Genomic DNA, 55710 nt, shown 5'->3' with positions numbered 1-55710 from the left:
TCGTAGCGATCGCGCTTGTGCCAATCGACGGTCAGGGTCTTGCCGCCGACCAGCGAGGACAGGGCGCGCTTGGCCTTGGCCCCGAAGGGTTGCTTGCTCTCGGGGGCGTCGATGCCGGCGAGGCGCACTCGGTGCGTGCGCTTGCGCGCATCGAGAACCTCGACGGTATCGCCGTCAAGGATGCGGACGACCTTGCCGTCGAGGCTGTCGGCATGGGTTTGCGGGGAGATCGGGAGGGTCAGGACAAGAAGGGCAGGGAGCAAACGCAGGAGCGAAAGGGACACGACGTACCCCGGACAGCGGACATGGGTACCTGCGAGGGTAACCTAGTCCGCGACGGGGGCGGGTGAACGCATTCACGCAAACGCCAGTCGCGCCGTCAAAACAGGCGTCGGCGGCCCACCTCTGGCAGGGGTTTGGAACACCTCGTCCGCCTCCGAGCGTGTCCGAAACAGGCGCGCCAAATCCCCTCGCAAGCGGGTCTCAGATCAAACGGATGGCCGCCTCCCAGTCCGCCTCGGAATCCTCTTTAAACCTCTCGGGATAGGCGGCCCAGATCAGTAAAGTGCCATGCCCTGAGCAGCGACGGTCTTCCGTAGTCGCTCGAGGGCGAGGGCAAAGTCGTAATCGTGAATGGCCTCGGCAATGGCTGGGAACTGCTCGCCCAGCACCGCGCGCAGCAGGGCCTCGTGCTCGTTGAGCAGTTGCTCGGAGGCGAAGTCGTCGGCTTGCAGCAGGGCTGCCAGACGCTTGCACAAGGCCGGCCAGCCCGAGGTATCAAGCCTAGGCTCGACCTGTTCTTCTGGAGGCTGTTGCTGCAGCTTGGCGCTGATGGCGGCAATGAGTGGCGCCAGGAGACACGCGATCTGGCTCCGAAGCGTCTGAAGCCGCTCCTCGGCTGCGCGCTCGCGGATCGCCTGCTCCAGCGGCTCTGCGAGGGACCGCAGCGCCTCGGCTCCGATCTGGGCGGCGACACCCTTGAGGGTGTGCGCCGTGCGCTCCGCCCGCGCCCAGTCGCCCGCGGCCAGGTCGGCCGCGATGCGCTCCGGGGCATCGGCCTGTCCCGCGACGAACCGCGTCAGCAGGTTGCGGTAGAGGGCGTCGCGGCCCATGGCATGGCGCAGGCCCGCGGCGACATCGAGGCCGGTGATGCCCTCCAGAGGCAGATTGATCGGAGCCGGAGTCTGGACGCCGGTTTTGATCCCGGTCTTGATCCCGGTCTTGGCTCCGGTCAGGGTCTCAGCATCGGTCGAGACCTCTGCGGCCGTCTCTGGCGCTTTGCCAGTTGCAGGTCTCATCCAGCGCAGCAGTTTGCCCCAGAGCTCCTCGGGATCGATGGGCTTGGCGATATGATCGTTCATGCCCGCATCGATACAGCGCTCGCGGTCGCTGGCCATGGCGTTGGCGGTCATGGCCAGGATCGGCAGGTCCTGCCGATCGGGCAGCTTGCGGATCTCGCGTGTCGCGGTGAGACCGTCCATGACCGGCATCTGCATGTCCATGAGCACGACGTCGTAGGCCTGCTCTTGGACCTTTTGCACCGCGACGCTGCCATTGGCCGCCAGATCGACCACGAGCCCGCCCTCCCGCAAGAGCTCCGTTGCCACCTCCTGGTTGAGGTCGTTGTCCTCCACAAGCAGGACGCGCCCGCCGGCGAGGGCTGCAAGATCCGGGGCGATTCCGCTGGCATCCCCGGGCTGCTTGCCCAGATTGCCGCTGGCACCGAAGAGCCGCATGAGGGTGTCGAACAGGGCCGATGGGTTGACCGGCTTGGGCAGGATGTCATCGATGCCCACCTCCTTGGCAGACTGTAGTAGCTCGTCCCGGCCATAGGCCGTGATCATGAGCAAGATCGGCAGGTCGGATTGCCAGCGATGCCGGATCTCCGCGGCCGTGGCGACACCATCCATGTCCGGCATCTGCCAGTCGAGCAGCACGACCTCGAAGGGCTCGCCGGCCGCGGCGGCCCGGCTCAATTCAGTCAGGGCCGCGGGGCCGGAATCGACCGTCGTGACCCTGAAGGTCATGCTGCGCAGCATGTCGCCGATGACCAGGCGGGCGCTCTCATTGTCGTCCACGAGCAGCACGCGGCGCCCGCGCAGGTCGAACTTGGGCAGCAGGGGCTTGGCCGGCTCTGCCGCCTCGACCAGGCGGGCCGTGAACCAGAAAGTGGAGCCCTGCCCCGGCGTGCTCTCGACCCCGACCTCGCCGCCCATCAGCTCGGCGAGCCGCTTGGCGATGGCCAGACCGAGCCCGGCGCCGCCGTACTTGCGGGTGGTCGAGGTGTCGGCCTGCTGGAAGCTCCGGAACAACCGCCGGCGCTGTTCCTCGGCGATGCCGATGCCGGTGTCTCGCACCGAGAAGCGCAGCACGACGGCCTCTCCCGCGCGGGCCTCCAGCCCGACCTGGATGTCGATCTCACCCTGCTCGGTGAACTTCACCGCGTTGTTCGCGTAGTTGATCAGCACCTGACCGATGCGCAGCGGGTCGCCCAAGAGCCGCCCGGGCACCGCCTCGTCGACCGCCACGACGACTTCAAGCCCCTTGGCCGCCGCGCGCTCGGCCACCAGCGAGGCCGTCTGGTCGAGCACCTGCTCCAGATCGAAGGCGATGCGCTCCACCACGAGCTTGCCCGCATCGATCTTGGAAAAGTCCAGGATGTCGTTGAGGATGCCGAGCAGATGCTTGCCGGAGCCTTGGATCTTCTCCAGATAGTCGCGTTGCCGTGGTGTCAGCTCGGTCTTGAGCGCCAGGTGGGTCATACCGATGATGGCGTTCATGGGCGTGCGGATCTCATGGCTCATGTTGGCCAGGAAATTGGCCTTGCTTTGGGCCGCCTCCTCGGCCAAGGCGCGGGCCCGCTCCATCTCGGTGATGGCCGCGCGCTCCTCGGTGATGTCCTCGATCATGCCGGCGAGGCCCTTGCTGAGGTCCCGGCTGTCGACGGCCTGGGCCGACATGCGGCCCCAGAAGCGACTGCCGTCCTTGCGCACCAGCTCCCGATCCTCGCGGTAGAGGCCTGTCTGGCTCAGCGCCGTGACAATGGCCTGGCCGACCTCGACATAGGTGGCCTCGTCGGGATACCAGCTGCGCGTCGTCTGGCCGAGCATCTCACCGGGCGCATAGCCGAACAGGCGCTCCATCATGCGGTTGCAGCGAACGAGCTGGCGGTCGCGCACGAGCACGATACCCGCGGTCGCCGCATCGAAGACCGCCCGCTGCTCCTCGTTGGCCTGGCGCAGGGACTCGATGGCCGCCCGTTGCTCGGTGATGTCCTGGAAGGTGCCCGCGACGCCCTGACTCAGGTCATGTCGGTCGATGGGTCGCGTGGCGATGCGCACCCAAAAGGGGCTGCCATCCTTGCGCAGCATTGGCATGTCTTCACAGTGCTCGCCCTGCTCCCTCAGGCCGGCGGCCAAGCGTTGGCCAAACTCGGCGAAGGTCGCCTCATCCGCATACCAATGGCGCGTGGACTGCCCGATCATCTCGCCGGGCGCATAGCCAAACATCCGCTCCATGGCGCGGTTGCAGCGCAGGATCGCGTGCTCGCGCGCGAGGGCGATACCGACCGTCGCAGAGTCGAAGATCGCCTGCTGCTCCGCATTAGCGCTCTGAAGAGATGCGGTCGTGGCAGCCAGCTCGGCGGTCCGTTCGGCCACGCGCCGCTCCAGCTCGCGGCGGGATTCGCTCAGCGCCTGTTCGGCCAGTCGGCGCGCGGTCAGCTCCCCCCGGGCCTTGAGGAGGGCGTAGAGCAAGGCAGCCAGCAGGATGCTGATGAAGGCGCCACCGGCGGCGACCAGCAACACGCGTGGATAGGCACGGACGAAGGAGGGCACGGCTGCGCGCGAGACCACCAGCGTCCAACGCTGCCCGCCGAGCTCCGCAGGCAGCTTCACGGCCTCGGCCGTGCCGGCTGCCCGGGCGGTCGCCTTGGGCGAATCCAGGCTGTCGTACAAGAGGGTGTCAGGCGCAATCCGGTCGCCATCGTAGAGCGCGAGACGGATGTGATGGCTGCTCAGAAGCTCCTCGGGGCCGAGAATGCCCTGCATGAGATCAGCCATCCGGTAAGCGCTGTAGACCCAGCCTAGCAGCGCGCCGCGGCGCTCTTCCACGGTCGAGGTCGGCAGCCCTTGGCGGTAGACCGGAACGAACAGCAGTGTGCCGGCCTGGACGTCCTCGCCCATCTCCTGCACCAACTGGACCTTGGTCGTGAGCGCGTTGATGTCCTGATCCCGCGCCCGTTCCGCGGCGGCTCGGCGCACGGGCTCGGTCAATATGTCATAGCCGAAGGCACGCAGGTTCAGCCCGCTGAAGGGCTCCAGATAGACCACGGCGCTGTAGAGCGCGCGCTCGCCCGGCGGCCAGACCCGGTACTCGGGAAAGCCCTCGGTGCGGATGGACCGCTCGTGCTCGGCCAGCCGGTCCGGCGGGATCAGCAGCGAAAAGCCAACGCCCTGGATGCCCGGGAGGTTGCGATGAAGCTCGCTGCGTTCCACAAAGCTCCGCCACTCCTCGCGGGTCACCTCGGAGGAGCCCGTGAAAAAGGCGGCCACGCTGCGCAGGATCTGGGCGTCGGCCTTGAGTCGTGTCTCCACCAAGGCGACGAGCTCGTCGCCGATCAGCCGCAGCTCGCGGTGGTTCACCCTGTCCACGTCCGACTTGGTGTAGCCGGCGGCGAGCAGTGTGAGGACAAGCCCGATGCCGAGGGCCGTCCAGGCCAGCAAGCTGCGGTGAACGGCGGGGAAAGACTGCATCATGGGTTGCTCCCTGATTGGACAGGGCAGTGTTCTATACCAAGTTCAGCGATCTATAGCGCACTGCGTCGCCCGGGTTCGCTGCTCCAAGCCTCAACTGCCCCTCCCAGTTGCCCCTCGCAGTGTCGCTCGATCCCTCCGCAGAAGCGCGTTTCTTCCCCAACAAAGGCCCAGTGCACACCCGAAGAATCCCTTGGCCGATCCGCGGTCCTCCCCTAGCCTCGCATCACCTATCCGTTAAATCACGCCCCCATTCGGTTTCATCCCATGAACTCGCCCGGCTCGCGGTGCGCGTGGGTGATTGTCTGCACGCTCAAGGTCGGCGGCATCTGAATGCTCCAAACATCCGTAAAGCCGATGACTGAACGCCGGTTCCTGGCGATCTGGCCGGATACTCCGACACGCTGCGAGCTTGAACGCCGGTTGGCCGCACTGGCGCCGCTTCCAGGCCGCCCAGCCCATCCACTCGACTGGCAGGTGACCCTGATCTTTCTGGGCGCACTCGAACCCGAACGACTCGCCTGTATCGACGCCGTGGCCGGCGATGCCGCGACCCGTGCCAGGTCTTTTGACTTGGAATTGGATCGCATCGGCCATTTCGCACGCTCCCGGGCGCCGTGGTGTGGCCCGACGCGTACACCGGAGTCACTGGCTCGGCTGGTCACAGATCTCCAGGCGCATTTGGCCGGGTGCGGAATCGAGCCTGAGCCTCGGCCCTATCGGCCGCATCTGACTCTGGCGCGCAAGGTTCGCGCCGTGCCCGCGCTCGAACTGCACACGCCCATCGGCTGGACGGCGCGCGAGCTGGTCCTGGCGCATGGCGTCACCGGCGAGAGGCCGCGCTATCGGATTCGGCATCGCTATCCGTTGCCTTGACTCCGGGGATCAGAAGGGCCAGGGCGCACTCGCGCTCAGGCCTGCGATCGCTCGGCTCAGTACGAAGAGCGCCAAGGCAAGAAGCAAGACGCCGAAGAGGCGTTCGATGAGGCCAGTGTGGCGCTTGAGCCGCGGTAACAGCCCGGCTTGGACGATCACCAAGACCAGGGTCGCATACCACAGGGCGTCGATGCTACCGACGGTGAGTACCAGCACCAGCTTCGCGGTCAGCCCCTGATCGACGGTGATGAAAGGGGCGAACAAGGCCAACATGAATACCGCAAGCTTTGGGTTGAGGAAGGCGATGAGAAAACCCTCCCGAGCCGGTGAGCCGTTACGCGCCGGCTGCGCCTGTTCCTGGCCGACGCCGGCGCTGACCGATAGAGGGCGCAAGGCGCCATAGGCCAGGTAACCGAGATAGCCCGCCGCACCCAGTTGCATCAGGGCGAAGAGCAAGGGCGAGGCGGCGACCACCGCCGCCAGCCCGGCCACCGTGAGCAGGGCGTAGAGACCCACGGCAAGCCCATGGGCGAGGCCGGCGGCAAGGCCCGCCGCGCGACCGCCGTGCATCAGGTTGCCGAGCACCACGGCCAGGCTGGGCCCGGGCGTCATGGCGCCGAGTAGGCAGAGCAAGGTGAGGGAGAGCCAGGCTTCTAGCGTCATTTCATCGTGGGCATCAACGACCGCCGCGCTGGCGCGACGAGGCGCTGATGCGTCACCAGCGCGTGGCGCGCGGCGCGCCTATTTGAACAAGGCCTCGGCCGCCTGAAGGAGGTTCTGCGTATCGCCCGCCTCGGCGGCTCAATCCCGATGTTGCTCCGGGTTGGTTGCAACGCCGGATCGAAGTGCTCGCAGAAGTTGGCGCGCGTCTTGTCAGCCACCGGCTCGGCGAGGGGCTCGAGGCAATCGTTGGGCCGGCCGCGCTGATAGAGGCGACAGTTTCGGCAACAGCGTGTGGCCTTGCCGCAGCTCAGACAGATTCTCGCGGCTGTAATCGGCCTTCGTCAGGCTGGCGCCACAATGCCAGCACCGACCGACAACATCGGTAGCCATCAAACGATCTGGGAGCACACAGCGAAGATATTCACGATAGAGCGTTTGATCAGGGAGGTCAACGGCGCAACCCGGCACTGCCCTTTCCAACTTAGGCCTGTTCGGTCAGCCCCTCTGCATAGGCGTCGGCAAACAACGCCGGCTGGCCCCCGGTGTGCCCGAACAGGACGCGATCGCTCGGGGCAAAGGTGCCCCGGCGAATCAGTTCGAGCAGTCCACCGGCGCTCCCTTCTTCACGGTGCGCAGCACGAGCGCGCTGCCGCACTTCGGGCAGCGCCGCTCCGCCAGCGGATCAGATCGCGTCTGAAGACTGCGAACGGGCGCTCGGTTCGTTGCCGACCCCGGCTTCAGCCGGCCGCCGGCGATGCGCCGCAGGATGGTCTCGACCGCCGCCTCGCCGAACACCGGCTCGCGGAAGGACCGGATGTAGTCGATGAAGCGGGCACCTTGCGTCACGTTCTCCGGCATCGGGGTCTTGAAGCGACTGGCCCCGACGAAGGTCACGACCGAGTGGATCGTCTCGGGAGGCACCTCGAGCAGCGCCTGCACGGCTTTCACATGCTTGTCGTTCTGCAGCAAGGGATTCTGAAACCGGGTCGTGTGTCGGTAGATCTTCTGCGTCCACTGCGCCTGGCGTGCGCCGCCGAAGATCCAGCCCTTCATGTTCTTGGTCTCGATCACGAAGATCCCGTAGCGCGAGACGACGACATGATCGATCTGAGTGGTCCCGTCGGGGGTGGGCAGGGTGAGATCGTGGACGGCGCGATAGGTCGCGCGGTCCAGGCGAAGCCGGAGGGAACTAAACGGGGACAGACCACGTTTTAAACCGGACCAATTCCTCATACATCCAAGCAGGGTCGAGATCCGCGCCGTTCGGCCACGTGACAACACCCATTTCAAGACGCGCTTGCTTGAAGTAGCTCGGATCCTCGAGCGGCTCGTAAATACCGCGGTCATGAGCCACGGTAACTCCCGAGAGATCTACGATCCCGCTGGTGCCATCTTGGAAGGTCACGGCCAGACGGTATTCCGGCAATATCGAAAATCCCTTCACCCGCCAAGGAGCGGCTGGCATCACTCCAATGGTGCAATCTGTTTCGGAAGCTGCTTCAATTGACATATTCTCCAGTTCTCCATCAATTCTTCGCGGTGCTCGATGGCCCACTCGATTGTCAGGCCGAGGGCTCGCTTAGGCAGTCGCCCATCAATGACTTCTAGCGTGCGGATAGGCTCTCCCAGATTTCAGGGGAACGTATGGGTTATTTGAAAACAGGTACTTAAGCCAAATTCGGCCGTACACGCTAACCCCAAAAAATGGTTGAGCGCTCGACAGGCAAGTGCTTATTTCATCCGCGAGCGGTCCCGAATCGGGCGTATCCATCGAGATCCAAGTACACTCTCTGGTAGAGGTGTTTGAGGCTCGTCATTCCATAGCAGCGGCGCTTGATGACTTTGATCTTATTGTTGAGCCCCTCCACGAATCCACTGGTCCGGCGGCCGACGAAATAATTGGTGATCTCCTCGAAGCGCGTCTCGGCGGTCCGCGCAGATGAGGACGCGTTTGCCGAACACGGCCTTTGCGGCACCGATGAAGCCTTGGTAAAGGTCCGAGCAGACGACCGCGACGGTGCGCCGCAAGCGCTTGGGAATGCTGTGAAAAAACGCCTCCACGGCAGCCTTGTTCCGCGCGGGCAGCAGCGCGATGACGCGTAGCCGATCCTTCACATAGGCACTGATCACGACGACAAAATCGCGATGGCCCTTCTTCAACGCAATTTCGTCGATGCCGATGACCTCCAGCGTCTCGATCCCGTTCCAATCGACCTCGGGCTCGATGCGGCGATCCAGAATGCCCTGCAGCGCATCGACACCGACGGCATGCTTGAGACTCACATCCTCGAGCGTACTGTTGATCAACTCGAGCAGCATTTGCTGCTCGAAGGCCTTCGTAACCGAGGCGCGTGGCGAATACCACGACAGCATCTGACTCGTCGTCGGCCGCCCCTCGCAGGAGTGGCACTGATAGCGTTTGGGTCGCAAAACAAGGACGGTGTGGTAGTCGAACACCGGTAAGTGCCGCAGCTTGATCTCCTGCCCAAGCCCGTAGCCATGGTCGATCGGCTTGCCGCAACGGTGACAGTGCGTCCCCTCGAGGGTGCTGTGGACGTGGATCTCGAGCGTTCTGCGCTCACCGAGCACAACGCGATCAATGGCGATATCAGGCAGGTTCAGCAGGGTCTGAAGGGTGTCAGTGTCGAACATCATGATGAGCCGCGTCCGAATGGGGTTCTGCCGGCAGGCAAGATTCAGGTTGTTGATTTAAAAAATATCATAACCCCATGAGATCCTGAAGAGCCTGCGGATATCGATCAGCGCTTCGTGCTCAGCGTAAAGGGCATGGAAATGCGGTGGTGCGTGCTCACGCCAAAACATTTGGATCACGATACCGAAGAACCGGCTGATGGTGGGCATCCGGTGATTTCAGCCTCTGTCTGCGAATCAATTTGTGGACCATCCTAAGCCGGCAGAGGTTTATGGACCAGACCCGGCGAGCACGGCATTTCGGAAAAAAGGTATTTCTAGCCCAACATTAGGATGCCGAACGCGCATGCTCGAAGCGACCATAAAAAAGCCGAACCTCTCGCGGATTGCTCGTTCCAGGCGATTCAGGCTTGGTCTATCGTCGTTGACTCCAGGTCACTCGCTATCTTCCATGGTGTGTGCGAGGAATATAGCACAAGCCTTCTAATGTTCCTCATATCCCCGTCCTTAATGCGGATGCTGCCTCGGTTGACGCGTCAGCGAGACATTCGAGATCTGTGAGCCTTTGTTTTCAGCATCCTTCACCCATGCTGCGGAATCAACAGGTCGTCGAGGAACTCGGACGCCGGCGCAACGCCGCTGACGAAGAGGTGATCGCGTGCCCGTGTGCAGGCGACGTAGAGCAGGTGGCGCTCGCTGTTGTAGACCTCCGCGAGATCGCTGTCGTCGGTGACGGTTTCGATGCGCGACTGCGAGGGGATGACCTCGTCGTCGCAGGCCATGACGGCGACCGCGCGAAACTCCAGTCCCTTTGCGAGGTGCATGGTGGCGATGGAGAGATGCCCTTGGTCCGTTTCGACATGCTGGTCCAAAATCTTGGCCGGCAGTCCCGTCTTGGTAACCGCTGCACCCGCACGCTCCAACTCGGCCTCGGAGCGGACGAAGATGGCGATGTCATGCGGTTCGACGGATTCGGCGATGTGCTCGGCGATCCAGGCGGCAACCGCGCCGGCCTCCTCCGCGGGCGTCTGGACGCTTACGGATGGACGCCATCTTGTAAGGCACGGTGATGCAGGCCCCTGCGAATCCCAGCGCACGGACCCCGGCAATGGCCGTCGGCAACAGGTCTTGCGTGGGGAGGTCGCATTTCCAGAATTGCCAATGAAGGCCGTGGTGGGCGTAGACGGCGTCAAACATGCGGTCGATGGGGTTCTCGGCGGCCGGATGGCCAAGCATGGTGGTCAGTTGCTTCTGCGGGGGCAGAGAGAGGATGGACACGGGCGATCTCCAGGAGCGGATCAGGGTCGAGTTGTGTCTGAGCCGGGTGGATTGACCGCCGGTCAGGTGCCTGCAGCTCAACCGGTGACGTCCACGGTACGGGCATTGATCTGCCCGGCCGGGGTCGGCATCACCACCGCATCCACACGCCAGGGTATTGTCTTGCCCTCCAGTATAGGCAAGAGCGGGGTCATCCGTCCCTTGGCGGAAGACTCAAGTTGACCCGGTGGGCCTTGATCATCGTTTGGTCCAACTGCCTTGCGGTCCCTGCGTCGTCAGGGCTTCCAGCCCTGATTCTGTCAGGCCAGGATGGCCTGACTACGCATTTGGCGGCCGATGTGGGCGAAGGGATGATCGAGGCCACCCGGTGGATGGTGCGCGGCGGACATCATCGCAAATCGCCAACCTCGCGCGCGCCTCATCTTCACACCCCACCGTCGTTCACCAGTGTGCCAAGCTCCAGTTCCGCGCCGTCGAGCATCGATGGGCTGATCCGATACGGCGGGGCGAGCGGGTAGGAACTTCGGTAGGTGCCGTTCTCGGGGGCGCGGTGGACCCAGATGGCGCGCGCCGGGATGTCGATGAGCCAGACCTCGGGAATGCCGTAGCTGGCGTACAGCGGTAGTTTCCGCGTGCGGTCGTAGCGGACGCTGCTGTCGGCGACCTCGATGACCAGAAGCACATCTTCGGCCTGCGGATGTTCCGAGCTGTAAAAGTCGTCTCGCGGCTTGAGGATCGCGATGTCGGGCTGAGGTGCGCTGAGATCACCGAGGAGGATCGGATTCTGGGTGGAGACGACGGCCCGCCGGCCGATGGCCTCGATGAGCAGCAGGGTCAGCCGCGAGGTGCGACCGGCGTGAGGCGGTGCGATCGGCGGCATGTCGATCATCTCTCCTTCGATCAGCTCGATCCTGGCCTCCGGGTCCAGCACGCCGGCCTCGCCCATGCGGAAGAACTCCTGCGTGGTGACACGATGCGGATGCGGGGGTGGCAAGGCATTGGCATGCATGACGGCTTCGCTCTGGGCTCGTTGACCGGCGATGGGCTCGAGGTTAGCCGGTCGGCGGGAGGGAGACAAGGGCGGCCCGCGCTGGTTGGTGAGAGCAATCGCGGGTCACGGCATGTGCTGAGCCCGTGGGCCGCTGTTGGGGTCCGTTGCCGTGGACTTTCCTATTGCCTGAACCTCGTACAAGACTTCGTCAAACGGAACCCGATCCCTTATCGACTGTAATCCTCAGCGCGGGCAGGAAATGCGGGATGTTCATCCCTTTCTGGTGCTCTCGCCCAAGGTCTTCAACGAACGGACTTCGCTGGTCATCAGCCTGCCCATGACCAGCGCCGCCTATAAAGCCGACAACCCCTTTGCCGTAGCGGTCGGCGCGGCCGGGCAAACCAGTGACGTTCTCTGCCACCAGCGCAAATCCTTCGATTGGCGTCTGCGCAGCGGCGCATCACATCCGACCCTTCGGCGCTTGTTGACCCTGCAGATCCGATCAGCGACGTGGCTGGGTTTGTGCGCGAGAGATCATCGGCGCACTCCTGCCCGGCTCGGGCAGGGTGTGATGACACGGAACCGACGCGTCTCCGACCTCAGAACCTGACCTGCACCCGCCAACTCAGGATGGTCGAGCCCTCGGCGGGAACCTCCAGCGTCCAGGAGGCGAGGTTCGATGCCTCCTTGGTGTGCGGTTGACTCTCCTTCTGCATCGTCCAGTCGCCCGGGATCTGCTCGGTGACCTTGACGGTGACCGGGACGTCCTTGGCGTTCTTCAGCTCCAGCTCGAACGCGGTCTCGTAGGCGTAATCGTAGGCCGTGGTGCCGGCGAGCTTCTTGAACTCGGTCTGGCGGCGCCGTGCGGTCACGTCGAAGCTCTCGCCGAGCTTGAGCGTGACGGTCTCGTTCTTCGGGGTATGGTCGACGGCGTCTTCGCCGACGAACTGGGCGTTGCCTCGGCTGTCCTTGGCGTAGACGCGCATGATCCCTTTCGGAAGCGGAATGCCGAGGCTGCCGTCCTTGTTTTCAAAGCGCAGCGTGGCGGCAACCGGCAGCTTGGTCCAGCCGTCGGAGGTGCGGGACTGATAGGCATAGGGTTGGCCGCTCACGACCAGCTCGCGTGTGACCGGGACCCGCGGTGCGCTCAGCAGCGCGACCTGCTTGGTCTGGTTGTTGAGGATGTCGGTGGGGCGGGGCAGGGTGTAGAGATGGTACTCGTCCAGACTCTCCTCGGTCGGCATCGGGGGCGCGGCATCCATCACCATGCCGCGAGCCATCATGGGCATGGCCATCTCCTCCTCGACTTGATTGACCTCGCCTGCCACCAACTGCACTTGGGCGTCGCGATAGGCGATGCCGCTCTGGTTGGTCAGGGTAACCCATCCGTTGAGGTCCATCGTCGTGCTGTCGGCGGAGAGGTCGGCGACATAGTCCGCCTTCCAGGCGAGCCCGCCGGTGAGATAGGACAACTCGAATAGACCTTCGCCGCCGCTTGCGGCATTCAGATGCAGAACGAGTGTGGGCTGATCGCGCAGGTCCTCCGGCACGTCCGGGAAGGCGAGATGACCGACGACCGTGGTCTCGATTCGATCGGCATAGCGCAGGACCGGCGCGGGATTGGCGGCGAGAACAATGGCGTCCTCGATCTCTTGCTCTCCCGAGTCGTTGATGCGGATCACCTGTACGGTGCGCCCGACATATTTTTGAAGCAGGCTTTCGGGCGTCAGCAGATCGAAGTCGAAATTCTGCTCCAGCAGGTTGACCGACAGTGTCCCCGAGGTCTCGGCGAGCAGGGCAGTCTCGGGTCGGATTCGCTGCGAGACGTTGCGCCACGCGAGACGGTTCTCGGTCGCGTGCAGGGCGACGCGTCGGCGGTCCTTTACCAAGGCGAGATCGGCGTTGTAGATGGTGACCGCGAGCGCCTCTTGGGCGTTTTCGTCGATGCGTTGTTCCTGATCCACGGCAGCTCCGATTGTGGCGTACAGCATGAGACTCGCCGCGATGCCGGCGAGTAGGCGGGCGGTCGAGTGTGAACGATGGGGTTCGAAAAGAGATGGTGTCGAAGGCATGATGTGCTCGTCGTGATCGGTGCTCGGCGGCAGTCGGCTAGGACTGTTTGGCTGCCGCGCGGATCGTCCTGTGGACCTAGGCCATCTTGTCGATAGCCGTCTGAGGCAGGACGAAGGGGTAAGGGTCTTGCTGACCCATGCTGCGATTCAGGCTGTCGATCGTGATGGTGATGAGCCCCGAGGCGTGGCCGGTTGATCGGGCGGTGCGTCTTCGCTGTCGAGGAAATCGAAGCCGACGCCCTGCGCGGGATTCTGTTGCCGCGTATTGGATGTTTTCGAAGAAGGCCGGTTGATCGCAAGACTGACAGACGAACGTCTTCATACTGGCGGTGGTTCCCAATCCTTTAGGATGGTGCTGCGTAGTCCGTGTCCCGAAACACGGACCCAAACCGCATCGCCGTGCGCCCATTCAGCGGTCAACGGCGCCTCGTTCATCTGTCCGGCCAAAGCTGGTTCGGCGCGGTTTCCGGGATCTTGGGGTTGAGCCCGACCCGGTTGCCGTCGGGTCGGCGGAAGAGGACGACTGCAAGTCGTCGATCCCTGGCCCCGGGGTGTGGCCGCTTCGCGACGATCGCTGGCACAGCGTCCGGCCGGTCGGATGAACGAAGCCGCCGAAGGCGATTTCTCGGGCTACTTGAAGCGCGAGAAGGCGTCCATGAATGCCTTGCTCGTGGCGTCCCACGCGCTCTCCATGCCCTTGCGCATGTCTTCCCAGGCCGCTTCGCTCGCGTTTGTCATCTTGCTCAGCATCTCGCGGGCTTCGTCCTGTTGTTGTCTCAGCCGCTCCATCTGCTCCTGATATTGCAGCTTCATGTCGGCCTGGGCACTCTCGGTCTTGGCCTGCAGTTTTTCCATGTCTGCGTCCCACTCGTCCATCTTGGCCTTCATTTTTTCAATGTAAACTTTGCGGTCGATCATTGCCGTTTCCTCCATCGGGATCTCATTAAGGAATGCGCGGATTGCGGGTCGGAGTATTCCGTGTCCCGCTGCCGAAAGCAACCGCGTCCGGCGAGACCGTCGGGTCGGATCAATCCGGCCGAGTGCGATGCCCGTAGGCGCGCGAAAGCCTGTCCGGATGGGCGCCGAGTGCATAGACCAGTCGCAACGACCACATGAGCAGGATCGTGCGCACGACACCCTGGCTCTCCCAGCGCCGCCCCGAGGTGACGACGCGATCGCGCACACACAGCGGTGGCCCGTGGCGCTTGAGTCGACGCGAGAATGCGATGTCTTCCATCAAGGCGATCTCGGGATAACCGCCGATCTGCTCGAACAGGGCTCGGTCCACGAAGATTGCCTGATCTCCGGTAGCGATCCCGGTAAGACGCGAGCGTTGGTTCATGCTCCAGGCGACGAGTTGGAGGAGTGGATGGCGGCCCTCGATCCGCACGTCGAAGCGGCCCCAGGATCGCCCGCTGCGCGCGAGCAGGTCCGGAAGTCGGAGCAGTGTCTCGATCGGTGCTCGCGTGTCGGCGTGCAGAAAGACGAGGAGATTGCCGCGGGACGCCGTGGCGCCGGCGTTCATCTGGGCGGCGCGGCCGCGCGGCGCACTGAGAACGCGGTCGGCATGGGGTGCGGCGATACCGGCCGTGCCGTCCGGACTGTGCCCGTCGACGACCAGGATCTCGCCGCCGGCCGCGCGGACGGGCGCGATCTCATTCAGGAGCGCGACGATGCCTCGGGCCTCGTTGAGGGTCGGGATAACGACGGAGATAAGCGCAGGTTGACGCACCATTCGAGAAACGCCTCGGTCGTTGCACTCGGCTGTGTCGGCCAAGGGTTCATGCTGAAACGCGTCCAGAGCGAGATGCTCGCTTTCGATTGAGTTCGATGTTTGGTGCATCCACGGCCCTGAGCGGGGACGCGATTTAAAATTTTATCATTTTTAGTCTCTTAAGCCGCGCCGTCTCCAGCGACCGTCAAATCCGCCGGGGCCGATCTCGCCCAAGCCCATCGTCTTCCGGGAAAGGATCTACGGGCCTGTAGGGGCGACTGAATTCGCCCCTACAGGTCGTCCATGTTGCCTCAATGCTCATGCCCGACATAGAGCCGGGTGAGCGCCTCTCGATAATCGGCCAGGATCTTGGCCCTCTTGAGCTTCATGGTGGGCGTCATACGGTCATTCTCGATAGACCAGGGGCAGGCGGCCAAGGCCACGCGGCGGATCTTCGCATGACCCGGGAAGCCGGTGAGCCGGCCCTCGATCCTGCCGTGCAGGACGGGCTCGAGTCGTCCGTCGGCATCGGCGACCATGGGGTCGCTCGGCAGTCCTTCGGCCTTCGCCATCTCGGTGTAGACATCCGGGTTCAGCACCACGAGCGCGCTCAGGAAGGGGCGTCCCTCGCCGATGACCAGGACCTGCTCGAAGAGCGGGTCGCCCGAGATGGCCATCTCGATATCCGCCGGCGGGACCTTCTCGCCGTTGGCGAGCACCAGGATGTCCTTGATGCGCCCGGTGATGAAGAGGTGACCGTCCTGCACGCGCACCTGGTCGCCGGTCTTGAGCCACCCCTCGCGGTCGAGGACCTCCGCCGTCGCTTGCGGCTGGTTCCAGTAGCCCGACATGACGCCGGGCGAGCGCACGATCAGCTCGTCGAGCTCGCCGATGCGGTACTCGAGTCCGGGCAGCGGCCGGCCGACGCTTTCGGGGATGTTGTCCTCGAGCGGGCTGACGCTGATGACGGGGCTGGTCTCGGTGAGTCCGTAGCCCTGCACGAGCGGGACGCCGAGCGCGATGAAGACCCGTGCGATGTCCGGGGCCAAGGGTGCGCCGCCGCAGACCGCAACCCGCAGCCGCCCGCCGAAGCGTGCGCGGATCTTCGCTCCGACCAAGTGATCGAGCAGCGGGGCCACCAACAGACGCGGGTGCCAGCTCGCCCGACCCTGGCTGTGCTCGAAGCGATCCCAGCCGATGCTCGCCGCATGTTCGAACAGCCGGCGCTTGAGTGCGGATTCGCCGTCGAGCCGTTCACGCAGTCGGGCATGAACGCGCTCGAAGATCCGTGGGACCGCGATCATGACGGTCGGTTGGATCTGCAGCAGATCCTCGGCCAATTGCGGGATCGACCGGGCAAAGGCGACGCTGCTGCCGGCCATGATCGGCAGGACATAGCCGGCGGTCCGCTCGAGCGTATGCGAGAGCGGCAGGAAGGACAGGAAGCGGTCTTCGGGTCGTGCCGGGATGAGCTTGAGCGATGCCTCGGCGTTCCAGAGGATGTTGCGATGGCTGAGCATCACGCCTTTGGGATGCCCGGTGGTGCCGGAGGTATAGACGATGGTCGCCAGGGCGTCGGGGTTGTCGACCCGATCGACGGGGCGATGATCGACCGGTGTCAGCGCCTCGCCGAGCCACTCGGTCGCCGCGCGCGAGCCCTCGGGTAGTGCCGTCTCGGCCGGCTCGAGAACCAGCAGACGCTTCATCCCGGCGAGCGTCGTGTCGATCGTCGACAACTTGGTACGTTGCTCGGCGGTCTCGAGCAGCAGGAGTCGAACGCCTGCATCTTCGAGGATGTGCCGGACCGCCTCCGCGCGGTCGTCGGGATAGAGCGGCACCGTGACCAGGCCCAGCCCGAGCGCGGCCAGATCGAAGGCGACCCATTCGCGCCGATTGCGCATCATGAGGGCCACACGCTCGCCGGGCGAAAGACCTTCGCGCATCAAGGCCGCCTGCCAATGCGCGACCAGGCGGGCGGTGTCGCGCCAAGTGGTCTCGAGCCAGGTCTGGCTTTTCTCGTCGAACTGAACGTAGGCGACCGCATCCGGCGTGCGTGCGACACGTTCGAGCAACAGTCCGCAGAGGCTGACCGCCTCCTCGGTCGAGATAAGATCGAACAGGCGGGTCGAGACGCCTGTCGTTGCGGTTTGGTCGAACAGCAGCATGTCAGTGTCCTCCTGGATAGAGCCCGGCCGGTGTCAACTGCCAGCCCCGATCCGGTCTGAAGTGACGACCATGGTCGCGTTGGAGCGCATCGAGACGCTCGCGCATGCGCTCCCAGCCGCCTTGGGCGATCTCGTGGAGCGGGCCGCCGCGATGGGGGGCGAAGCCGGTGCCGAAGACGACCCCGGCGTCGAGTAGGTCCGGGTCCTCGACGACCCCTTCGCGTAGACAGGCGACACACTCGTTGAGCAGGCGGAAGATCAGCCGCTCGGTGAGATCCTCCGGCGGCCGTTCGCCGCGCGGCACGGCTTGCGGCATCGCGCGTTCCCCTTGATAGGCATAGAAACCCTGTCCGCTCTTGCGGCCGAGTCGGCCCTCCGAAACCATTCGGCGCAGACGTTCCGGCGTCTCTTCCGGGGCTGTCAGGGCGGGGCCGAGCGTGTCGGCGACGGCCAGACAGATGTCGAGCCCGACTGTATCGGCGAGCGCCAGCGGCCCCATGGGCATCCCGTAGTCGACCGCGGCTCGGTCGATGGCGGCCATGGAGACACCCTCGTCGAGCAGGTCGACGGCCTCCAGCAGATAGGGCATGAGGACACGGTTGACCAGAAATCCCGGACGACTGCGCACCGGCAGCGGGAGCCGGTCGAGTGCGCGGACCGCCGCGAGCCCGCGCTGAACCGACTCGGATCGTGTCGAGGTGCCCCGGACGACCTCCACGAGCTGCATCCGCGCGACCGGGTTGAAGAAGTGCAGGCCGATGAGACGCCCCGGATCCCGAAGACCCTCGCCGATGCGCTCGAGCGGGATGCTCGAGGTATTGGTGGCGAGCAAGGCATGCTCGGGGACGCGCGTCTCCATCTCGGCGAACAGACGCTGCTTGAGCTCCGCCTGCTCCGCGACCGCCTCGATGACGAGGTCGGTGCGTCGCAGACCCTCGCCGTCCGGGTCCGGGATCAGCCGGTCCCAGGCTGTGCGGACCAGCCGTGGATCGCGCAGGCGTTGCTCGAAGAGGCGATGGGCGCGCTTCATGGCTCGTCCGATCTGATCGAGCGAGAGGTCCTGCAGGGTTACCGTCAGACCGCTGAGTGCGCACCAGGCCGCGATGTCGCCGCCCATCACTCCGGCCCCGACGACATGGACCCGGTCGGGACGCGGGACCTCCCCGCCGGACAGGGCCTTGAGCCGCTCCTGGAGATGGAAAACGCGCCGCAGGTTCGTCGAGGACTCGCCGAGCAGAAGCTCGGGCACGCGTCGGGCCTCGCCGTCGAGCAGACCCCGTGCGTTTTCGCCGTTGGCGCGCCAGTGCTCGATCAGAGCGAAGGGGGCAGGGTAATGCTCCTGCCTCATCTTGGCCGCCGTTCGGCGGGTCATCCGTTGCGCGACCCAGCCGCGCACCGGCGGAAGATTGGGCAGACGCTGCGAAAAGTTCGCCCGGCTTGGTAGGGGTGCGGCGCGAATCAAATCGCGAGCGCCTGTCTCCAACTGACGTTGTGGTAGGACTCGATCGACCAGACCCATCCGTTGGGCTTGGCGGGCCGAGTAGGTTTTTCCGGTCAACATGGCCTGGATGGCCGCGACGGGGCCAAGCGTTCGGATCGCGCGCCAGGTGCCGCCGTAGCCCGGGAAGATCCCGAGTCGCACCTCGGGGAAGCCGAGCTTGGTCGATGGGTCGTCGCTCGCGATGCGGTAGCGACAGGCGAGTGCCAGCTCCAGACCGCCGCCCAGACAGACGCCGTGAATCAGCGCAAGCGTCGGGATCGGCAGATCCTCGATGCGGGCGAGTAAGGCGTGGACTCGGCGGATGTGGCGCTCGGCTTGGGCCGGATCGGCGAGTCTATCGAATTCGTCGACATCCGCGCCGGCGATGAACCCCTTCGCCTTGCGCGAATGAATGATGAGTCCGGTGATCGGGTGCGCGCGGGGTCCCGAGGCAATGCCGGTTTCCAGTCCGTTCTCGAGTCCGTTTTCGACTTGGGTGATGCAGGCGTCCAGCTCATCGAGTGCAGCGACCGAGAGCAGGTTGACGGCATGCGACGGGTCGTCGATCCCGAGCCTGCAGAGCCCGTCGGTGGCGTCTTGCGCGAGCGTCCAGAGCGTCTTCATGGCGTACCTCCTTCGGTTCTCAGCAGCAGGGCCCCGCCCTGACCGCCCCCGATACAAAGACTCGCAACGCCCAGGGCCAGCCCTCGACGTTTCATGGACAGCGCCAGATGCAGGACCAGGCGTGCACCGCTGGCACCGACAGGGTGGCCGATGGCGATGGCGCCGCCTTCGGGATTCAGGGCATCGTCCGGGATCGGCTGGTCGGGCTCGTCACCCAGAACCTCTTCGCGATAGTGGCGGTCCGACCAGGCCTCCTGGCAGGCGAGCACCTGCGCGGCGAAGGCTTCGTTGATCTCGAAGACATCGATGTCGCCGGTCGCGAGCCCCTGACGACGCAGCAGCGGGGCCATGGCGTGGACCGGCCCGAGACCCATCTCGGTCGGGTCGAGCGCGGCCCACTCGGTATCGACGAGCTGCGCGAGCACTGTCAGACCCCAACGCTCCACCGCCTCCTCGGAGGCCAGCAGGAGCAGCGCGGCACCGTCCGTGACCTGTGCGCTGTTGCCTGCGGTGACCGCACCCGTGGGTCGGTCGAAGACCGGGCGCAGTGCACCGAGCTGTGCGAGATCCGAATCGGCGCGATAGCCTTCATCGTGAGTATAGGCAGTCCCGTCGGGCGCGATGAGCGGCGTGATCTCGGCGGAGAAGACATGGTCGGACATTGCGGTTCCCAGGCGCTGATGGCTGCGCAGCGCGAACCGATCCATCGCCTGGCGATCGATCCCGAACCGCCAGGCGAGATGTTCGGCGGTCTGCCCCATCGAAAGCCCGACGATGGGGTCGGTGAGGCCCTTGAGCAGGCCGATGACGGGGGCCAGGTCCTGCGGCCGCAATTGCGTCAGCATCCGTCCGCGGGTTGCGAAGCTGCGGGCGCGTGACCAGCGCCCCAGCCACTCGACGAGGGCGCGCCCGAACAAGACCGGGGCATGGCTCATGGCCTCGGTGCCGCCGGCGAGGACCAGATCCGCGCGCCCCGCGCCGATCGACTGCGCGGCACTGTCCAGTGCCTGAAGTCCGGAGGCGCAGTTGCGCTGGACCGTCCAGGCCGGGGTGCGCTTGCTGCAACCCAGGCGAAGTGCGGCGATGCGGGCGATATTCATCTCCTCCGGGCTCGGCATCACGCATCCCAGGATGACCTCGTCGATCACCTCCGGCCTGAAGGGCTGGCGCAGCAGGAGCGGACGACCGGCGCCCACTGCGAGATCCGCCGCCGTGAAGGGTCCGGGGGTCCCGCGCGCCTTCAGACAGGGTGTGCGGCAGCCGTCGACCAGATAGACCGGCCGGGTGTGCGGGCGTGTGTGTTGGTTCATCGCGTCCTCCAGTCGGAGTTTAGGCCGCTGCTCTCGACTCATCCTGAATCCGCCGCTGCCGTGGCCGGAGCTCGACAAAACTGTCGACCCCGATGACGGCATCGCGAAGCTGCTCCGCCTCGCGAACCGCTGCCGCGTCTTCTGCAGTGATCAGTCGGGCCGCGACCGCTTCACGAAGCCGCGTCGGGTCGTCGTGATCGGCCAAGCGGCCTTGTCGAACGGCCGCACGCAGGACACGTCGGACCTCGTCCGCGTGCGTCGCGGCCGCCAAGGCCAGCTCGATTCGACCGACGGCCAAGCTCGGGTCGCGGCTTTCGAAGATGCCCGCCGTCAGGCGATCTCGCGCCGCGCCCGGCTCCATGATCAGGCGGGCCACACGATGCTCCAACGCGTCGCTCGGCCCCTCGAAGGGCAGGCCGGTCGGGAAGCTGATGAGCCGCAAGCCTCGCGCAAGACTACGTCGGGGGAAGTTCCGCCAGAGCGCGAGCAGCGCCTCCTGGATGCGGGTCAGGTGGTCCGCCATGGCCCACTCGACCAGATCCCGGTCGGCCTCTGGTCGGCCTTGGTCCTCGTGGTGTTTGAGCGTGCAGGAGGCCATGAACAACAGGCTCAGGATGTCGCCGAGCCGCGCGGAGAGACGCTCGCGCCGTTTCAGGCTCCCGCCCAAGGTCATCATGGCGAGGTCCGCGTTGAGGGCAAAGACGCTGCTCAGCCAGTCCAGGCGCTGATACTGGCGACCCAACCAGCCTTCGACCGGCCGTGCGGCGAGACGTCCGCCGGAAAGTCCATCCCGCAGGGTCCGTAAGAGGTTGCGGGTCAGGAAGCCGACGTGTCCGGCGATGGCTGCATCGAATCGGTCCAGCGCACGCACCGGATCCGGATCTCCCGCGGCGCTGAACTCTTCGAGCACATGCGGATGACATCGCAAGGCGCCCTGACCGAAGACGATCAGATTGCGGGTCAAGATGTTCGCGCCCTCGACCGTGATGCCGATCGGTATCGCCTGATAGACCCGCCCGAGCGGATTGGCGGGCCCGAGACAGATCCCGCTGCCGCCTTGTACGTCCATGGCGTCGTTGATGACTTGCCGATAGGCTTCGGTGAGCTGGTACTTAAGCACCGCCGAGAGCACGGCCGGATGCTCGCCGGCCTGCAGCGCGGCGAGAAAGACTCGGTGCGCGGCGTCCATCTGATAGGTCCGCCCGGCGATGCGTGCGAGTGCGGCCTCGACCCCTTCGAAATCACCGATCGACCGGCCGAATTGCGTGCGTATCCGGGCATAGGCCCCGGTATAGCGGGACGCCAGTTTGCCGCCGCCTGCAGAGAGCGCCGGCAGGGAGATACCGCGACCCTCCGAGAGCGACTCCATGAGCATCCGCCAGCCCTTGCCGATCCCGTCTCGGCCGCCGATGACCCAATCGACCGGGATGAAGACACCGCGCCCGACCAAGGGTCCGTTCTGGAAGGGGATGCCGAGCGGCAGGTGGCGGCGCCCGCGCTCGATGCCGGGCGTGTCGCCTGGGATCAGGGCGAGGGTGAGGCCGGGTTGCGGATCGTCGCCGAGCAGCCGGTCCGGGTCGGTCAAGCGGAAGGCCAGTCCGATCAGCGTCGCGACCGGTCCCAGGGTGATGTAGCGTTTGTCGAAATCGATCCGGATCCCGAGCGTGGGGCGGCCCTTGAAGACGCCGCGGCACACGACCCCGATGTCCGGCGTCGAGGCCGCGTCGCTGCCGGCCTTTGGGCCGGTCAATGCGAAGCAGGGGATCTCATCGCCGCTGGCCAGGCGCGGGAGCCAGCGGTCACGCTGGGCCTGGGTGCCGTAGCGCAGCAGCAGCTCGGCCGGCCCCAGGCTGTTGGGCACCATCACGGTCACCGCGGCGGTGATGCTGCGGCTGGCGAGCTTCATGACGATCTCGGAGTGGGCCAGCGGGGAGAAGCCGAGTCCGCCGTAGCGGGTCGGGATGACGAGTCCGAAGAGACGCTCGCGCCGGATGAAGGACCAGACCTCGGGCGGCAGGTCCATGTCCTCGTGGGTGATGCGCCAGTCGTCGAGCATCCGACAGAGCTGCTCGACCGGGCCGTCCAGAAACGCCTGCTCGGCGGGGCTCAAGCGGGCCGGAGGCAGGTTGCGCAGGCGCGACCACTCGGGACGGCCCGAAAAAAGCTCGGCATCCCACCAGGTGCCGCCGACCTCCAACGCCTCCTGCTCGGTGCGGGACATGGCCGGCATGACGCGCCGGAATTGTTTCAACAGGTGTCGGGTGATCAGGGACCGGCGGAGCGGGGCGATGAAGGTGACCGCAGCGAGTGTCGCGGCAAAGGTGCCGAACGCGATAAGCGGGATGGTCATGTCAGGAGCCCTCCGTCGAGATGGCCTTCTTGGACCGAGCCATTCCGAAGCCCGGTGTGGTCGGTTCGGGGCCTGTTTTCTCGATGACAGCGTCAGATCGCGGCAGCGACGTCGATCCCGATCCCGGGTGCGAACCCGGTCGCCGGAACCGCAATTGCGCCAAGAACGCTCCTGATGTCGGGCTGGCGAGCAAGGATCGGCGATCGATGGACAGCTGGCCCATCAGGCGCTGCCACATCGGGTCCGGCACAGCCACTGCCGGCGTGACCGTCGCAACTGCGTGGGTCAAAGGTATGTCGGCACGCGACGGGACCGTCTCCGAGCACCCGCAAGGCAGAGCGCCGGTCGACGTCCGGCCGGCGTGATCGGTCATCCGGGCGGCACTTACGGCGGCGCGGTAGGAGCGGCTTCGGTCGCTCAGGAGCACCTGTGTTCTGCACCAGGGCAAGCGGCGATAGAGGCCGATCTCGTCGATCCCGAGGAAGGGATACTTGATGATGTCGAAATAGGGCGAGTAGTCGAAGTCGCGCGGCGTGAAGAGACGCGGGTTGCGCTGGAAGAAACGCAGGGTGCCGTCGGCGTGTCGATCGATGAAGGGCAGGATCGGAAAATCCACCGCGCCGAATGACTCGGCGATTAAACCGGCGCAGACCGTTCGGGTCACGCCGCCCGCGTTGACCTGGAAGAGGCTCGAGCGCCAGCGCCGCGGAACGATGCCCCAAGGCAGGAAAAAACGGGCGAGGTCAAGCAACTGGCGCACGTCGTAGTCGCTGCCGAGCCGACGGATGGCGTACCCGATGACCTGTTGTGCGTCCCCTCGGGAGAGACCGTGCGGACGACAGATCCGCAGATGATCCTTGGCATAGCGGGTCAGCGGGGAGATGCGTGTCCCTTGACCGATCAGGGCCTCGAGCAGCAGTTGCTCGCTGTGGTCGCGTTGATAGTGCTGCACGACGAGGTTGCGCAGGGTGCGGTCTTCGATGTCGTGCAGGCGCCCGAGGTAGAGTGCGGCATGGGTCCAGGCGCTTTGGGTGATCAGCTTGATGATGCCGCCGACCCGGGTGCGCCCCTCGACCAAGACCACATCACCGGGTTGAAGTTCTTCGCTCAGGCGCTTGAAATCGCACAAGGGGACCTCGTGCGGCTCACCTTCCTTGGTCAGCCAGCCGATCATCCATCCCCGGATGGGGGCGCGGAGTCGTGTCATGGCGGTTTACCCGACAAGCGAGCTGAGTTAATGAGTCAGACCCTTGCGACGCCGAGAATGTTTCAGACCAGGTCGTCGGTGCGGTCTAGTCGAAACCCGGCCGATGTGCCAGTCTTGGATCAGTCTTGAAACCAGATTCGGCCGTCGACCGAGGCATGCCGCAACCAAGCGTTTCGCGACGTTGAAGGATATGAACGACCGGCCCCCGACACTCTCGCGTCTTGTCTGGGAGACCCGCTATCGGGTCGAAGGCGAGGCCGATGTCGACGCGACTCGGCAACGGGTTGCGCACGCACTGGCGTCGGTCGAGCCGGTGGAGCGGAAGGTTTGGGCGGCGCGGTATCTGGACCTGCTGAAGGGGTTTCGGTTTCTGCCGGGCGGGCGGATCCTCGCCGGGGCCGGTGTGGATCGGGACCTGACCCTGTTCAACTGCTTCGTCATGGGTCCGATCCCGGACGACCTCTCCGGCATCTTCGAGGCGCTGCGGGATGCGGCGCTGACCATGCAGCAGGGCGGGGGCGTGGGTTGCGACTTTTCCACGCTGCGGCCCGCCGGTCTGCGCGGGGAGCGGGTCGGGGGTACGGCCTCGGGGCCGGTGTCCTTCATGGGCCTGTGGGACAGCATGTGCGCGACACTGCTCTCGACCGGGGTACGCCGCGGGGCGATGATGGGGACGTTGCGCTGCGACCATCCGGACATCGAGCGCTTCGTCGATGCCAAGCGGGACGCTACGGCACTGCGCAACTTCAATCTCTCTGTGTTGGTCACGGATGACTTCATGCGGGCGTTGGCGGCGGACGCGCCATGGGAGCTGGTGTTTCCCGTCGAGCAGATGGCGCATCGGGATCGTGCCCGCTTCCAAGGTCGAAGAATCCGCGTCTGGCCCGGCTGTGATGCTCCTGTCGCCTGTGCGGTTCTGCGCACCCTGCCGGCGCGCGCGCTCTGGATGCGTATCATGCGCGCCAACTACGACACGGCCGAGCCGGGCGTGCTCTTCATCGATCGAATCAACGCCGAGAACAATCTCGCCTATCGCGAGCGCATCGGAGCCACGAATCCCTGCGGCGAGATCCCCTTGCCGAGTTGGGGCGCCTGCGATCTGGGCGCGCTCAATCTGACCGCCTTCGTGCGGGAACCCTTCGACGAGACCGCGTCGCTCGACTTGGATGCCCTTGCCGACGCGGCGGGTGTGGCGACGCGAATGTTGGATGCGGTGATCGATCTCTCGCGCTTTCCGCTCCCCGAGCAGGCCGAGCAGGCGCGGGGGAGTCGCCGTATCGGTCTGGGGATCACGGGCCTGGCCGACGCGCTCGTCATGTTGGGATTGCGTTACGACAGCACGGCCGCGCGCGGTCGGGCGGAAGCAGCGATGCACACGGTCTGTCATGCGGCCTACCGGTCCTCGGTTGCCCTTGCCGTGGAAAAGGGTCCGTTTCCGTACCTGGTGCGCGAGGCCTATCTGGCGGCGCCCTTCGTGCGGCGGTTGCCCGAGGACATCCGAGCCGGGATCGCCTCGGGCGGGATCCGCAACTCGCATCTCACCGCGATTGCACCGACCGGGACCGTCAGCCTGCTCGCAAATAATCTCTCGAGCGGCATCGAGCCGGTCTTCTCTCGGGTGCAGTATCGGCGAGTCCGTACCGGCGCGGGTCGATCGGACCGCTATCGGGCCGAGGATTATGCCGTACGGCTCTGGCGCGAGCGTTTCGGTCGGCGTCCCGGACCGCCGGCCTTCGTCGCCGCGCACGAGGTGACGCCGGAGGACCATCTGGCGATGCAGGCCGCCGTTCAGCCCCATGTCGACAACGCCATCTCCAAGACCATCAACGTGCCGACGCAAATCCCGTTTGCGTCGTTCGAGCGGCTCTATCGACGTGCCTATGATCTCGGTCTGAAGGGCTGCACGACCTTCAGGCCCAACCCGGTGACCGGCGAGATCCTGAGCGAGGTGATGGAAGGACGGGCGCCCGACGCATCCGGCCCCTGCTGCGGATCGGAGCGGGAGGGGGGCTGAGTCATGTCCTTCCACCCCGCAGTCAGGCCGCTGATGCAGCCGGTTCGCCCGGCGATGGTGCTGCATCATCTGGGTCAGATTGCGCTGATTCTGGCGGTGCTCTTCTCGGTGCCCTTGGCCTTCGCGGCGGCGACCGGCGACTGGGAGCTGGCGCGGCGCATCCTGCTCGCCGCACTGCTGCCGGCCTTGGCGCTCGGCGCTTGTGCTCGGATCCGTCCGAGCGACCGACCCTTGCAGGCCAACGAGGCGCTGGTGATCTCCGCACTGACCTTCATCGTCGCGGCGGCGCTCATGACCTACCCGCTCACCGCGGAAGGTCTGTCGCCTTTGGACGCCTGGTTCGAGTCGGTCTCCGGCGTGACCACGACCGGTCTCAGTCTGGTTCCGAACCCGGAGTTCCGTTCCGATGCCTTCCTCTTCACGCGTGCCTGGATGCAGTGGTTCGGCGGCTTGGGCATCGTCGTCTTGTCCCTTGCCCTGGCCTTCGGGAGGACCGAGGACATGCGTCGTCTGGCCGACGCCGGGGCGGACGAGGAGAGTTTGGCCGAAGGGACGCGGATCCACGCCCGGCGTGCCTTTACGATCTATGTGCTGCTCACGGTCGCCGGCTTGCTGCTGGTCCTGCCGACGGATCTGCCGCCCTTCGACGCCCTCATCCATACGCTGGCCGCGATCTCGACCGGGGGGTTCGGCGGTGTCTCCGACAGCCTGGCCGGCTTTGGGCGAGGCACTCATTTCGCCCTCTTTGCCGTGTCGCTGCTCGGCGCCTTACCGCTCTTTTTGTATTACCGGGCTTGGAGGTCCGGCCCCGTCTCCTTGGGCTCCGATCCCGAGCTTCGGGCACTGATCATCGCCGTTGCGCTGGTGACCTTTCTGCTCTGGTGGCTCGGGGGCCTGTCGCCGGTGGATGCGCTGCTCCAGGCCGGCTCAGCTCAGACGACGACCGGATTTGCGACTCTGGATCCGAGCGCGCTGGACCCGGCGGCCAAGGGTGTCCTGATCCTCTCGATGGCCACCGGCGGCGGTGTCGGCTCGACGGCCGGCGGCATCAAGCTCCTGCGCCTGCTGATCCTGATTCGCATGATCCAGCTCGCCGTGATGCGTGTTCAACTGCCGCGTCATGCAGTGGTTCAGCCGGCGATCGGCGACCGGCCCCTCGGCGGCCTCCAGATCGAGCACGCCCTGGTACTGATTCTGCTGTTCGTTCTGCTGGTGCTCGGGTCCTGGATGACCTTTCTCGTCGCCGGCTATCCGGCGCTGGACGCACTCTTCGAGGTGGTCTCGGCCACGGCGACGGTCGGCCTGTCCGTGGGGATCGTCAGCCCCGACCTCGAGCCCGGGCTCAAGCTGCTGCTGAGCCTGAACATGTTGGCGGGGCGCTTGGAGATCGTTGCCTTGCTGGTTCTGCTGTTTCCGGGGACTTGGTATAAGCCTTGATCGGCGGTCGCCGCTTCGCGACGACCGTTGGCATTACTTCCGGCCGAATCGTCCGCGCAGTCGGGATGCTGATTTCCGGAAATCACCTAAAGTAACGGCTGACGGCTGACGGCTGGAGGCTTTCCCCTTAACGAGGGACTCGAGATGCGATTCGTCTTCATCGGCAGCGGAACCCTCGCCGTGCTCACCGGGCGCATGCTCGTGGAGCGCGGTCACGAGGTCGTCATCGTCGAGCGCGATCCGGCGACGATCGAACGGTTTCGCGACGAGCTCGACGTGGGTTTCCTCCACGGCGACGGGACCCGGCCGGCGATCCTGCGCGAGGCCGATCCCGAGAATACCGATCTGCTCTTCTGCCTGACCCATGACGATCAGTCCAACATCATCGCCAGCCTGGTGGCGCGTTCCCTGGGTTACCGACGGGTCGTAACCAAGATCGAGGATCCGGATCTGGAGCACATCTGCTCCGAGTTGGGTCTGGCCGACTCGCTTGTGCCGATGCACACCGTCGGCCGCTACCTCGCCGACATGGCCGAGGGGCAGGACATCATCGCCATCTCCGACATCCTGCGCGGCGACACCCGCATCTTTTCCTTCAAGGTCGACGAGGCGTCGGCGACGGTGCTCGAAGAGTTGGCGATCCCGGATGTCGCTCGGGCCATCTGCATCTATCGCAACGGCGAGGAGCTGAAATTCGCCGACCCGCAGATGCGTCTGCATATCGGGGACGAAGTCGTGTTGCTGACACGGGCGCGCGGTCTGAAAGCACTCCGCCAGCGCTTCGAGTAGGGCACGCTCGATTGTCGTGCGGCGATGCCCGGTTTTGTGGTCCATCCCGGCGGGGTGCACCTGGATGGTGCAGCATGCTGTCGCGACGTCATTACTCCAAAGGAGTAGTCCCCTATGGATAAAGGGGTTGGCGTCGGTTTGCGACGAAGGCGATGTTGGCGCGTTTCTTGAACAGTTTCATCCGTTATGGGCCATGTTGTGGGGTTCACGGAGATGCTTAGACAATTCCAATCCGGCGGCGCCGGTCAGATCCAGATGCAACGCGCGGGACAAGCGATGGCCTACCATGAGTTCTATCAGGACGACTTCCGGCCGCGCGATCACTACCTGCCGATGTGGGAGCATATTCAAACCACCGGCCAGCAGATCCTCGGTGCCAAGGCGCGCGATGCCCATCTGACGTTGCACACCGAAGGGGTGACCTTCACCGTCTACGCCAACGACGAGGAGGGCATCGAGCGCGTCTGGCCCTTCGACATCCTCCCGCGCATCATCACGGCCATCGAGTGGGCGCAGATCGAAGCCGGACTCAAACAGCGCATCCGGGCCCTGAATCTCTTCCTGAAGGATCTCTATCACGGTCAGCGGATCCTCAAGGACGGCGTCGTGCCGCCCGAGCTGATCTACCGCGGCAAGGACTTCCGGCGCGAGATCATGGACATCACCCCGCCGCACGACATCTATACCCACATCAGTGGGGTCGATCTGATCCGCGACGAGGACGGTCGCTATCTGGTGCTCGAGGACAATCTGCGCACGCCCTCCGGTGTGTCCTACATGATCGAGAACCGGATCGTGGAGCGGCGCATCCTGCCCGAGTTCTTCGCACGCTATCGGGTCCGCCGGGTCGAGCACTATCCGGCGCTGCTGCTGCAGGCCCTGCGTCATCTCTCGCCGCGCGGCGCCGAGGATGCGACCATCGTGGTCCTCACGCCCGGCATCTTCAACTCGGCCTATTTCGAGCACACCTTTCTCGCTAAGGAGATGGGCGTGGAGCTGGCCGAGGGGCGCGATCTGGTCTGCAAGAACGATAAGGTCTATCTCAAGACCACGCAGGGCCTGCGTCAGGTCGATGTCGTCTATCGGCGCGTCGACGACGACTTCCTGGACCCGTTGGTGTTCCGGTCGGACTCCGAGCTGGGCGTGGCCGGGATCATCAATGCTTGGCGGGCCGGCAATGTCGCCTTGGCCAACGCACCGGGGGCGGGCATCGCCGACGACAAGGCGGTGTATGCCTATGTCCCGGACATCATCCGCTACTACCTCGGCGAATCACCCATCCTGCCGAGTGTGCCGACCTACCAGATGACCGATCACCAGGACCGTCTGTATGTGCTCGACAACATGGAGAAGATGGTCATCAAGGCGGTCGCCGAATCCGGCGGCTACGGGATGCTGATGGGACCCTCGTCCACCACCGCGCAGCGCGCCGAGTTTGCCCGCAAGATCGAGGAGAATCCGCGCAACTACATCGCCCAGCCGGTGATCCAGCTCTCGCGCCACATCTGCTATCTCGACGGCGAGCTGGAGTCGCGCCATCTGGATCTGCGGCCCTTCAGTATCTACGGCAGCGATATCGAGGTCGTCCCGGGCGGCTTGACCCGCGTTGCCATGACCAAGGGATCCTTGGTCGTGAATTCCTCGCAGGGCGGGGGCAGTAAAGACACCTGGGTGCTGGCCGACTGATGTTGAGTCGTATCGCTGAATCGCTCTATTGGATGACCCGGCACCTGGAGCGCGCGGACAACACCGCGCGCGTGCTGGACATCAATGTCGTCTACATGCTCGAGGCCGACGAGGGTGCGACCGAGGAGATGCAGTGGCGTCCCTTGCTCACCATCATGAGTGCCGATGAGCTCTACGAGGAGCTGCATCCCGACGGGCGCGTGACGGTGCAGCGCGTCATCCATCTGCTTACCCAGGACCGCAACAATCCGGGTTCGCTCCTGCTCAGTCTGAAGCTCGCGCGCGAGAACGCGCGGGTGGTGCGCGATCGGATCTCGAGCGAGATGTGGGAGGCGCTCAACGAGCTCTGGCTCTCGGCGGACAAGCATCTGAAGACGACGCTGCAGCCCTGGCGTGCGGCCGAGTTCTACGCCTTCATCCATCGCCAGGTCGCGGCCTTCTTCGGTCTGACCCAGAGCACCATGATGCGCGGCCAGGCCTACGGCTTCATGGCGCTCGGCAGCCTCCAGGAGCGCGCCGACATGACCGCGCGCATCCTGGACACACGCTATCACCTGCTGTTGCCGGATCTCACACTCGTCGGCTCGCCGTTGGACTACTACCAATGGGGCGCGCTGCTCAAGTCGCTCTCCGGTTTCGAGGCGTATCGCCGCAGATATCAAGGCGGCATCCGTCCGATCGACGTGGTGGAGTTTGTGGTGCTCGACACGGATTTCCCCCGATCGCTCGCCTACTGCGTGGACGGTATGGAGCGCGCGCTCGGGCGCATCGGGAGCTTGCCTGACGGAGCTGTGCCCGAGCGTCTTTCGGCGCTGCGTCGACATCTCGACGGCGCAACGCCCCAAGGGATTCTGGATCTCGGTCTGCATGAGTATCTCGACGATTTCCTGGGGCTCTTGGCCGATCTCGGTACGGCGCTGCAGAGCGACTACTTCGAGGCACACCTGGGGGATGATGCTCAGTGAGATATCAGATCGAGCGTGTTTGCCGGATCCACTTCGCGGCCCCGGCACGCGAGCACCACGTCCAGATCCGCCTGGCGCCTTGGGACGACGAGAGTCAGTCGCTCCTGCAAATCCAGCTCTCGGTGGCACCCGACGCCGGCGTCGCCGCCTGTCGGGACGGGTTCGGTAACCTCTCGCATCACTTCGCGGTGATGGGGGCGCACCGGGAGCTTGCCTTCAAGATGCGGGCGGAGGTGGAGACCCTGCGCAGCAATCCTTTTGATTTCCCGGTGATTGCGCAGGCACGCGAACGGGCCTGGATCGACGAGGCCCTCCATCAAGCGCCGCGCCTCTGGGACTTCGTCCTGCATCAAGGGCCACTGACCCCCGTGCTGCCCGAGCAGATCTGCGGACACCGGGTGCCGATCCTGCGCGAGGATCGACCGCTCTTGGATCAGGTGCAGGAGGCGAGTGCATGGATTCAGTCGGTGACGCCGTTCGACCCGGAGGTCGAGTTGCCGGTTGCCGCACTGCCCGGGCTGTTCGACGCGGGGCGCGGCTGTGCCGCCGATCTGGCGCACCTCTTGATTGCCCTGATGCGGCAGTGGTCCATCCCGGCGCGATTCGTCTCCGGGTATCTGGATGCGAGCTATTTCGATCCGGACGACGAAGATCCTCCGGGTACGCAGCCACGCGAGCAGAGGCTCCACCACTGGGCCGAGGTGCTGATCCCGGGCGGCGGCTGGCGCGGCGTCGACCCGGCCATGGGGCTACTCGCGGATGCGACCTACATGCGGGTGGCGGTCGGGCGCGATGCCGGCGACGTGCAGCCGCTGCGTCAGACCTGTCGCAGCGACGGCTCGGTGCCGGAGCTCGAAGAAACCCTTGCCGTCACCCCAATTGAACCGCGTCCGGAGTGATATGCAAACATCTCGAATTTGTCGTGCCTCGTCCGACCAAAGGGCGTCGTCGTCGACGCGGTTCAAGTCTTTTGAAATTTTGCTTTTCTTCTCCTGAACCGCGTCAACTCCAGCGCATCGTAAAGAGCGGAATCATTGTTGTTCCCTTGATCCTCGCCGATCACTCCGGACGCGGTTCAGTTCTCGACGCGCGAGGCCCGCGTCAACTCGGAGAACCGCACCCCCCGCAACCCGCCGATCTCCAGACTCAACCGCTCGATCTCGGCCGGCATGCCGCGGATGATGATGGTCTCCAGACAGTTGTGATGGTCCATGTGCACGTGGGTGGTTGCGACCACGTGGATGTACTGGCGATGCTGGATGTCCAGGATGTGCTGGGTGAGCTCGCGTTGATGATGGTCGTAGACGATGGTGAGCACGCCTGCGACCTCCACGTCGCCGCGCTCCCAGGTCTCCTCCACGATCCGCTCGCGGATCAGGTCGCGCACCAGCTCGGAGCGCGAGGCGTAGCCCTTCTTGACGACGCGTCGATCCAGCTCGTCCAGCAACGGGCGGGGAAGGGAGACGCTGAAACGAATGGTCTCCTCGCGAACGGTCTCCTCGACAGTGGACATATCGGGCCTCTATAAACCGCGCCCAGCGCGGTATGCGATGTTTCCGGATGGGATCGGCCACGGCGGATCTGACGGCCGCTGGAGACGGCGCGGTTTAGAAGTCATCGAAGCCGTCGAAGTCGCCCATATCGCCGTCGTCCATCATCTGTGGGTCGTAATCCGAATCCAGCCCCGGATCCTCGAGAGGTTCCTCTGCCGCCTGTGCCTCCTCGGCGCTGAAGAGGCCGGTCAGCAGGTTGGCCATCATGACACCGCCTGCGACCGCGACCGCGGTCTGCAGTGCCGATCCCAGGAAACCGCCGCCCGCCCGGTTGGCTTGGCCGGACTGCATGCCGCTCGTCTGAAACGCACGCCCCAAGGGTCCGCCGGCCGGAAGGCTCGGGGCACCCGCACGCGGGTTCGGTGCTCCGAACAGGTTGCCGAGGAATCCGCCCGCTGCCGGTCGGCTCGCCAGCTCCTGCTCGAGCTCCTGCATCCGCTGGCCGAGCGTCTCGATGGCCCGCTCCTGGACCAGGAGCGCTTGGGCCATGTAATAGGGCGCCGCGGGCTGATGCGCGACCGCCGCGGCGATCTGCTGCTCAGCGGCCGCATCGCGCGGTCCGCTCTGATGTTCGGCCTGGCGCAACTTGCCGAATAGGTCGTCGATGATCCGCTGCTCGTTCAGTCTCTGCTCGTTTTGGATCTGGTCGTTGTGGTCCATGGCTCGGCTCCGAAGGGTGGATCAGGTCGAATGGCTCCAAACACCAACGATATCCGGTCGGGCACCGAGACTCCAATAGCGGTGCCGGCCGGACGTTTCCCTGCGGGACTTGCCGACGCCGTCGGCCCGGGTAGACGCCTGCAGGGCTGAGTGCTACCTTCGCAGGTATTACCACTTGTGCCGAGGTGCTACGCGTCTTGGCCCTGGTCAGGACATCGATTACAGCTATGCACATCGTCGACGGTGTTCTCGGTGCGCCGGTCTTGATCGGCGCAGCCATGCTCGCGGTGGCGGGCGTCGCTCGGGGTTTGAGCGCGCTCGATACCGAGTCCATCCCGCGCGCCGGACTCCTGACGGCCGTCTTCTTTATCGCCTCTCTCATCCATGTGCCGGTCGGCCCGTCGAGCGCCCATCTGATGCTGACCGGACTCATGGGGTTGCTGCTCGGCTGGGCCGCCTTTCCCGCGATCCTGGTCGGCCTGCTGCTGCAGGCGGCCTTTTTCGGGTTCGGCGGTCTGACCGTCATCGGGGTCAATACACTCAATCTGGCCCTTCCGGCGGTCCTGATCGGTTTGCTCGCGCATCGGTTCTTGTTGCACTCGGACATCTCTCCTCGCTCGGTGACGGTGCTCGTTGTCGGTTTCCTGGTCGGCGCCTTGTCGTTCGGCGTGTCCGCCTTGGCGGTGGCCGGTACACTCGCGCTGAGCGGGAGCGCATTCCTGGTGGCGGCCCAATTGACCCTGATCGTTCAGATCCCGGTGATGCTCGTTGAAGGTGCGATCACCGCGGCGACCTTGCGTCTTCTCTTGAGCGTGCGTCCCGAGCTGCTCCCCGTGGTTGCAAGCGATCGCCTTCTGCCGGCCGAGCGAACGACCGTGTAGGGGCGCGTAGGGGCGCGTAGGGGCGACTTTAGTCGCCCACCCGGTCGAAGGCGAGGGGCGCAGAGGCGACTGAAGTCGCCCCCACATACTTGCGCTGCATGGCCCGTCATGCGCATCCTTGTCGGTGACATGACCGACCCCGTCTCCAATCCCGTCAAGCCGCATCCCGCCGCGCGGATCAAGCTCGCGCGCGACCAGGCCAGCCACGTGGTTGTGGCGATCGGCGGTGCTTGGCGGCTCGACGCGGACCTGCCGGACTTGGATCGGATCGATGCCGAGCTGTTTGCCGAGCCGGGACCCGCGTCCATCGCCTTCGAGACCTCCGATCTGGTCGCTTGGGACTCCGGCCTCGTGAGCTATTTGGCGTCACTGGCCTGGCGGTGTCGGGAGCGCGGTATCGAGGTCAAAGAGGAGGGACTGCCCGACGGGATTCAAGCCCTGTTGCGTTTGGCCTCGAGCGTGCCGGAGCGCCGTGCCGAGGGTCGCGACGAGCATGCCGACCCCTTTCTGCGGCGTTTCGGTCTGGATTTCATCGATCTGGCGCGCTCCACCGGCGAGATCCTCGCCTTCATCGGCGAGGTCACGCTCGCGCTGCGCGCGATGCTCTCGGGGCGCGCACGTTTCCGGCGCTCCGAGCTTTGGCTGCTGGTCGAGGAGGTCGGTGCCGATGCCCTGCCGATCATCAGTCTCATCAGCTTTCTCGTCGGCCTTATCCTGGGCTATATCGGCGATCAGCAGTTGGCCCAATTCGGTGCACGGATCTTCGTCGCCGACCTGGTCGGACTCGCCATCGTCATCCAGATGGGCGCGCTCATCACGGCGATCGTGCTCGCCGGGCGGACCGGTGCGGCCTTTGCGGCCCAGCTCGGGACCATGCAGGTGAACGAGGAGATCGACGCCCTGCGCACCTTGGGGATTTCGCCGGTCGAGTTTCTGGTCTTACCGCGACTGATCGCGCTGGTGGCGATGACGCCGCTCCTGGCGATCTACGCAAACCTCATGGGGATCCTGGGCGGGGCCTTCGCCGGCACCGTGGTCGGTGGTCTCAGCCCGACCGAGTATTTCACCCAGACGGTTGCGGCGATCGGCTGGAACCACATCACGCAAGGCTTGATCAGCGCGACCGTCTTCGGGGCGATCGTCGCCGTGTCGGGTTGTCTGCGCGGGATGCAGAGCGGACGCAGCGCCGCCGCGGTCGGCGAGGCGACGACCTCGGCGGTGGTGACCGCGATTGTCTTCATCGTGATCGCCTCGGCCGGCCTCACCATCGTCTTCGACGCGATCGGACTGTCGTAAGCCGCTGCCGCGCCGATGTCGAGCCAAGCCGCAGAGAACAGAACCGACCCCATGTCTGCCGATCGGCCGACCAAGCCGCCGAGCGCCGCGCTGCAATCCGAGCCGCAATCCGAGCCGATATCCAAGCCAACATCCAAGCCAACATCCAAGCAGGCGGATCCACATATCCTGCTCGATGCCGTGTCGGTCGGCTACGGCGAGACGGTGATCCAGCGCGATCTGAGCTTCGGTGTCCGGCGCGGCGACGTCTTCGTCATCATGGGCGGCAGCGGCAGCGGCAAGAGCACCCTCATGCGCAGCTTGATCGGACTCCTCGCGCCGCAGGCCGGGCGGATCCTGTTCGACGGCGAGAGTTTTTGGGGCGCGCCCGAACAGGCGCGCACTCGACGGATGCGTCGCAACGGGGTCATGTATCAGAGCGGCGCGCTCTGGAGCTCCATGACACTCGAAGAGAACGTCGCCTTGCCGCTCGAGCAATATACCAACCTGCGGCGCGGCCAGATCCACGAGGTCGCGGTCTACAAGCTGGCCTTGGTCGGGCTTGCGGCCTACTGCGACTACTATCCATCCGAGATCAGCGGGGGGATGCGCAAACGCGTCGGCGTCGCCCGCGCGATGGCGCTGGATCCGGATATCCTCTTTTTCGACGAGCCCTCCGCGGGTCTGGATCCGCTGAGCGCGCGTCTGCTCGATGACTTGATCCTGGAGCTGCGCGAAAGTCTCGGGACAACCATGGTCGTCGTCACACACGATTTGGCCAGCATCTTTGCCATTGCGGACGACTCGGTGTTCCTCGACGCCGCCACCCGGACCATGCTGACCACGGGCAACCCCCGCGATCTGCGCGAGCATTGCGAGATCAAGCTCGTCCGTGATTTTTTGAGCCGAGGAGGCGAATGAGCAAACAGGCCAATCCGACCGTGATCGGCGGCTTCGTGCTCGGGGCCTTGACCCTGGTCGTGATCGCGATCCTGGTGTTCGGCAGCGGTGCGCTCTTTCGCGAGCGCGTGCCGATGGTGACCTACTTTCCGGGCTCGGTGCAGGGGCTGAGCGTCGGCGCCGGTGTTCAGTTCGAGGGGGTGACGGTCGGGCGCGTGACCGGGATCGAGCTCAGTTTCTCGCCGGAGACGGGGATCTTCAGCGTGCCCGTGACCTACGAGGTCTGGCCCGACAGCGTGCACATCCTGGGGGCGGGGTCGGATGATTCGCCTGCGCAGATCCTGCGGCGCTTGGTCAAGGAGCGCGGTCTGCACGCCAGGCTCGAGTCGTTGAGCTTCGTTACCGGCCAGTACATGGTCGCCCTGCAGCTGGTTCCAGGCCGCCCGCCGCGCCTGATCAAGGATCCCGAGGACGTCGTCGAGGTGCCTTCGATCGAGGCGACGCGTGATCGTCTGTCCGAGATGCTCGAAAACCTGCGGCTCGACGAGTTGGTCAACGAGGCGTCGCTGACCTTGGCATCGGTTCGGCAGTTGATCGGCTCGGGGGAGGTGCTGAGGTTGATCGAGACCCTGAACACGACCCTGGACGAGGCACGCGTCGTGATCGGAGATCTCGATCGGGAGGTGCAGCCGCTCGCACGGCGCCTGGATTCGACCCTCGAAGACTACAGCGCGATGGCGCGAGCGGTGCAAGCCGGCGTGGTCCCGGTCACGCACAATATCGAGATGCTCACCGAAGAGTTGGCGCGTTTGGTGCGCCGGGTCGACGATCAGGTGGTCCCGCTTACGGGCGCGACCCTGTCGGCACTCGGCGAGGTCGAGGGCGCCATGCGCTCGCTGGGATCCTTGACCGGGGATTCCTCCGCGACACGCGCTCGGCTCGAACGGTTTCTCGTCGAGGCATCGGCCGCGGCTCGGTCGCTTCGGGATCTCGCCGACTACCTGGAGCGGCATCCGGACGCGCTGTTGCGCGGTAAGCGATAGCGTCGAGACGGTCGCAGTGCACGCTGCCGATCTCGGATTTTGGCGGCCTCGAAAAGCATCAGGCCCGGTTCGCAAGCGGACCGGGCCTGATCGGCCGAGGCTGGACTCGATTAGAAGTCGAGGAAGCTCACGGTCTGGGTCGAGTCGGTGGAAACCGCCTGGACTTCGACGACCGGCTCTTTCGACTCTTCGCTGGCGAGACGCTCAGACTCCGGCATGACCATCGTGGTTTGGACTCCGCCCGCGAGCAGAGCGACTGCGGCAAGAACACCTAAGGCACCCATGGTACATCTCCGATTTCGAGTGGTTGCTGGTATGGGGATCATTATATAAGCATATTCTAATTAATCAAGCCCTCATTTTGGTTTTTCTCACCTGTTTTTGCGACACCTCGTCCACGAATGGTGTCGATTGGGTGGGTGTTCTGAGATGATCGCTAATATTAGCGATTATTGATCAAGATCAACGCTCTAACTCGGATTCCGTCCTACTCTTGTCCGCACGTCGGGGCGAATCGTGCTTACGGCGTGCTCAACAGGTTTCTCGAGACGGGAGAAATGTGATGACGACAACAAAACGGCTTGTGCTTGCTGCGGCTGTCGCCGCTGTCTCGGCGTTCGGCTCGATGTCGGCGAACGCCTTCTGGGGCTCCGGGCCCTTCGGGATGTTCCCGGGTGGTTGGGGTGGGCCCTGGAACTCTCCGTGGTACGGCCCCTACGGCGGCTATCCCTATGGCGGATATGGATATCATCCCTACGGCCTCTACGGTGCGCCTTACGGGGTCGGTGCCCCTTACGGATGGGGCGCGCCTCTGTATGGCTATCCGGCCTACGCCTATCCCGCCTATAGCTACCCGACGAGCACGTCCGGCACGTCGAGCGCTGATACCGACAAGTAACCCCCGAGCCATCTCCTCCAGCCCCTGAGTATCCTCGCCCCGGCGCCGCTCGGTGTCGGGGCGGGCGTTCGTTCCGGACTCCGAGCCTGGCGATCGGATCATCCGCTCGCCGGCGTCGCCGTACATGGCGCCACCGGAAGGCGGATGGGTTCGGCAGCTCCGTTGGACTTTCGCCTCCGCAGCCCCGCAGCGCCCATCGCCTGCTATGATCCGCGTCGGTTGGCCGGCCGATAACGGGTCGGCATGGGGTTGCGAGCGGAAGCGCGCCCCGGTAGCGACGTGACCGGAGAGACGACATGCGTGTACTCGTTGGCGATATTGGGGGAACCAAGACCGCACTGGGTCTTGCAAAAACGCATCGGGACAGGGTCGATCTCGAGCAGACGAGACAGTATCCGAGCGCGGAGTTCGCCTCGCTCGACGAGATCGTCCGGTGCTATTTGGAGGACACGGGGGTGGGCTGTCGGTTCGCGGCCTTCGCGATCGCCGGACCCGTGCGGGATCGGCGCAGTCAGGCGACGAATCTGCCCTGGAGGTTGGATGCCGAGGCCATGGAGCAGGCGCTCGGATTTGCCGGGGTGGCATTGCTCAATGATCTCGAGGCGACGGCTTGGGGTCTTGCGGCCTTAGGGCCAGAGGATGTGGCCGAGCTCCATCCGGGCGAGTCGGTCCACGGCAACGCCTGTGTCGTGGCCGCAGGGACCGGGCTCGGCGAGGCCGGTTTGTTCTGGGACGGCCTGCGTCATCATCCCTTCGCGACCGAAGGCGGTCACGCGGACTTTGCGCCGACCGACGAGCGCGAGTATGCGCTGCATGCCTTTCTGAAGCAGCGGCTCGGTCGGGTCAGTTGGGAGCGCGTGGTCTCCGGACTCGGGATCGGGAATCTCTACGATTTCCTGTCGCAGTGGCGCGGTATCGCGTCGCCCCCGCCCTTGCGCGAGGCGATCGAGACCGGCGACGCCGCTGCGGTCATCGCGGTGGCCGCCTCGGAGAACGCCTGCCCGGTCTGTATCGAGACGATGGAGCTGTTCTTTCGGCTGTACGGCCGCGAGGCGGGGAACATGGCGCTCAAGCAGATGGCGCTCGGCGGTGTCTTTTTGGGCGGCGGCATCGCGCCGAAGAATCTCGATGCCCTGCGCCGCAGCGCCTTCTTGGACGGCTTCTTCGACAAAGGCCGGCTGGAGCCTCTGATGCGCGCGATGCCGGTTCGGGTGATCGTGCAGCCGAGCGCGCCCCTCTTGGGTGCAGCGCTGTTTCTGGCGTCGCAGTAGGGGAGCCGCCGCCAGCCGCCAGCCCCAGCCGCCAGCCCCCAGCCGTGAGTCTGCCTATATAGTCGAGTTTGCGAGCAGGAGGCAGGAGGCAGGAAGCAGGAGGCTCAATCCAAAGAGAAAACCCATGACACAAACACTCAGCATTACCGGGATGAGCTGCGGCCACTGTGTGCGCGCGGTGAGCTCGGCGCTCGAGGCCGTTGCCGGCGTCGAGTCCGTCGCGGTCGATTTGGAGCTCGGTCGCGCCTGCGTGGAGGGGCAGGCCGATGTCGACGCCTTGGTCGCGGCCGTCGTGGCCGAAGGCTATGGTGCGGAGCCCGCGCCTCCCCAATGAGCTCGGGGCGGATCATGAGTTTTGTCGGAGGCAGTTGCTATGTCGAGCCGTGAGAAGGTCGGTGTATGGATCGAGTCGGCCCGGATACAGCGCATCATCATCGCGCTGATCCTGATCAATGCGGTTACCCTGGGTTTGGAGACCTCGTCGAGCATGATGGCGAGTTATGGCGGCATCCTGCATCTGCTCGATCGGGTGATCCTGGCCGCGTTCGTCGTCGAAATCCTGCTGAAGCTCTTTGCCCAACGGCTGGATTTCTTCCGTCGAGGCTGGAACCTCTTCGATTTTATCGTGATCGCGATCGCGCTGGTCCCGGCGAGCGGACCGCTTGCGGTCTTGCGCGCGCTGCGTGTCCTTCGCGTCTTGCGTTTGGCCTCGGTGTCGCCGCGTTTGAGGTTCGTCGTCGAGGCGCTGCTCAAGGCATTGCCCGGCATCGCCTCGATCGCATCTCTGATGCTGCTGCTCTTCTATGTGGCCGCCGTGATCGCGACAGGTCTGTTCGGGACGCGCTTTCCCGAGTGGTTCGGCACCCTCGGTGGATCCATGTACACCCTGTTTCAGATCATGACGTTGGAGAGCTGGTCGATGGGGATCGTCCGTCCGGTGATGGATGTCTATCCCTATGCCTGGTTGTTTTTCATTCCCTTCATCCTGATCGCGACCTTTACGATGCTGAACCTCTTCATCGGCATCATCGTCGACACCATGCAGACGCTGCATGACGATCAGCATGCCGCGGAACGCGAGCGCATCGAGGAGACGGTGCACCGGGATAGTCGTCATGTGGAGCTCGAGGTGCGTGCCTTGCGCGAGGAGATCGAGGGACTGCGTCGGGACTTGGCGATCCGTCGCGAGCCTGGCTGATCACCTCAGCTGCGTCGGATCGGACCGGGGTTGGATTGGTGCGGGCGCAGCGTCGACGTGGTGCCGTGTCGGCACCGCTTCGAGCCGACGCGTTCGGCAGGGTCGGCCCCGTGCGCGCACTTGTTTTTGGTACTATGATACAAACTGTCGCTTTTGGGATGCTTGTTGTTGTAATTCGTCTACGAATAAACCGGCTGCGTTTGCGGTGTCGATTCGTCGCGGCTCCGAGGTCGTGTCGGATTGTTTTTGTCGATGGTCGAGGGGGCAAGTTTGGATCAAGCGCGAAGAGGTCGAGCGGTGCAGTCGATCGATGCAGCCCGGCCCCTGATTGTGCGCTCGGGAGCCGGCGCATGGCTGGTGCTGGTCGCCTTGATGCTGGCCGCCGGCAACGCGCTCGCGATGAGGCTCGAGGTGAAGGTCACGGGCCTTGCGGGCGAGCAGGAGACGAACGTCCTCGCCTTGCTGTCCATCTATCAGGAGCGCACCGAGGCGGATCTGACGCCTGCCCGTGTCGAGGCGCTGCACAGGTTGGCTCCCGACCAGATCCGCGATGCCTTGTCGCCCTTCGGCCTCTATCAGGTCGAGGTCACGGACCGGCTCGAGGTGCCCTCGGATCCGAACGGGACCTGGCTTGCGACCTACGCGGTGGTTCCCGGAGCGGCGGTGAAGATCGGTCGCGTCGACTACGCGGTCATCGGTGAGGGGGGCGATGACCCCGCCTTTCCCAAAACCTTTCCGATGCAGGTTGGCGATGTCCTGCTCCACGCCAAGTACGAAGCGGCCAAATCCGATCTGCGCTCTCGCGCGTCTTCCGGCGGCTATCTGGACTACAACCTCGTGCGCCACCGCGTCCTCGTCGACATGGTGGCCTATGAGGCGATCGTCGAGTTCGAGCTCGACACCGGGCCACGCTATTACCTCGGCAAGGTGTCCTTCAAGCAGGACCTTCTGAACGACAAGTTTCTGCGTTCCTTCGTGAATTTCGAGCCCGGAGTCGTCTACGACCCGAATCTACTCCTTGCGCTGCAGGGGCGGCTGCTCGGTACCGAGTATTTCAGCGACGTGGAGATCGTGCCCCGCAAGGATGCGACCGGCGACGACACGCTGGTGCCGATCGAGGTGGTCGCAACCCGCAACAAACGTGATAAGTACCGCATCGGTGCCGGATTCACGACCGATACCGGCCCGCGGGTCAGTGCGGATTGGCGTCGTCGTTACGTCAATCAGTGGGGGCATAACTTCCGAACCGAGCTGCAGCTCTCGCCCGTGCTCTCCCAATGGAGCTTCGACTACCGGATTCCGATTCAGGATCCGACGCGCGATTACATCATCATCAAGCCCCAGTCGACTTGGTCCAACATCAACACGCAGAAGGGCTGGCTCAACTCGGTTCAGGTTGCGCACTCGACACTCACGCCGAGCAACTGGCGCCGCACTGTCGGCATCGATTACACCTACGAGGATTACGAGATCAGCGACATCCAGACCGGGATCTCCTCCGAGCTGGCGCCGAACATTTCCTGGTCGAAGACCGTCGCGGACGACCCGATCAACACGAAGCGCGGATATCGGATCCGCTACGGTCTCCTGGGAGCCGTCGAGGGCGTGATCTCGAACGCCTCGTATCTGAGCGCCGCCTTGCAGCTCAAGTGGATTCGCGGCTTTGCAGACAAGTACCGCTTGATCACCCGCGCCGATCTGGGCGTGACCCTGGCGGAAGATCTGACCGAGCTCCCGGCGAGTCGCCGCTTCTTCACCGGCGGCGACAACACCATACGCGGCTGGGGCTACAACGCACTGGGACCGACCGAGCCCTTCAACGACGACACCGTCGGCGGGCGCTATCTCGGGGTCGGTAGCCTCGAACTCGAGCGCACCATCCGCGGCCCTTGGAGTGCCGCCGTCTTCACCGATTTCGGCAACGCCTTCGATCCCGATTACGAGAACAAATTTCAGCAGAGCGTCGGCTTTGGTGTGCGTTGGGCATCGCCCATCGGCCAGGTGCGCGTGGATCTCGCCTTGCCGTTCACCCAAAACGACGACGAGATCGGCGACGGCTGGCCCCCGGCACGCCTCGTCTTCGTCATCGGGCCCGATCTATGAGCGAGACAGATAACTCTGCGCTCCCCACCGAGGGACCCGCGCCGGCCGAGCCGACGCTGGCCGCCCCCGCGCAGACCCGGCGGCGTCGGCGCGTCCGGCCGCTGCGCCTGATCCTCGGGCTGCTCGTCTCCTTGACGTTCCTGTTGGTCCTGATGCTGGGGCTGGTGCTCGGGACCCAGACCGGACTGCGCTTTGCGATCGGGTTGGTGGAGGACTTGGTGCCCGGTGTCCTGAGCGTCGAGCGCGTCGAAGGGCGCATCACGGGTCGGTTGACACTCGATCGGCTCGCGATCACGGTTGCGGACTTCGAGATGCGTGCCGGCAGCATCGGTCTGAGCTGGTCGCCCGTTGCTGCCCTTCGCGGAGATCTACCGATTCAAGTGCTGCGGATCCATGACCTGGATCTGGTGTTGCCGCCGAGTCCCGAAGAGCCCACACCGCTCGTCCTGCCCGACATTGCCTTGCCGCTTCGCATCGAGCTGCACGAGGCGCAGGTCGAGCGGCTGCGTCTGTTCAAGCACGGCGAGGGCGAGCCCTTCTTCGTGATCGAGGACGCGACTCTGTCCGCGAGCCTGCGGGGCAGCGCGCTCGAGGTCACGCGTTTGGAGGTAGTGATGCCGACCCCGCGGCTGGCCGCGCGCGCCTTCGGTCGGGTCGAGCTGAGCGGCGACTACCCGTTGGATCTGGACCTCGACTGGGAGATGACGCAGCCCCCCGCGATCGCCCTGCAGGGCTCGGCGCAGCTCACGGGTGATCTGGCATCCTTGCAGGTCCGACACCGTTTGAGCGGCTCGGCGCAGGCGGATCTGGATGTCCGGGTCGAGGACCCGCTCGGGGAGCCGGCTTGGGATGGTCGGCTGGAGATCCTTGGCGTGGATCTGCCCGATTTCGGGTCCGATCTGCCCGAGGTCACGGTGACCGGCAGTCTCGAGACGCAGGGTGATCTCGATAAGGCATCGGTCAAGGGACAGCTTGATGCCCGCGCCCCGCAGCTGCCTGATTTCGGACATCTCGCGGCCGTGCTGGATGTCCTCTGGGCCGAGCGGATCCTGGAGATCCGCAGCCTCGCGCTGACCGAGCAGGTTTCCGATGCCCTGCTGAATCTGACCGGCCAAGTCGATACAGGTGCGACGCCCGGTCGCCTCGGGCTGGCCGGCCGATGGGAGCGCCTGCGTTGGCCTTTGAGCGGCGATGTGATCGCCGAGTCACCCCGCGGGACGCTCGATGTCTCGGGTGCCTTCGATGCCTTTGACTATGTCCTCTCGCTCGCTGCACAGGGTCCGGACATTCCTGCGCTGACGCTGGATCTGAATGGTACGGGCACGGATTCGGGAACGCGCATCGACGCCATGAAGCTCGCCCTGCTCGACGGCGAGCTGCTCGGCGAGGGCGAGGTGGCCTGGTCGCCCGGCCTGAGCTGGACGCTGAGCCTGAACGGCAAGGATCTCGATCCGGTTGTCTTGGTGGAGGGGTTCGAGGATCGACTCTCGTTTCAACTCTCGAGCGCGGGCGGATTGGACGGGTTCGAATACGATTTGGCCGCCCGCTCGGTCGGCCCCGGTCTGCCGCCTTCCCAGCTGCGCCTCGGTGGTCGGGGCGACCGTCGCGAGACCCGGGTCGAGACCCTGACGCTCGACACGCTCAACGGGCGTATCACCGGTCTTGGCGCGGTCGGCTGGGATCCCGTGGTCTCCTGGGATGCCAGCTTGGACGCCGCAGGTCTGGATCCGGGCACCTTTGCCCCCGCGTGGCCCGGCAATCTCGGTGGCCGATTGACGAGCCGAGGGACGCTCGAGCCTGCGGGGCCGAACCTGGTCGCCGCCATCGAGCGGTTCGAGGGCATCGTGCGCGGTTATCCCGTCGTCGCCTCCGGTTCGGTCATCCTGGTCGGGGAGACCATCCGGATCGAGGGGCTGAATGCGGCATCCGGTCCCAGCTCCTTGCAGGTCTCTGGACAGATCAACAAGGCGCTGGATGTGAGCTTCGATCTGGAATCCTCCAACCTTGCCAGCTTGGCGCCCGAGGCCAGCGGCAGTCTCACCGCCCGCGGCAAGGTCTCGGGACCGCGCGAGGCGCCGCGGGTCTTGCTCGATCTCTCGGCGCGGGATGCCGAGTGGGCAGGGCAGGGGATCGCCGGCCTGAAGGGGACACTGGATCTGGGATTGTCTCCCGAGGATCCTTTCGAGATCCGGCTCGACGGTACGCGGCTGATCGCCGGCGACATGATCTGGGAGACGCTCTCGGTGCGCGGCGCGGGCCGGATCCCGGATCACCGTCTCGAGCTGACGCTCAAGGGCGAGCCGATATCGGTGACCTTCGAGGGTTCCGGCGGGCTTGCGAGGGACGGGGCCTATAGCGGGCGGATCGCGCGCCTGGATCTCGACACGACGACCTTCGGAGACTGGGCCTTGCGGCAACCGAGTCCGGTCTCCATTGCCGGCCCCAAGATCGCCTTCGGCCCCTTCTGCATCCGCGGGCCGAAAGGCTCCGGCGGCTGTGCCGAGCTGAACCGGAGCAAGGCCGAACGCGCGGTCGCGAGTCTGGATTTCACACTGGCCGATTTCGCACTCCTCGCGCCCGTCATGCCGAGCAATCTCGCACTCAGCGGCAATGCCGACATCCGGGGGCGCTTCGAGATCGCCGGCAACGTCCTGAGCGGGAGCGCGACCGCCGAGATCCCGCAAGGCGCGGCCCAGGTGCTGATGGGCGGCGGCCGGAACGAGACCATCGATTTCTCGCGGACGCGTCTCGGTCTGGAGGCAGGCGCACGCGCGCTCTCCGCTCGGCTCGGTCTGCCGCTCGAAGGGCTCGGGCAGATTGACGGGACGCTCGATCTCGCCGGTTGGCGGCTCGACGCCCCGGCGCGCCCCGGTCAGCCACTCGCCGGCACCCTGCGCGGCGAGATCCGGGGCCTGGAGCGGGTCGCCAATCTGGTTCCCGACATCACCGGGATGACCGGCGGCGTCGCGCTGGATTTGGGGTTGGGCGGCACACTCGGCGCACCGGCGCTGCGGGGCGATGCGCGGGTTCGGGATGTCGGCTTTACGGTGCCTTTGGTCGGCCTCAATGTGGCCGATCTCAACATTGCGGTCAGCGCCCCGGCGGTCGACCGGATGGAGCTGCAGGGCTCGGCGGACGTCGGCGGCGGCCGACTCGAGCTGACGGGCGATGCGCGCTTCGGCGGCGGCGGATTCGCTGCACAGGCACGGGTGTCGGGCACGAATCTCAAGGTCGCAGATACGCGCGAGTATTTCGCCCTGGTCTCACCCGACATCGACTTCGAGGCCAATTCGAAGGGCGCGCGTCTGAGCGGCGCGATCAGGATCCCCGAGGCGCGGATTCGACCCCGGTCTATCCCGGCCGGGGCACAGACGCCGTCGAGCGATATCGTCCTGTTGGATCAAGAGCGGAAGAAGGCGTTTCCCCTCGCCATCGATCTGCGCTTGATCCTCGGCGATCAGGTCAGTATCGACGGGTTCGGCGTGCGCGGACGCCTGGCCGGGGAGCTCGCCTTGCTGCAAACGCCCGGACGCGACATGCTGGGTAACGGTCAGTTGCAGATCATCGACGGTCAATATCGGTTGACGACCGGCTTCGGCATTGCCGCGGAGATCGGCGCGCCGCTGAACATCGTCCAAGGCCGCATGATTTATGCCCGCAGCCCGATCGGGAACCCCGGCCTCCTCATCCAAGCCGAGCGTGACGGCGGAGCGACCGTTGCCGGCGTCCAGGTGCTCGGGACCCTGCGCGATCCCAAGCTTGCCTTCTTCTCCGAGACCGATCCGGGGATGACCCAGGCCGAGGTCATGAAGTTTCTCCTGACCGGTGTGGCCCCGAGCGCGAGCGGCGATGCGGCGAATGCCGGTCTTGCGCTCGGGACCTATATCGCGCCGAAGATCTTCGTGGAGTACGAGAGCGGTATCGGCAACGAATCGGGCGGTGTCCGGATGCGATACGACCTGACCGACCGGATCGAGATTCAGACCGAAACCGGCGGCAATCAGGGCGCCGATATCTTCTACACCTTCGAGCGATGAGCCTCTCGCACCCTAAATATTGGCCGAGCTGGTTTGTCGTCGGTCTGGTCTACGGACTCGGCCGATTGCCCTTTCCGCTGATTTGGGCGCTCGGCACCGGCGTGGGGCGCTTGACTTATCTGCTTGCCGGGTCGCGGCGCCTCGTCGGGCGGCGCAACCTCGAGATCTGTCTGCCCGAGGCGACCCCGCGCGAGCGCGAGCGCATCCTGCGTGCCCAGTTCGGCTGGCTGGGCGTGGCGGCCTTCTGCCAAGGCGTCGGTTGGGGTGCGTCGCGTGCACGCCTGGCCCGCGTGGTGAAGGTCCGCAACCGCGAGCGCATTGATGGCTACATCGCCGAAGGGCGTCCGGTCATCGTCCTGGTACCGCATTTCGTCGGCCTCGAACTCGGCGGTGCGGCCTTTACCGCGCTGGTCCACTCCGGCGTCTACATGTACCAGCGCATCCGCAATCCGGTGGTCGACCGGCAGGTGCGGCGTGCGCGCCAACAGTACGGCAGCGTCTCCATCGAGCGCCACGACGACCTGCGCGGCCTGGTGCGCGAGATGAAGAAGGGGACGCCATTCTTTTACCTGCCCGATCAGGATGGCGGACGGCGCGGTCTCTTCGTGCCCTTCTGCGGTGTCGCGGCCTCGACCGTGCCCATGCTCGGACGTTTCGCGGCCATGACCGGCGCGGTCGTCATCCCGACCTTCGCCCGTTTCCTGTCGTGGGGACGCGGCTTGGAGCTGATCTTCGATCCGCCGCTGGAGCATTTTCCGAGCGGTGATCGCACGGCCGATACACTTCGGATGAACCAGATCATCGAGGCGCGCATCCAGACCATGCCCGATCAATACTTCTGGGTGCATCGTCGCTTCAAGACCCGCCCTCCCGGCGAGGCGCCCATCTATCCGCCGAAGCGGCGTCGGCGATGAGTCTCGACCGGGACAAGGAACCCGGCAGCAAGGGTGGTCGGGAGGCGGGCGAGGGCGGCGCCATGCGCTTCGGTCGCCCGCGTGACTGGGCGATCGGCGCTGCGCTTCTGGCGGCGCTGGTGATCGCGGTTGAATGGACGGTCGGCTGGGGGCCGCTCCTCTCGCCTTGGCGCACGCTTTCTCCGCTCCTATTGATCGCGCTTTTCGGTCTGACCGCACTGAGCTACGCGCTGCGGGCGGTGCGGGTTTACGACTATTTCGGACCTCGGTTTCACGGCTGCTTCCCGACCGTTCTGCGTCTGAGCATGCTGCACAACACCGCGAACAACCTCTTGCCCATGCGTGCCGGGGAGATGGTCTTTCCTTGGTTGATGCGGCGTTACTTCGGCCACGGCTTTCTCGATGCCGCCGCGGCTTTGCTCTGGATCCGCATCCTGGACCTGCATTTTCTGGCCTTGATCGGCATCCTGATCCTCTACCTGCGCGATCCATCGCCGATCTGGTGGTGGGCGGCGCCGGTGTGGCTCGGCGGGCTCCTGCTCTTTTTACCGCTGCGGGGCCTGGCAAAGGACTCGAGGGGACAGTCCGCAAGCGGTCTCGCGGCGAAGCTGATCCGGCTCGTCCGTCGTGTTCTGGGCGCCGCTCCCGCGCAGCCCGGGATCATCGCCCGTGTCTATCTCTGGACGGCACTGACCTGGACCCTCAAGTTCACGGCCTTCGCGGTGCTGCTCGAGCACTTCCTGCCGGTCGAATTCTGGCGACTGCTCACGGGCGTGATGGGGGCGGAACTCTCGAGCGTGCTGCCCTTCCACGGCATTGCCGGCAGCGGGAGCTACGAGCTGGCGGTGGTGGCGGCGCTTGCACCCTTGGGCGTGGATCCGAGGCTGGCGTTGGCCGGCGCGGTTAATCTCCACCTCTTTCTGCTCGGCTCCACCCTGGTGCTCGGAGGCTTGGCCTTGCTGCTGCCCGAGACCTCGATCCGCGCCGGTGGCAGCCCGCCGTGCGGAAGCTGACCCGGGCGATCCCGAGACGCGGGTCGCGCTGACGGGGTCGAGCGGGAAAACCGCAAGACCCTTGGCTGTTCTCAAGATTGAATCGCCCCCTGTTGCAGTGCACAATAATGCCCCGACTTGACGCTCTGATGACAGACCTTCGCCTCGGCACAGACAGAAATCCATGATCCATGCAAGGCTGTCGCATCCCCGTGACCGCAAAACCCCGGGGCGATCCAGGTGTCAAATCGGCCGGAGTCGGGTGGGTCGAGTCGGATCGCGGCCGGCGCATCATCGTAGGCGCATCACCAAAGGTTAGAGAATGCAAACAACAAGACCTGTATTCCTGGATCTGTGGCGGATCAAGCTGCCGATTCCGGCTGTCGTGTCCATACTTCATCGCATCAGCGGCGTGCTGATGCTTCTCGCCATCCCGCTCGCCGCGATCCTCTTCCACCAGGCGCTCTCGGGGCCCGCGGGGTTCGAGCAGGTTGCCGGAATCCTGGGCTTCTGGCTGGTCAAATTGATCCTGCTGATCCTGGCCTGGAGTCTGCTGCATCACCTCTTTGCCGGAATCCGCTATCTGCTGCTCGATCTGGGGCTCGGGCTGGATCGCCCGGCAGCTCGGCAAAGCGCTTGGACGGCGCTGATCGCGGCGGTCGTCGTCCTGGTCATCGGTGGAGTGCTGGCGTTATGAGCCGACAAGCATCCGGTCTCATGGCCTGGGTCATTCAGCGCGCCACGGCCGTCTATCTGGCGCTTTTCCTGAGCTATCTGCTGATCCAGCTCGCCTTCAACGCCCCCGTCGACCATGCCGCCTTGGTCGCTTGGGTCTCCCATCCGGTCGTCGCGCTGGGGCTCGTGCTCTTCGTGCCGCTCTTGTTGGCCCACGCCTGGGTCGGCATCCGCGACGTCCTGCTCGACTACGTGCATGTGCTCGGCCTGCGGATCGGTCTGCTGACCCTCTTCGCCTTCGTCTTCATCGCCTCGGGCCTCTGGGCCTTCAAGGCCATCATCACCGCGGGTCTGCAGGGGTAATCCAGGCATGGGAATTCCAACACGTCATTTCGACGCACTCATCATCGGTGCCGGGGGCGCGGGTCTGAACGCCGCGCTGCAATTGGCCAGCGCGGATCTGCGCGTTGCCGTCGTCTCCAAGGTCTTTCCGACGCGCTCGCACACGGTCGCCGCCCAAGGCGGGGTGAACGCCGCGCTCGCCAACATGATGCCGGACTCCTGGCACTGGCACATGTTCGACACGGTCAAGGGCTCGGATTATCTGGGTGACCAGGACGCCATCGAGTTCATGTGTCGCGAGGCCATCCCGACGGTCTACGAGCTCGAGCACGCCGGCGTGCCCTTCTCGCGTCTGGACAACGGCAAGATCTACCAGCGCCCCTTCGGCGGCCAGAGCCAGAACTTCGGCGGCGATCAGGCGGCGCGCACCTGTGCGGCGGCCGACCGCACCGGTCACGCGATCCTGCATACCCTCTATCAGCAGAACATCCGCGCGCGCACCCACTTCTTCGACGAGTTCTTCGCCATCGATCTGGTCCGCGACACCGAAGGGGTGATCTGCGGTGCGCTGGTGCTCGAGATCGAGACCGGCGAGCCGCTCCTGATCGAATCCAAGGCCACCCTGCTCGCCACCGGCGGCTGGGGCCAGGTCTTCCGCACGACCTCCAACGCGCACATCAACACCGGCGACGGTGCCGCGATGGCCTTGCGTGCCGGCATCCCGCTGATGGACATGGAGTTCTTCCAGTTCCACCCGACCGGCATCGCCGGCAAGGGCATGCTGATCACCGAGGGCACACGCGGAGAAGGCGGTTATCTCGTCAACAAGGACGGCGAGCGCTTCATGGAGCGNNAAGACCTGGCCAGCCGCGATGTGGTCTCGCGCGCCATCGTCACCGAGGTCAAGGAGGGACGCGGCTGCGGCGAGAACGGCGACTACGTCATGCTCAAGCTCGATCATCTCGGCGAGGCGGTCATCTCCAAGCGTCTGCCGGGTATCCGCGAATCGAGCCAAATCTTCGCCGGCTGCGACCCGGTGATCGAGCCGATCCCGGTCTTTCCGACCGCACACTATGCGATGGGCGGCATCCCGACCGATCGCTTCGGTCGGGTCGCCATGCCGGCGGGTCACGGCTCCGAGGAGGTCGTGGTGGGACTCTACGCGGCCGGGGAGTGCGCCTGTGCCTCGGTGCACGGGGCAAATCGGCTGGGCGGGAACTCGCTGCTCGACATCCTGGTGTTCGGGCGTCTGGCGGGCAAGGACATTATCGAGTACGTCCGCGAAAACCCCTATCAGCGCACCGTCGACTCCGCGAGCCTGGATCAGGCCATGGGCCGTCTGGGGCGCTGGGAGCAAAAAGGTGACGGCCCCACGGTACAGCAGCTGCGTGCCGATTTTCGCAAGTGCATGGAAGATCACGCCGGCGTCTTCCGGACCGAGGAGATCATGACCGAGGGCTACAACAAGCTCTGCGAGCTGCGTGACCGGCTCCCCGAGGTGCGTCTGACCGACCACTCCAAGGTCTTCAACACCGCCCGGATCGAGGCGCTGGAGCTGGAAAACATGATGGATGTGGGCATGTCGATCGCCGTCTCGGCGCTGCATCGCCAAGAGAGTCGAGGCGCCCACTCGCGGCCGGACTACCCCGCGCGCGACGACCAGACCTGGCTCAAGCACAGCCTCTACTACCGGGAGGGCGATCGCATGGACTACAAACCGGTGCGCACCAAACCCTTGACGGTCGAGTCGTTTCCGCCGAAGGAACGGGTTTACTAGTCCCTTATTCCCCAAGTCTTTGAACAACCCGTCGCAGAACTTTTCGTTGTCGTTGTCGTAATCGTATTCGGATTCCGGACGAACACGACAACGACAACGAGCAGAGCCTTCGACCACGTTTCTTGGTTCGGGCTCTGCCGGGTTAGGGCCCAGGGCTAAGCGCTCAAAAACAACGAATTCAGGTGCGTTATGAAGATCAGCGTCTACCGCTACAATCCGGATACCGATACCAAGCCCCGGATGCAGGACTACGAGGTCAAGACCTTCCAAGGCATGATGCTGCGCGATGCCTTGCTCGAAGTGAAGAAGCAGGACGAGAGTTTCAGCTTCCGTCACTCCTGTGGCGAAGGGGTCTGCGGTTCCGACGGGGTCAACGTCAACGGGCGCAACGTGCTCGCTTGCATCACGCCGATCACCGAGCTGAAGGAGCCGATCCAGGTCCGCCCCTTCCCGGGCCGCCCGGTGATCCGCGACCTGGTCGTCGACATGACGCAGTTCTACGAGCAATACCGCGCCGTCAAGCCCTATCTGGTGCGCAAGGATCCGCTCCCCGAGCAGGAGATCCTCCAGTCGCCGGAGGAGCGCGACAAGCTCGACGGGCTCTACGAGTGCATCCTCTGCGGCTGCTGCTCGACCGCTTGCCCGTCCTTCTGGTGGAATCCCGAGAAGTTCCATGGCCCCGCGGCCCTGCTGCAATCCTGGCGTTTCCTGGCCGACAGCCGTGACCAGGCGACCGAGGAGCGGCTCGACGCGCTCGACGGCCCCTACAAGCTCTTCCGCTGTCACAGCATCATGAACTGTGTCGAGGTCTGCCCGAAGGGTCTGAATCCCACCCGGGCCATCGGCAAGATCAAGGATTTGATGCTGGACAAGGGTGTGTAAGGCTCCGGTGACGACTGAATCGACCTCCGAGATCACGGCCATGACCGACGCCTCCCGGCAGGCGTCGGACACGGAGCTTGAGATCCGACGGCTGCGCTGGCAATGCCGGCGCGGCATGTTGGAGCTCGACCACCTCCTGGATCGTTTCCTCGATCTCGGCTTCCGCGATCTTAGCTCGGTCCAACGTCTCGACTTCGTCCGCCTGCTTGCCGAGCAGGACCAACGTCTCAGCGACTGGTTTATGTCCCGTGCCGAACCGCCGGATGTCGCGCTGCGTGATCTGGTGCAGCACATCGTCGCGGTCGTGCGTGAACGGCCCGGCGGGTCGACCGACTTGCAGGGGTAGCCTATCGATCGCATCATCTCCTCGCTCTCGAACGGCGCGGCAACTCGAGCTCGCAGGCCGGACCCGGGATCATCTCGCTTGACGGGCAAAGAGCCGCACCCAAGGCCGACCATCATTGGAGGAGACAACGCATGATCGATATCCGCTATCCCATTGCCGGGCTGCTTGTGGCTACGTCCTTGTGGATCGTCCACGACCGCAGCAACCAGGCCGTCGAGTCGAGTCCCGAGCCTATACAGCCGTCGATCGCGGCGTCGGGGGGCGACTCTCCCGTGGCTGCCGCGGGGTCCGCTCCCGTGACGGCGACTGATCCGGCACCGGCTCGCCCCTCCGCTTTGCCCCCGATGGTCCATCCCGACGACAACCCCGCGACACCCGAGAAGATCGCGCTCGGAAAGCAACTGTTCGTCGATCCGCGCCTCTCGGGCAGCGGGCAGATGGCCTGCCAGGGCTGTCATTATCGCCATCTCGGCTGGACCGACGGGCGGACACTTTCGCCGAAGGACAACGGGGATCTGAATACGCGGCATACCCCGTCGCTGTACAACACGGGTTACCAGACCGCCTGGTACTGGGATGGCCGTGCGACCACCCTCGAAGGGCAAGTCTTGGCCGCCTGGAAGGCCCAGATCAACGCCGACCCGGAGCAGGTCGCGCCGATCATTCAGGCGGTCCCCGGATATGCCGCCCAGTTCGAGAGCGTCTTCGGCGGTCCGGCCACACCGGAGACGATCGTCAAGGCGCTGGCCGCTTACCTACGCACCAAGAACAGCGACGACTCGCCCTGGGACCGCCACGAGATGGGCGAGGCCGGGGTAGTCACGCCGGACGCCATCGCCGGACAGGCGCTCTTCGTCGGCAAGGCCGGATGCGTCGCCTGTCACTCGCTGCCCTATTACGGCAACAGTACCTTCTACAACGTCGGCCTGGAGCACGGAAAGGAAACCCCCGACCCGGGACGCTTCAACGTGACCAAGGACGAGGCGGATCGCGGCGCATTCAAGACGCCTTCGCTGCGTTCCGTGGCCTTGAGCGCACCCTATTTCCACGACGGCAGTGCGCCCACGCTCGAGCTGGCGATCCGCTATATGGCCTCCGGCGGCAATCCGGATCCGAACAAGTCCGAGCTGCTGGTCGACCGCGGTCTGACCGACGCCGAGATCTTCCAGCTCGGCGCCTTCCTGCGGGCGCTCTCGAGCCGCGAGACCTGGGACATGCCCGAAATTCCGTGATCCGGTCGTGAAATGGGCTCTCACCGAGAGCGGCCGCCGCTGCTGATCCGTCCCGGGTTGTCCCGGCTCTTTGCCTTGTTCGCCGCGCTGAGCCATCTCGCGGCGGCGGCCGTGATCCCGGTCCTTCCCGGCGGCCCGCTGTCGTTGGTGCTGCTGCTCCCGGTCGTCCTGAGCGCGCTCTACGTCGGCTACGTCGATGTCTTGCGGCGCGCTCCCTGGTCCATCCGTTCGGTCCTCTGGGATTCGGACGGGACCTGGCGCATCCAGCTTGTCTCCGGCGTCGAGTGCGAGGCCCGCCTGTCGCCGGCCACCTTCATCACCCTCCCGCTCGTCGTGCTCAATTTCCGTCTCGGCCTCCTGCGTCGACGCGCATTCCCGATCTTCGCCGACGCGCTTGATCCCGAGCAGCTCCGGCGCCTGCGCCAGCGACTTCGCATCGAGGGTGCGGCACGGGATCGTGCCTCGGACCTGTCCTGACGCCCGGCCGGCCTTGCCCGTGGCGTTCGGTCTCGTTCTCGTGATCCGCCCGGCCGGATCACCGTAGCGGCATGCTCGGGTATCGACTAATCTCAAGACTCATGCCTCGACGCACATCGATCGCGAAATGCAGTCCGCGGAGCTGCCATGGCGACGACCTTGCGCTTCACACCCAATCTGTACCGATACCTGGACTGCCCGAATACCTGCGTCTCGGGCGCGACGGTCCGGGAGGCGCTGGATGCCTATTTTCAGGCCAATCCCCGCGCGCGTGGCTTCCTTCTGGATGATCAAGGCGCCGTGCGCAAACATGTGGCCATCTTCGTCAACGAGACACTGATCCGGGATCGCACCGGGCTGTCGGACCCGATCGGTGAGGGCGACGAGATCTTCGTCGCACAGGCGCTTTCGGGAGGTTGAGATGAGCGACCGACTGCTGGTCGGGACCCGCAAGGGTTTGTTTCGGATCGAAAGGGGCGAGGGCGGACGGTGGATGATCGCCAAGACCTGGTTTCTCGGGGACCCGGTCTCCGCCGTTCTCGCCGAGCCGGGCGGATCCCGACTCCATGCCGCCTTGGACCTGGGGCACTTCGGGGTCAAGATGCAGCGTTCGGAAGACGGCGGCGAGACTTGGAGCCAGGCCACGTCGCCGACCTTCCCGCCCAAGCCGGAGGGTCTCGAAGACAAGGACCCCATGCGCGGTGTCGATGTCCCCTGGAGCACGCAGCTTATCTGGACACTCGAGTGCGGCGCGCCCGGCGAGCTCTGGTGCGGTGTCATACCCGGCGCACTCTTTCGCTCGACCGACGGCGGCGAGAGCTGGGAGCTCTCGCGCACCCTCTGGGACGACCCGCGTCGCAAACAATGGATCGGCGGAGGCTACGATTTCTCGGGGATCCACTCGATCCTCGTGGATCCGCGCGACCCGCTGCATGTCACGGTCGGGGTCTCGACCGGCGGGGTTTGGACGACCCGCGATGCGGGGGTCAGCTGGGAGCTGATCGGATCGGGTCTGCGCGCAGAGTATCTACCGGAGGCCATGGCCGGGGATCCCTTGGCTCAGGACGCGCATCGCATCGTCCAGTGTCCGGCACGCCCGGATCGTCTCTGGATGCAGCATCACAATGGGATCTTCGTCAGCGACGACGGCGGAGCGATCTGGCGCGAGCTGACCGATGTGCCGCCGTCGAGCTTCGGCTTCGCGGCCTTGATCATCGGTTGGTCCAA

Annotated in this window: 50 protein-coding genes and 2 pseudogenes; 29 read left to right on the top strand and 23 right to left on the bottom strand. The window is 65.1% G+C overall.

Annotated features, from left to right (window positions below):
• Both B4N44_RS13645 and B4N44_RS13640 read right to left on the bottom strand, forming a co-directional pair.
• Positions 1-284: thermonuclease family protein (locus tag B4N44_RS13645; protein ID WP_296701733.1), on the bottom strand; the 284-nt coding region annotated here is incomplete at its 3' end.
• Positions 285-557: 273 nt separating this feature from the next.
• Positions 558-4757 carry a CHASE domain-containing protein gene (locus tag B4N44_RS13640; protein ID WP_296701731.1) on the bottom strand — a complete coding sequence of 1400 codons (4200 nt, stop codon included), beginning with the start codon at positions 4755-4757 and terminating at the stop codon, positions 558-560.
• Positions 4758-5111: 354 nt separating this feature from the next.
• Here B4N44_RS13640 and thpR point away from each other — a divergent pair, with 354 nt between their 5' ends.
• A complete protein-coding gene (gene thpR, locus B4N44_RS13635; protein WP_296701729.1) occupies positions 5112-5630 on the top strand; it encodes an RNA 2',3'-cyclic phosphodiesterase in 519 nt (172 codons plus the stop codon).
• A gap of 9 nt (positions 5631-5639) precedes the next feature.
• Here thpR and B4N44_RS13630 read toward each other — a convergent pair whose 3' ends face one another.
• From B4N44_RS13630 to B4N44_RS13585, 10 genes and pseudogenes are all read right to left on the bottom strand, one after another.
• A complete protein-coding gene (locus tag B4N44_RS13630) occupies positions 5640-6293 on the bottom strand; it encodes a LysE family translocator (protein ID WP_296701727.1) in 654 nt (217 codons plus the stop codon).
• 591 nt (positions 6294-6884) lie between these two features.
• Positions 6885-7526, bottom strand: a complete 642-nt coding sequence (locus B4N44_RS13625) for an NERD domain-containing protein (RefSeq protein WP_296701726.1) — start codon at positions 7524-7526, stop codon at positions 6885-6887.
• Positions 7483-7803 carry a DUF2442 domain-containing protein gene (locus B4N44_RS13620; RefSeq protein WP_296701724.1) on the bottom strand — a complete coding sequence of 107 codons (321 nt, stop codon included), beginning with the start codon at positions 7801-7803 and terminating at the stop codon, positions 7483-7485. Before B4N44_RS13620 ends, B4N44_RS13625 begins: the two co-directional genes overlap by 44 nt.
• Positions 7758-7910: a DUF4160 domain-containing protein gene (locus tag B4N44_RS13615; protein WP_296701737.1), complete on the bottom strand. Its 153-nt coding sequence runs from the start codon at positions 7908-7910 to the stop codon at positions 7758-7760. The genes B4N44_RS13620 and B4N44_RS13615 overlap by 46 nt, the downstream gene beginning before the upstream one ends.
• Positions 7911-8029: 119 nt before the next feature.
• Positions 8030-8269 carry a transposase gene (locus tag B4N44_RS19970; RefSeq protein ID WP_414718152.1) on the bottom strand — a complete coding sequence of 80 codons (240 nt, stop codon included), beginning with the start codon at positions 8267-8269 and terminating at the stop codon, positions 8030-8032.
• Positions 8270-8365: 96 nt separating this feature from the next.
• Positions 8366-8945, bottom strand: a pseudogene (locus B4N44_RS19820) (helix-turn-helix domain-containing protein); the annotation flags it as partial.
• 57 nt (positions 8946-9002) lie between these two features.
• Positions 9003-9155 carry a DUF4160 domain-containing protein gene (locus B4N44_RS13600; RefSeq protein WP_349681093.1) on the bottom strand — a complete coding sequence of 51 codons (153 nt, stop codon included), beginning with the start codon at positions 9153-9155 and terminating at the stop codon, positions 9003-9005.
• 371 nt (positions 9156-9526) lie between these two features.
• The gene (locus B4N44_RS13595; RefSeq protein WP_296701722.1) at positions 9527-9868 is read right to left on the bottom strand and encodes a 3'-5' exonuclease; all 342 of its coding nucleotides are present in this window, start codon (positions 9866-9868) and stop codon (positions 9527-9529) included.
• A 31-nt stretch (positions 9869-9899) separates the two neighbouring features.
• On the bottom strand, positions 9900-10223 hold the full coding sequence (locus B4N44_RS13590; protein WP_296701720.1) for a hypothetical protein: 324 nt from the start codon (positions 10221-10223) through the stop codon (positions 9900-9902).
• Positions 10224-10647: 424 nt separating this feature from the next.
• A complete protein-coding gene (locus tag B4N44_RS13585; protein ID WP_296701719.1) occupies positions 10648-11232 on the bottom strand; it encodes a Uma2 family endonuclease in 585 nt (194 codons plus the stop codon).
• A gap of 241 nt (positions 11233-11473) precedes the next feature.
• On the opposite strand from B4N44_RS13585, the pseudogene B4N44_RS19965 reads away from it, so the two are divergent.
• A pseudogene (locus B4N44_RS19965) lies at positions 11474-11683 on the top strand (type II toxin-antitoxin system PemK/MazF family toxin); the annotation flags it as partial.
• A gap of 130 nt (positions 11684-11813) precedes the next feature.
• On the opposite strand, the gene B4N44_RS13575 reads toward B4N44_RS19965, so the two are convergent.
• The 8 genes from B4N44_RS13575 to B4N44_RS13540 form a co-directional block, all read right to left on the bottom strand.
• Positions 11814-13205, bottom strand: a complete 1392-nt coding sequence (locus B4N44_RS13575; RefSeq protein ID WP_296701715.1) for a DUF4139 domain-containing protein — start codon at positions 13203-13205, stop codon at positions 11814-11816.
• A 711-nt stretch (positions 13206-13916) separates the two neighbouring features.
• Entirely contained in the window at positions 13917-14204 is a 288-nt protein-coding gene (locus B4N44_RS13570) for a hypothetical protein (RefSeq protein WP_296701713.1), read from the bottom strand.
• A 109-nt stretch (positions 14205-14313) separates the two neighbouring features.
• The gene (locus B4N44_RS13565; RefSeq protein WP_296701711.1) at positions 14314-15021 is read right to left on the bottom strand and encodes a TIGR04283 family arsenosugar biosynthesis glycosyltransferase; all 708 of its coding nucleotides are present in this window, start codon (positions 15019-15021) and stop codon (positions 14314-14316) included.
• A 290-nt stretch (positions 15022-15311) separates the two neighbouring features.
• Positions 15312-17165: an AMP-dependent synthetase/ligase gene (locus tag B4N44_RS13560; protein WP_296701710.1), complete on the bottom strand. Its 1854-nt coding sequence runs from the start codon at positions 17163-17165 to the stop codon at positions 15312-15314.
• 1 nt (position 17166) lies between these two features.
• Positions 17167-19269 carry a 3-hydroxyacyl-CoA dehydrogenase NAD-binding domain-containing protein gene (locus tag B4N44_RS13555; protein ID WP_296701708.1) on the bottom strand — a complete coding sequence of 701 codons (2103 nt, stop codon included), beginning with the start codon at positions 19267-19269 and terminating at the stop codon, positions 17167-17169.
• A complete protein-coding gene (locus B4N44_RS13550) occupies positions 19266-20579 on the bottom strand; it encodes an acetyl-CoA C-acetyltransferase (protein ID WP_296701706.1) in 1314 nt (437 codons plus the stop codon). The genes B4N44_RS13555 and B4N44_RS13550 overlap by 4 nt, the downstream gene beginning before the upstream one ends.
• 19 nt (positions 20580-20598) lie before the next feature.
• Positions 20599-22929, bottom strand: a complete 2331-nt coding sequence (locus B4N44_RS13545; RefSeq protein ID WP_296701704.1) for an acyl-CoA dehydrogenase — start codon at positions 22927-22929, stop codon at positions 20599-20601.
• Between the two features lies 1 nt (position 22930).
• Positions 22931-24136 carry a YiiX/YebB-like N1pC/P60 family cysteine hydrolase gene (locus tag B4N44_RS13540; protein ID WP_296701703.1) on the bottom strand — a complete coding sequence of 402 codons (1206 nt, stop codon included), beginning with the start codon at positions 24134-24136 and terminating at the stop codon, positions 22931-22933.
• 190 nt (positions 24137-24326) lie between these two features.
• On the opposite strand from B4N44_RS13540, the gene B4N44_RS13535 reads away from it, so the two are divergent.
• The 6 genes from B4N44_RS13535 (at position 24327) to B4N44_RS13510 (ending at position 31926) form a co-directional block, all read left to right on the top strand.
• Positions 24327-26150: an adenosylcobalamin-dependent ribonucleoside-diphosphate reductase gene (locus B4N44_RS13535; RefSeq protein ID WP_296701701.1), complete on the top strand. Its 1824-nt coding sequence runs from the start codon at positions 24327-24329 to the stop codon at positions 26148-26150.
• A gap of 3 nt (positions 26151-26153) precedes the next feature.
• A complete protein-coding gene (locus B4N44_RS13530; RefSeq protein ID WP_296701699.1) occupies positions 26154-27587 on the top strand; it encodes a TrkH family potassium uptake protein in 1434 nt (477 codons plus the stop codon).
• Positions 27588-27731: 144 nt separating this feature from the next.
• Positions 27732-28376: a potassium channel family protein gene (locus B4N44_RS13525; protein WP_296701698.1), complete on the top strand. Its 645-nt coding sequence runs from the start codon at positions 27732-27734 to the stop codon at positions 28374-28376.
• Between the two features lie 213 nt (positions 28377-28589).
• Positions 28590-30062: a circularly permuted type 2 ATP-grasp protein gene (locus tag B4N44_RS13520; protein ID WP_296701697.1), complete on the top strand. Its 1473-nt coding sequence runs from the start codon at positions 28590-28592 to the stop codon at positions 30060-30062.
• Positions 30062-31027 carry an alpha-E domain-containing protein gene (locus tag B4N44_RS13515; RefSeq protein ID WP_296701696.1) on the top strand — a complete coding sequence of 322 codons (966 nt, stop codon included), beginning with the start codon at positions 30062-30064 and terminating at the stop codon, positions 31025-31027. Before B4N44_RS13520 ends, B4N44_RS13515 begins: the two co-directional genes overlap by 1 nt.
• Positions 31024-31926, top strand: a complete 903-nt coding sequence (locus B4N44_RS13510) for a transglutaminase family protein (RefSeq protein ID WP_296701695.1) — start codon at positions 31024-31026, stop codon at positions 31924-31926. The genes B4N44_RS13515 and B4N44_RS13510 overlap by 4 nt, the downstream gene beginning before the upstream one ends.
• A gap of 176 nt (positions 31927-32102) precedes the next feature.
• Here B4N44_RS13510 and nikR read toward each other — a convergent pair whose 3' ends face one another.
• Complete coding sequence (nikR, locus tag B4N44_RS13505) at positions 32103-32540, bottom strand: nickel-responsive transcriptional regulator NikR (protein ID WP_296701693.1); 438 nt, start codon at positions 32538-32540, stop codon at positions 32103-32105.
• 94 nt (positions 32541-32634) lie between these two features.
• A complete protein-coding gene (locus tag B4N44_RS13500; protein ID WP_296701691.1) occupies positions 32635-33240 on the bottom strand; it encodes a DUF2076 domain-containing protein in 606 nt (201 codons plus the stop codon).
• Positions 33241-33467: 227 nt separating this feature from the next.
• Between B4N44_RS13500 and cbiM the strand changes: the two genes are divergently transcribed.
• The 4 genes from cbiM to B4N44_RS13480 all read left to right on the top strand — a co-directional run bounded on the left by cbiM (position 33468) and on the right by B4N44_RS13480 (position 37339).
• The gene (gene cbiM / locus B4N44_RS13495) at positions 33468-34121 is read left to right on the top strand and encodes a cobalt transporter CbiM (RefSeq protein ID WP_296701690.1); all 654 of its coding nucleotides are present in this window, start codon (positions 33468-33470) and stop codon (positions 34119-34121) included.
• Between the two features lie 108 nt (positions 34122-34229).
• Positions 34230-35417, top strand: coding sequence for an MlaE family ABC transporter permease (locus B4N44_RS13490; RefSeq protein WP_296701688.1), 1188 nt, complete (start codon positions 34230-34232; stop codon positions 35415-35417).
• Positions 35418-35468: 51 nt separating this feature from the next.
• Positions 35469-36317, top strand: a complete 849-nt coding sequence (locus tag B4N44_RS13485) for an ABC transporter ATP-binding protein (RefSeq protein WP_296701686.1) — start codon at positions 35469-35471, stop codon at positions 36315-36317.
• On the top strand, positions 36314-37339 hold the full coding sequence (locus tag B4N44_RS13480) for an MlaD family protein (protein ID WP_296701684.1): 1026 nt from the start codon (positions 36314-36316) through the stop codon (positions 37337-37339). Before B4N44_RS13485 ends, B4N44_RS13480 begins: the two co-directional genes overlap by 4 nt.
• Positions 37340-37449: 110 nt before the next feature.
• On the opposite strand, the gene B4N44_RS13475 is transcribed toward B4N44_RS13480, so the two are convergent.
• A complete protein-coding gene (locus tag B4N44_RS13475; RefSeq protein ID WP_296701682.1) occupies positions 37450-37623 on the bottom strand; it encodes a hypothetical protein in 174 nt (57 codons plus the stop codon).
• A 278-nt stretch (positions 37624-37901) separates the two neighbouring features.
• Here B4N44_RS13475 and B4N44_RS13470 point away from each other — a divergent pair, with 278 nt between their 5' ends.
• From B4N44_RS13470 to B4N44_RS13390, 17 genes are all read left to right on the top strand, one after another.
• Entirely contained in the window at positions 37902-38237 is a 336-nt protein-coding gene (locus B4N44_RS13470; RefSeq protein WP_296701680.1) for a sulfur globule protein CV3, read from the top strand.
• 296 nt (positions 38238-38533) lie between these two features.
• Positions 38534-39508: a glucokinase gene (glk, locus tag B4N44_RS13465; RefSeq protein ID WP_296701678.1), complete on the top strand. Its 975-nt coding sequence runs from the start codon at positions 38534-38536 to the stop codon at positions 39506-39508.
• A 124-nt stretch (positions 39509-39632) separates the two neighbouring features.
• A complete protein-coding gene (locus B4N44_RS13460; protein ID WP_296701675.1) occupies positions 39633-39842 on the top strand; it encodes a CopZ family metallochaperone in 210 nt (69 codons plus the stop codon).
• A 39-nt stretch (positions 39843-39881) separates the two neighbouring features.
• Complete coding sequence (locus B4N44_RS13455; protein ID WP_296701673.1) at positions 39882-40706, top strand: ion transporter; 825 nt, start codon at positions 39882-39884, stop codon at positions 40704-40706.
• A 297-nt stretch (positions 40707-41003) separates the two neighbouring features.
• Positions 41004-42809, top strand: coding sequence for an autotransporter assembly complex protein TamA (locus tag B4N44_RS13450; RefSeq protein ID WP_349681092.1), 1806 nt, complete (start codon positions 41004-41006; stop codon positions 42807-42809).
• On the top strand, positions 42806-46846 hold the full coding sequence (locus tag B4N44_RS13445) for a translocation/assembly module TamB domain-containing protein (protein WP_296701671.1): 4041 nt from the start codon (positions 42806-42808) through the stop codon (positions 46844-46846). The genes B4N44_RS13450 and B4N44_RS13445 overlap by 4 nt, the downstream gene beginning before the upstream one ends.
• Complete coding sequence (locus B4N44_RS13440; RefSeq protein ID WP_296701669.1) at positions 46843-47760, top strand: lysophospholipid acyltransferase family protein; 918 nt, start codon at positions 46843-46845, stop codon at positions 47758-47760. Before B4N44_RS13445 ends, B4N44_RS13440 begins: the two co-directional genes overlap by 4 nt.
• Entirely contained in the window at positions 47757-48773 is a 1017-nt protein-coding gene (locus B4N44_RS13435; RefSeq protein WP_296701667.1) for a lysylphosphatidylglycerol synthase transmembrane domain-containing protein, read from the top strand. The genes B4N44_RS13440 and B4N44_RS13435 overlap by 4 nt, the downstream gene beginning before the upstream one ends.
• 301 nt (positions 48774-49074) lie before the next feature.
• Positions 49075-49449: a succinate dehydrogenase, cytochrome b556 subunit gene (sdhC, locus tag B4N44_RS13430; protein WP_296701665.1), complete on the top strand. Its 375-nt coding sequence runs from the start codon at positions 49075-49077 to the stop codon at positions 49447-49449.
• Positions 49446-49790, top strand: a complete 345-nt coding sequence (gene sdhD / locus B4N44_RS13425) for a succinate dehydrogenase, hydrophobic membrane anchor protein (protein ID WP_296701663.1) — start codon at positions 49446-49448, stop codon at positions 49788-49790. Before sdhC ends, sdhD begins: the two co-directional genes overlap by 4 nt.
• A gap of 7 nt (positions 49791-49797) precedes the next feature.
• Entirely contained in the window at positions 49798-51546 is a 1749-nt protein-coding gene (gene sdhA / locus B4N44_RS13420; protein WP_296701661.1) for a succinate dehydrogenase flavoprotein subunit, read from the top strand.
• Between the two features lie 189 nt (positions 51547-51735).
• A complete protein-coding gene (locus B4N44_RS13415; protein ID WP_296701659.1) occupies positions 51736-52428 on the top strand; it encodes a succinate dehydrogenase iron-sulfur subunit in 693 nt (230 codons plus the stop codon).
• A gap of 40 nt (positions 52429-52468) precedes the next feature.
• Positions 52469-52774, top strand: a complete 306-nt coding sequence (locus tag B4N44_RS13410) for a succinate dehydrogenase assembly factor 2 (RefSeq protein ID WP_296701656.1) — start codon at positions 52469-52471, stop codon at positions 52772-52774.
• Positions 52775-52905: 131 nt separating this feature from the next.
• Complete coding sequence (locus B4N44_RS13405) at positions 52906-54006, top strand: cytochrome-c peroxidase (protein ID WP_296701654.1); 1101 nt, start codon at positions 52906-52908, stop codon at positions 54004-54006.
• A 12-nt stretch (positions 54007-54018) separates the two neighbouring features.
• Positions 54019-54483, top strand: a complete 465-nt coding sequence (locus B4N44_RS13400) for a protein YgfX (RefSeq protein WP_296701652.1) — start codon at positions 54019-54021, stop codon at positions 54481-54483.
• A 147-nt stretch (positions 54484-54630) separates the two neighbouring features.
• On the top strand, positions 54631-54903 hold the full coding sequence (locus B4N44_RS13395; protein WP_296701649.1) for a MoaD/ThiS family protein: 273 nt from the start codon (positions 54631-54633) through the stop codon (positions 54901-54903).
• A 1-nt stretch (position 54904) separates the two neighbouring features.
• On the top strand, positions 54905-55710 hold an 806-nt coding region (locus B4N44_RS13390), incomplete at its 3' end, for a WD40/YVTN/BNR-like repeat-containing protein (protein ID WP_296701647.1).

This window comes from Thiocapsa sp. UBA6158, from assembly GCF_002423035.1.
Taxonomy (GTDB): domain Bacteria; phylum Pseudomonadota; class Gammaproteobacteria; order Chromatiales; family Chromatiaceae; genus Thiocapsa.
The sequence above is the reverse complement of the archived record's forward strand: the minus strand, read 5'-3'. Positions and strand labels throughout refer to the sequence as shown.

Bases quoted from the DNA above. Each gene is read 5' to 3' on its own strand.
- B4N44_RS13475 (WP_296701682.1), bottom strand. From the start codon at position 37,623: ATGGGTGCCTTAGGTGTTCTTGCCGCAGTCGCTCTGCTCGCGGGCGGA.
- B4N44_RS13400 (WP_296701652.1), top strand. From the start codon at position 54,019: ATGGGCTCTCACCGAGAGCGGCCGCCGCTGCTGATCCGTCCCGGGTTG.
- B4N44_RS13490 (WP_296701688.1), top strand. From the start codon at position 34,230: ATGCGCATCCTTGTCGGTGACATGACCGACCCCGTCTCCAATCCCGTC.
- B4N44_RS13640 (WP_296701731.1), bottom strand. From the start codon at position 4,757: ATGATGCAGTCTTTCCCCGCCGTTCACCGCAGCTTGCTGGCCTGGACG.
- B4N44_RS13530 (WP_296701699.1), top strand. From the start codon at position 26,154: ATGTCCTTCCACCCCGCAGTCAGGCCGCTGATGCAGCCGGTTCGCCCG.
- B4N44_RS13525 (WP_296701698.1), top strand. From the start codon at position 27,732: ATGCGATTCGTCTTCATCGGCAGCGGAACCCTCGCCGTGCTCACCGGG.
- B4N44_RS13535 (WP_296701701.1), top strand. From the start codon at position 24,327: ATGAACGACCGGCCCCCGACACTCTCGCGTCTTGTCTGGGAGACCCGC.
- B4N44_RS13515 (WP_296701696.1), top strand. From the start codon at position 30,062: ATGTTGAGTCGTATCGCTGAATCGCTCTATTGGATGACCCGGCACCTG.
- B4N44_RS13630 (WP_296701727.1), bottom strand. From the start codon at position 6,293: ATGACGCTAGAAGCCTGGCTCTCCCTCACCTTGCTCTGCCTACTCGGC.
- B4N44_RS13570 (WP_296701713.1), bottom strand. From the start codon at position 14,204: ATGATCGACCGCAAAGTTTACATTGAAAAAATGAAGGCCAAGATGGAC.
- cbiM (WP_296701690.1), top strand. From the start codon at position 33,468: ATGCACATCGTCGACGGTGTTCTCGGTGCGCCGGTCTTGATCGGCGCA.
- B4N44_RS13575 (WP_296701715.1), bottom strand. From the start codon at position 13,205: ATGCTGTACGCCACAATCGGAGCTGCCGTGGATCAGGAACAACGCATC.
- B4N44_RS13410 (WP_296701656.1), top strand. From the start codon at position 52,469: ATGACCGACGCCTCCCGGCAGGCGTCGGACACGGAGCTTGAGATCCGA.
- B4N44_RS13600 (WP_349681093.1), bottom strand. From the start codon at position 9,155: ATGCCCACCATCAGCCGGTTCTTCGGTATCGTGATCCAAATGTTTTGG.
- B4N44_RS13555 (WP_296701708.1), bottom strand. From the start codon at position 19,269: ATGAAGACGCTCTGGACGCTCGCGCAAGACGCCACCGACGGGCTCTGC.
- B4N44_RS13485 (WP_296701686.1), top strand. From the start codon at position 35,469: ATGTCTGCCGATCGGCCGACCAAGCCGCCGAGCGCCGCGCTGCAATCC.
- B4N44_RS13585 (WP_296701719.1), bottom strand. From the start codon at position 11,232: ATGCATGCCAATGCCTTGCCACCCCCGCATCCGCATCGTGTCACCACG.
- B4N44_RS13470 (WP_296701680.1), top strand. From the start codon at position 37,902: ATGACGACAACAAAACGGCTTGTGCTTGCTGCGGCTGTCGCCGCTGTC.
- sdhC (WP_296701665.1), top strand. From the start codon at position 49,075: ATGCAAACAACAAGACCTGTATTCCTGGATCTGTGGCGGATCAAGCTG.
- nikR (WP_296701693.1), bottom strand. From the start codon at position 32,540: ATGTCCACTGTCGAGGAGACCGTTCGCGAGGAGACCATTCGTTTCAGC.
- B4N44_RS13455 (WP_296701673.1), top strand. From the start codon at position 39,882: ATGTCGAGCCGTGAGAAGGTCGGTGTATGGATCGAGTCGGCCCGGATA.
- B4N44_RS13440 (WP_296701669.1), top strand. From the start codon at position 46,843: ATGAGCCTCTCGCACCCTAAATATTGGCCGAGCTGGTTTGTCGTCGGT.
- B4N44_RS13395 (WP_296701649.1), top strand. From the start codon at position 54,631: ATGGCGACGACCTTGCGCTTCACACCCAATCTGTACCGATACCTGGAC.
- thpR (WP_296701729.1), top strand. From the start codon at position 5,112: ATGACTGAACGCCGGTTCCTGGCGATCTGGCCGGATACTCCGACACGC.
- B4N44_RS13460 (WP_296701675.1), top strand. From the start codon at position 39,633: ATGACACAAACACTCAGCATTACCGGGATGAGCTGCGGCCACTGTGTG.
- B4N44_RS13445 (WP_296701671.1), top strand. From the start codon at position 42,806: ATGAGCGAGACAGATAACTCTGCGCTCCCCACCGAGGGACCCGCGCCG.
- B4N44_RS13620 (WP_296701724.1), bottom strand. From the start codon at position 7,803: ATGTCAATTGAAGCAGCTTCCGAAACAGATTGCACCATTGGAGTGATG.
- sdhD (WP_296701663.1), top strand. From the start codon at position 49,446: ATGAGCCGACAAGCATCCGGTCTCATGGCCTGGGTCATTCAGCGCGCC.
- B4N44_RS13540 (WP_296701703.1), bottom strand. From the start codon at position 24,136: ATGACACGACTCCGCGCCCCCATCCGGGGATGGATGATCGGCTGGCTG.
- B4N44_RS13565 (WP_296701711.1), bottom strand. From the start codon at position 15,021: ATGGTGCGTCAACCTGCGCTTATCTCCGTCGTTATCCCGACCCTCAAC.
- B4N44_RS13500 (WP_296701691.1), bottom strand. From the start codon at position 33,240: ATGGACCACAACGACCAGATCCAAAACGAGCAGAGACTGAACGAGCAG.
- B4N44_RS13415 (WP_296701659.1), top strand. From the start codon at position 51,736: ATGAAGATCAGCGTCTACCGCTACAATCCGGATACCGATACCAAGCCC.
- B4N44_RS13480 (WP_296701684.1), top strand. From the start codon at position 36,314: ATGAGCAAACAGGCCAATCCGACCGTGATCGGCGGCTTCGTGCTCGGG.
- glk (WP_296701678.1), top strand. From the start codon at position 38,534: ATGCGTGTACTCGTTGGCGATATTGGGGGAACCAAGACCGCACTGGGT.
- B4N44_RS13520 (WP_296701697.1), top strand. From the start codon at position 28,590: ATGCTTAGACAATTCCAATCCGGCGGCGCCGGTCAGATCCAGATGCAA.
- B4N44_RS13545 (WP_296701704.1), bottom strand. From the start codon at position 22,929: ATGACCATCCCGCTTATCGCGTTCGGCACCTTTGCCGCGACACTCGCT.
- B4N44_RS13405 (WP_296701654.1), top strand. From the start codon at position 52,906: ATGATCGATATCCGCTATCCCATTGCCGGGCTGCTTGTGGCTACGTCC.
- B4N44_RS13550 (WP_296701706.1), bottom strand. From the start codon at position 20,579: ATGAACCAACACACACGCCCGCACACCCGGCCGGTCTATCTGGTCGAC.
- B4N44_RS13625 (WP_296701726.1), bottom strand. From the start codon at position 7,526: ATGAGGAATTGGTCCGGTTTAAAACGTGGTCTGTCCCCGTTTAGTTCC.
- B4N44_RS13560 (WP_296701710.1), bottom strand. From the start codon at position 17,165: ATGCTGCTGTTCGACCAAACCGCAACGACAGGCGTCTCGACCCGCCTG.
- B4N44_RS13435 (WP_296701667.1), top strand. From the start codon at position 47,757: ATGAGTCTCGACCGGGACAAGGAACCCGGCAGCAAGGGTGGTCGGGAG.